The sequence below is a fragment of the Bhargavaea cecembensis genome, assembly GCF_000826125.2.
Classification (GTDB): domain Bacteria; phylum Bacillota; class Bacilli; order Bacillales_A; family Planococcaceae; genus Bhargavaea; species Bhargavaea cecembensis_B.
Genome location: NZ_LN651373.1, coordinates 622549 through 680219 on the forward strand (window position 1 = coordinate 622549; position 57671 = coordinate 680219).

The following is a 57671-nucleotide window of genomic DNA, read 5'->3' on the forward strand; positions in this document are numbered from 1 at the left end:
GTCCGCCTTTGTACAGCTGGTTCAGCTGTCCGATGTAGATGAATGATCGGGCCTCGCCGGCGTGCTGCTCGAGGGCGTCGGCGATTTCGTCCCTTGATTTTCCTTGCTCCCCGAGTTTCATCCCGAGAAGGACGAGTCCCGTGATGCCGTGGGACACCGACCGGGAATCGATCACCCGGACGTCGAAGCTGCTGAGGGCGACGCCCGTGACGGCGGATGAGTATGTGCCGCTCAACTCGGAGGCGAGCGCCACGGTGATGCCCTGCTCATACTCTTCTGCAAGCCGGTCATACAGGTCTGCGAATTTTCCGGCTGACGGCTGCGACGTTTTCGGGAAATCTTCGGATGTCCGGATCATCTCATACAATTCTCCCGGCTGGAGGTCCACTCCGTCAACGAACGACTTGTCCCCGAAATGGACGTTCAGCGGAACGACGTACAGATCCGGATGCCCGGCAAGCTCCGGTGGGATATGTGCGGTGCTGTCCACAATCCACGCAAGCGGTTTTTTCTTCATCCCCATCCCTCCATTTCTTCCCCTTATTACTATTACTATTATAGCATCCTTCTGCGCTAAAAAGACTGAAAATTAAAAGGATGCCCGTTGCTATACTGAAATAACAACGGGCACCTCGAATAGAAGTTATTCAATTGAAAGCGTCCTTGAAATCGGGCCGGTGCCGGATCAGCACGATCGAGGCTGCCAGGAGCAGCGGCCAACCCGCTTCGAGCCGTCCTGCGAACAGGAGGGCGAGCGTCCATGCAGCGAAGCCGCCGGGCATGGCGAGGACCGCGTTCCGGAGGGGCAGCCAGGCAGCGGCCGCGCCGGCGGCAAATCCGATGAACGCGGCGGGCGAGAAGGCGAGTGCTGCCCCGATGAATGTCGAGACGCCTTTGCCCCCTTTCCGGCCGAACAGCGGAAAGGCATGGCCGGCGACAGCCATCAGCCCCCCGGCTGCGGCGATCACTTCCGGCATGCCGATCAGCCGCCCGGCGAGCACGGCGCCGACGCCTTTCAGCGCATCCAGAATGAACACCGAGGCGAAACCGGCCCGTCCGTACAGCCGGCCCGCATTGCGTGCGCCCGGATTTCCGCTTCCTGACTGCCGCGGGTCCATGTTCTTCATTTTGCCCCAAGCGACAGCGGCAAAGAGCGTACCCGCCACCCAGCAGACCGCCAGATAAGCCGCCGTTTTCATAAACATCGAACCCGCCCCCTCCATTTGCTATAATCGATAGTAGTACAGAGAGAAGGAGAATGCAGATCAATGAACCCAACATCGACATCCATGAGCGTCCGTGAAGCTGTCACGGAGCGCCGTTCCATCAAAAACTTCAACGGGGAAGCCGTCTCCCGTGAAGCCGTCATGGAGATCCTCTCCGATTCCCGTTTTGCGCCGAACCACGGAAAGCGCGAGCCGTGGCGCTTCGTCGTCGGAGCAGGGGAGAATCTGAAGGATATCCAGGCCCTGATCCGCGAATTCGCCGTTCCGACATGGCGTGAGCTCTCGCCGGAAGCGCTCGATCGCCAATCGGTCAAGTTCATGACGCCGGGAGCGATCCTATTCGTCATTGTCCCGGAAGATGCCCGCCAGAAAGAGCGGCTGGAAGATCATATGGCCATTGCGGCATTCATGCAAAACGCCCAGCTGCTCGCGTGGGAGCAGGGCATCGGCACGTGCATCAAGACACCGGCCTACCTGGACAATCCCAAATTCCGCGAAGCGCTGGGCGCAAAAGCAGGGGAGCGGGTCATCGCCATGCTTCAGTTCGGCCATTACGACGCCTTGCCGAAAGCATGGGACCACTCCCCGATTGAAGATAAAGTGACGTTTTATTCGGCGGACGACAGCGCGTCCGACACTTCGAAGTAATAGTCCCCGATCACCCGGAGGCCCTTGTCGAAGTTCTCAAGATGGAAGTGCTCGTTCGGCGCATGGAAGTTCTCGCTCGACAGGCCAAAGCCCATGAGGACGACCGGCAGGCCGAGGATTTCATCGAACGCCGCAACGATCGGGATCGAACCCCCGCCGCGCGTGTAGGCGGTCGGAACCTCGTAAACCGCTTCATACGATTTGCCCGCAGCCTGGATGGCCGGATGGTCGTAAGGAGTGAGGAACGGCTTGCCTTTGTCGAATTCCGTGACGGAAACATCGACTCCGGCCGGCTTGTGCTTTTCGATATGGGCTTTGAGCTTGGTAACGATTTCGTCCGGATCCTGATCCGGGACGAGGCGGCAAGTGATCTTCGCGCCTGCCTCGGCCGGAAGAACGGTCTTGATGCCTTCCCCGGAAAATCCGCCGAAGATCCCGTTGAGTTCCAGAGTCGGGCGGATCCATGTGCGCTCCGTGTACGAATAGCCAGGCTCGCCGAAGAGCTCGCTCACGCCGAGCTCTTTTTTCAATGCCTCTTCGTCAAAGTCGAGCTTGCGGTACGCCTCTCGCTCTTCTTCGGTGGCCGGCCGGACGTTCTCGTAGAAGCCGTCGACCGTGATCGTGCCTTCCTGGTCCTTGAACGTGGCAAGCAGTTCAACGAGCGCATCGATCGAGTTCCGGACGCCGCCGCCGTACAGGCCGGAGTGGAGGTCGCTTTTCGCCCCGCGCACATCGATCTGGATGCCGGCGAGGCCGCGCAGTCCGTAGCAGACCGCCGGCTGCCCCGGCCCCTGCATGCCCGTGTCGGAAATGACGATGACGTCCGCCGCGAGCTTGTCCTTGTGGTCTTCGACGTATTTCGGAAGATGCGGGCTGCCGATCTCTTCTTCGCCCTCGATGCAGAACTTGACGTTCACCGGGAGCGATCCGTTCGTCTTGAACAGTGCCTCGACGGCCTTCACATGCATGAACACCTGGCCCTTGTCATCGCTTGCCCCGCGCGCATACAGCTTGCCGTCGCGCTCTTCCGGCTTGAATGGCTCGCTGTCCCAAAGATTGAGCGGGTCGACCGGCTGCACGTCGTAGTGGCCGTAGATGAGAAGGGTCGGCTGGCCTTCCGCATGAAGCCAGTCCCCGTAGACGACCGGGTGGCCGGGCGTCTCATCGATTGAGATGTTCTCAAGCCCCGCCGCTTTCAGTGCGCCGGCGAGCCAGTCGGCCGCATGCTTCATGTCTTCCTTGTGTTCCGAAAGCGAGCTGATGCTCGGAATGCTGAGAAAATCCTTCAGCTCCGCCAGATGTTCGTCCCGATGCTCGCTGAAATACCCGTCCAGTTCTTTCAGATGATCCATGTGAACACTCCTTTTCCTTCCGGTATTCTCCTGACCAGTATAACAGAAACACCGAAAGCCGATTCAATTCCCTCTTAAGAGGGAAGGAATATGATATGATGAAACGAAGTAATTTGAATACACCGTAAACTTGGCTCTTCAGCCACAGGAGGAATGGCTTTTGTTTATCGTCTTGGGTATCCTGCTTTTCCTGTCCTTCTTCTTCTCGGGCAGTGAGACCGCACTGACGGCCACCAATAAGATGAAAGTGCAGCTTCGCGCCGACCAGGGAGACCGGAAAGCGGAGAAGCTCATGAAGCTGATCAGCAAGCCGGACCGCATGATCACGACCATCCTGATCGGGAACAACATCGTCAATATCCTCCTGCCGACGCTCCTCACGGCAATCGCCATCGACAAAGGCTGGCAGGTCGGTGTCGCGACCACGGTCCTGACGATCGCGCTCATCATCTTCGGCGAAGTGCTGCCGAAGACGATTGCCGCCACGTTTTCCGAGCGGGTGGCGTATCTCGTGTTCCCGGTGATCCGGATGCTCGTCGTCGTACTGTCGCCGCTCACTTACCTGCTCTCGCTGTTCACGAATGTCTTCATCCGGGTCATTTCGCGGGGAGCTGTGACAGAAGCGACGCTGACGAAGGAAGATCTCCGCTCGATGGTCGACATTGCGTCGACGGAAGGCACGTTCGAAGAGACCGAATCGATCCGGCTGAAAGGCGTGCTCGACTTCCCGGAAAAGGATGTGTCGGACGTCATGTCGGCACACCGCACAGAAGTGGTCGGCGTTCCGCTTGACGCGACTTATGAGGAAGTCCGCGACACGATTCTCGACCACTGGTACACGCGCTATCCGGTCTTCGTTGACAACATGGACAACATCGTCGGCATGTTTTATTCGAAGGCGCTGATCGAATGGTCGATGAGGCCGGAGATGAAGCTCGAAGACATCATGGACCGGGAACCGCTGTTCGTCGTCGAAACGCTGAGCGTCGAGCGAGTCTTCAAGATGATGCTCGCGAAGAAGAAGCACATCGCTGTCGTGCTCGACGAATACGGCGGCACGCTCGGCATCGTGACCCACGAAGACATCATCGAAGAGATGATTGGCCAGGACATCGAAGACGAGACCGACCAGGAAGACGAAGTGCTCGTCTACGAAATGACCGACTCCAGGCTCGAATGCTCCGGCCGGCTGGAACTCGATGACATCAAGGAATCGTTCAGAAAAGAAATGCCGGGCGACCACGAAACCGTCGGCGGCTTCGTCCTCCAGCAGCTCGGCCACATCCCCGAACCCGGCGAAAAATTCACGGCCGGCAACCTCGACATCATCATCGAAGAAATGAACCGCAACCGCATCACCCGCATGCTCATCACCAAACGCACAAACAGCCAGGAACAAGCTGCGGGAACAGAAGAGTGAAAGAAACCGCCCTTAGAGCAGGTGAAACAGCCTGCACCAAGGGCGTTTTTTTGCGGGAAAGGTGGAGGGGAGAGGGGAATTTATGATGGGTGGATTTGAAATAAGGAGAGGGAGATTACAATATGGCGAGTGGATTTGAAATATGGAGAGGGGGATTACAATATGGCTGGCGGATTTGAAATATAGAGAGGAATTACAACATGGCGTGTGGATTTGAAGTATAGAGAGGAGAATTACAATATGGCGTGCGGATTTGAAATATGGAGAGGGGGATTACAATAAGGCGGATGGATTTGAAATATGGAGAGGAAGATTACAATATGGCGGGTGGATTTGAAATATGGAGAGGAAGATTACAATATGGTAGGTGGATTTGAAATATGGAGAGGAAGATTACAATATGGCGGGTGGATTTGAAATATGGAGAGGAGAATTACAATATGGTGGGTGGATTTGAAATATGGAGAGGAGAATTACAATATGGTGGGTGGATTTGAAATATAGAGTGAGGAATTACAATATGGCTTGTGGATTTGAAATAAGGAGAGGGAGATTACAATATGGCGGTCGGATTTGAAATAAGGAGAGGGGAATTACAATATGGCGGATGGATTTGAAATAAGGAGAGGGGAATTACAATATGACGGGCGGATTTGAAATATAGAGAGGAAGATTACAATATGGCGGGTGGATTTGAAATATGGAGAGGAGAATTACAATATGGTGGGTGGATTTGAAATAGGGGGATAGGGAATTTCGATTAGCCAACTCTATCTGATTCCAAACTTGCAATTAGCGCCCCCGATTTGCAATTAGAATCCGAAATTTGCAATTAGCACCTCCGATTTGCAATTAGAATCTGGGATTTGCAATTAGCGCTCCCGATTTGCGATTAGAATCCGAAATTTGCAATTAGCGTCCCCGATTTGCAATTAGATTCCGGAACTTGCAATTAGCGCTCCTGATTTGCAATTAGAATCCCAAACTTGCAATTAGCGCCCCCAATTTGCAATTAGAATCCCTCATCCACAATCACACCCCCCCAAATCAAACTCCGCCGCCCACGCTGACTACCCGCAACGTTCAATCTTTCGTCAACTCTTACACCTTTGTAATATGACTGAAAGAGAATCCGATGGAGGGTAAGGCCCGGCTATAGGAAAATGAGGTTAATAACGAAACAACGAACGGAGGGATCGGCAATGGCCGGTCAACAAATTGAACTCATTTACGAAGAATATGAACGTTTCATTTATCACCTGTGCCTGAAGCTTACCCGCAACAAGGACGAGGCGGAGGATCTGATGCAGGATGTTTGGCTCAAAGTCGTGCGGAACGAGAAGTCGCTGGAAGGCGTTGACCATGTAAAGGCATGGCTGACGACCATCTGCATGAATACGTTCCGGGACCGCTACCGGAAGTCGGTCCGCCGCAGCCAGCATGTGATGGACCAGCCGGATTCGCTCGATGTGCCGATCCTCGATCTCGTGCCGTGCGCGGATCCGACTGCCGATGACCTGCTGGAGCGGGATGACATGCGGCAGATCGTCCAGTCGAAATTGGCCGAGCTGGACGCGATCTACCAAAAGACAGTGCTTTATTTCTACGTGAACCAGTATTCGCTCATCGAAATTGCCGATTTGATGAAAGTGTCGATCGGAACCGTGAAGTCCCGTCTGTTCCGGGCAAAGCAGCGCCTGAAGGAAATGATGCTCATGGACGAAACCGCGTCCGGATACATCGGCGCCTGATCCATACCGAACCGCAGCCGTCCCCCGGCTGCGGTTTTTCCGTTTTCCGGATACTGACAGGACGCACCACCTGCACCCAGGTTCCCGTCCGCCCTCAATCTGCCGGAAGTCGCCGCAGTCTTCCGGCCCTTGCCGCAGTCCCCGCTTCACCGCACACCCTCTCCCCGGTTTGCGGCACTTGCCCTTTGGGGAATGAATGAGCAAGAGAGACGGGAGGCGTCGCCGATGGGAAAAAAGGAGAAAAAAGAGTGGGGGATGAGGCGGAGGGTCTTCACGATCCTCATTTGCCTGTTCGTACTTCTTTATATCGGAGTGGTGCTCTGGCATACATACAAGCCGATGCCGGCGGGGACGAGCTACGAAGGGGCGATCCACCGGACGGACGACGTGGAGATGCTGACGGACCTGACTTATTCGCAGACCGAGTCCAAAAAGGGCATGCAGCACGAGAATGAAATATTCGATGAAGTGTTCGCCATGATCGACCGGGCCGAAGAGTTCGTTGTGACGGATTTTTTCCTGTACAACCGCTATTATGACGAAAACGAAGACTTCCCTGAGCTCGCCGAAACACTCACGAAAAAGCTCACCAAAAAGAAGGAAGAGAACCCGGACATGCCGGTCATCCTGATCACCGATCCGGTGAACACGGGCTACGGGTCTTATGAGACGGAGGAGATCAAGGCGCTGGAAGCGGCGGGAGTCGATATCATCGTGACGAAACTGGATCCGCTCCGCGATTCGACGCCGATATATTCGGGCGTGTACCGGATCTTCTTCCAGTGGTGGGGACAGAAGGGCGAAGGATGGCTTCCAAACCCGATGGCGAGCGAGGCGCCGAAATTGACGGCGCGCTCTTATCTCAAGCTGCTGAACGTGAAGGCGAATCACCGGAAAGTGATCGCGACGGAGGAAGGGGTGCTCGTCAACTCGGGGAATCCCCACGATGCGAGCGGCTGGCACGGGAACGTGGCGTTCAAGGCGGGCGGCCCGGTCATCAACGATGTGCTGGAGGCGGAAGAGGCGGTATCCCGTTACTCGGGCGGCCCCGATCAGTTCCCGCGCACCGAAGCGGAAGAAGAACCCGGCGGACGATACGGTGTCCAGTACATCACCGAGTCGAAGATCCTCGACCACGTCCTTGAAGACATCAACAAGGCCGGAAAAGGGGATGAAGTGTGGCTTGCCATGTTCTACATCGCCAACCGGGATGTGATCGATGCGCTCTACGATGCGGAAGACCGGGGGGCGGAGGTCCGGCTCATCCTCGACCCGAACGAGAATGCGTTCGGCAACAAGAAAACCGGCCTGCCGAACAAGCCGGTCGTCGACGAGATGCTCGAGGAGTCGGACGGGAAGATCAAAGTGAAGTTCTACAATACCGTGATCGGCCAGTACCATACGAAGCTCGTCTACGTGAAGACCGCGGATGCGGCGGTGATCTCGAGCGGCGCCGCGAACATGACCGACCGGGCGCTTGACGACTACAACCTGGAATCAAACATCCGGATCACCGCACCGCCGGATTCGCCGCTTGCCGGAGAGATGGACGCCTACCTGAAAAGGCTCTGGACGAACGAAGATGCCTTGTTCACGATCGAGGCCGATGAAAAGCTCGACAGTCTGTCCCAGCTCCAGCGGGTCGTCTACGGCCTGCAGGAACTGCTCAAGCTGACGACCTACTAAACAATCAATCAAAAAGAAAACGGCCTGCACGCCGGTCAAGGCGTGCGGGCCGTCGTTCAGTCGCCGAGTTCATCGAGTTGGCGGTTCAGTTCGGCGAGGCGGTCTTCCATGGCGGCCAGCCGCTGTTCGGCGTTGGCCACCTGGTCGCCGTGGCCGGTCGACTCCAGCTTCTCGATATCGCCCTGCAAGCTGATGTAGTCCATCTTGAGCTCGGCAATCTCGTATTCCAGGGAACGCTTATCCATTTGCAACGCCTCCTTGTCGGTTGAATTGTAACACAACCGGACGGAAGGCGTCTCCCGGCGGTCAGCGGTCCGCGGGCCTCCGAGGCGGATATTCCAAGTAATAAAACACCGCCTCGCTCACCGCCCCGATGCCGTCCTCGACGCCGAGCGCGGCCTGGCGGGAGACGGCCCGCCTGCGCCGGGGTTCGTGGAGCAGGTACTCCATCACCGCGTTCAGGAGCATCGACTGCTTCACTTTCCGCCCGAGACCGAGCGGCAGGAAGCCGTTGTCCTCGGTCGGGAATGCGTGCGCAAGCTCTTCCTCGTCCTGGGCAAGGACGATGCACGGGATGCTGAGGAAGGCGACATCATATGGAATATGTCCGGAAGAGCAGATGACGATATCCGCCGCGGCGAGTTCTTCGCCGTAGTCGTACGGCATGCGCTTCACTTTCACGTTCCGCCGGCTGAGCGCCATCATCTGGAGCTGGTCGGCGGGATGCGCGTAGGCCTCTCCGAGGAGAACCGTCACTTTCAGGGGAATCTGAAGCTGCGTCAAATGCCGGAGCGTGCGCCGGGACAGGTCACCGGGATCTTCCGGCCCGTGGGCGACGACGATATGCGGAAGGTTCCCGGGCGCCTCTTTTTTCACGCCGGCCCGCCTGTGACGCAGCAGGCTCGGATCGGCGATGAACCCGGCCGGGCCCGTGACGACGTTCGGAGGCGTCTCTCCGCGCGGTTCCCGGTAAAGGGTCCGGAAGACAAGGTCCGCCTCCGAGCTGCCTTCTCCGTCGTCGTCGAAATGGATGATGGCGGGGACGAGCTGCCTGAGCGCGGCCGCTTCCGCCGGATCCGAGCGCCGCTCGTCCCTGAGCAGCACATCCGGCTGCAGTCGTTCCACCGCTGTCAGCAGGGCGTTCCTGCCGCTGATCTTTTCTGTCCGGAAGCCCGCCTCTTCCGCATTCGGGAGGGGGTGGCCGGAAAGGAAAATGACGTCGATTCCGGCCTCTTTGAGCGATTGTGCAATGCGGACGGCGCGCCTCGCCCGGTAGCCGGAAGGGGCCAGCGGATCCGTACATTGGAGAACGGCGGTCTTCTTTGNCGAGGCGGATATTCCAAGTAATAAAACACCGCCTCGCTCACCGCCCCGATGCCGTCCTCGACGCCGAGCGCGGCCTGGCGGGAGACGGCCCGCCTGCGCCGGGGTTCGTGGAGCAGGTACTCCATCACCGCGTTCAGGAGCATCGACTGCTTCACTTTCCGCCCGAGACCGAGCGGCAGGAAGCCGTTGTCCTCGGTCGGGAATGCGTGCGCAAGCTCTTCCTCGTCCTGGGCAAGGACGATGCACGGGATGCTGAGGAAGGCGACATCATATGGAATATGTCCGGAAGAGCAGATGACGATATCCGCCGCGGCGAGTTCTTCGCCGTAGTCGTACGGCATGCGCTTCACTTTCACGTTCCGCCGGCTGAGCGCCATCATCTGGAGCTGGTCGGCGGGATGCGCGTAGGCCTCTCCGAGGAGAACCGTCACTTTCAGGGGAATCTGAAGCTGCGTCAAATGCCGGAGCGTGCGCCGGGACAGGTCACCGGGATCTTCCGGCCCGTGGGCGACGACGATATGCGGAAGGTTCCCGGGCGCCTCTTTTTTCACGCCGGCCCGCCTGTGACGCAGCAGGCTCGGATCGGCGATGAACCCGGCCGGGCCCGTGACGACGTTCGGAGGCGTCTCTCCGCGCGGTTCCCGGTAAAGGGTCCGGAAGACAAGGTCCGCCTCCGAGCTGCCTTCTCCGTCGTCGTCGAAATGGATGATGGCGGGGACGAGCTGCCTGAGCGCGGCCGCTTCCGCCGGATCCGAGCGCCGCTCGTCCCTGAGCAGCACATCCGGCTGCAGTCGTTCCACCGCTGTCAGCAGGGCGTTCCTGCCGCTGATCTTTTCTGTCCGGAAGCCCGCCTCTTCCGCATTCGGGAGGGGGTGGCCGGAAAGGAAAATGACGTCGATTCCGGCCTCTTTGAGCGATTGTGCAATGCGGACGGCGCGCCTCGCCCGGTAGCCGGAAGGGGCCAGCGGATCCGTACATTGGAGAACGGCGGTCTTCTTTGCTTGTCCGGTCAAGGTCTTCACCCTTTCTGGCTTGCAAACTGTGTTCCTGTCCAACATATGGGACGGGGTGCAAGATTATGAGGCTTCGGGCTGGAAGTCGGGCGGGGATGTGGTAAACTGAGACTTATTTTCCGAGGAACCGGGGAAGGGGGAACCGCAGATGTTCGGTTCATTTCTGTTCGACATGATGATGATCGGCGCGCTCGGAATCGGGTCGCAGTGGGTGGCGTGGAAGCTCCGCCTGCCCGCGATCGTCGTCATGTCCGTCGCCGGTCTGCTCGTCGGACCGGTGTTCGGGCTTATCAATCCCGAACAGGGACTCGGGGATTTCTTCACCCCGATTATTTCGATCGCCGTGGCGATCATCCTGTTTGAGGGCAGCCTCAATCTGGATTTCCGTGAAATCCGCGGATTTTCCAAGCCTGTCGGCCGGATCGTCACGGCCGGGGCATTCCTCGCGTGGATCCTCGGATCGCTCGCGGCGCACTACGTCGCGGGGCTGAGCTGGGAAGTGGCATTCGTCATCGGGGGCCTCTTCATCGTGACGGGGCCGACCGTCATCCTGCCGCTTCTCCGGCAGGCGCGACTGAAGCCGCGCGTCGCGGCCATCCTGAAATGGGAAGGGATCGTCGTCGACCCGTTCGGCGCGCTCGTCGCGCTGTTTGCATTCCAGACGATCCGCTACGTCGGAGGAGATCTGACGGGCGGGGGCATTCTGCTCTTCTTCGCCGCTTCGGCATTCGCCGGCGTCCTCGGATGGTTTTTCGGCTGGGGGCTCGGGCGGTCGTTCGAACGCGACAAGGTGCCGGAGTTCCTGAAGTCGCCCGTGCTGTTTGCGGCCGTCCTGTTCGTCTTCGTCCTGTCCAATGAAGTGATGGATGAGACAGGGCTGCTCGCGGTCACGGTCATGGGGATGACAATGGCGAACATGCACCTGTCCTCGATCGACGATATCCGGCATTTCAAGGAGAATATCTCGGTTCTCCTCGTGTCGTACATTTTCGTTATGCTGACGGCTTCGCTCCATGTCGACACGCTGCTCGGGATCTTCCAGCCGAGGATCATCGCGTTCGTCCTGGCGACCCTGTTCCTCGTCCGCCCGCTGTCGATCTGGCTGTCGACGATCGGCACCGACCTGACGAACCGCGAACGCACGCTCGTCAGCTGGATCGCCCCGCGCGGCATCGTGGCGCTCACGGTGTCCGGGTATTTTGCGTCGATCCTGCTTGAGCACGGATACGAGGATGCCGAAATGCTGACGGCGCTCACATTCGCCCTCGTGTTCGGCACTGTGCTCGTCCACGGATTCACGCTCGGACCGCTTGCGAAGAAGCTCAATCTCGTGGCATCCGATTCCTCCGGCGTGCTCGTCATCGGCGGCGGGCTGTTCAGCGCCCGGTTCGCCAAGTCGCTGAAAGATGACGGCAAGCCGGCCGCGATCATGGATGACACATGGCACGACCTGTCCGAAGCGAGAAAGCTCGGTGTCGATGTGCTCGCGGGGGACGTCCTGTCTGAACAGGTCGACTACCGGTTCGACCTGACGCCGTACCAGTACATGCTGTCCCTGACCCATATGGACCTGTACAACGCCCGCGTCTGCAGCGACTTCGCACATGATCTCGGGAACGATTCGGTCTACCGGGCGGGCCTCCGCGGGGACCCGAAGCGCTACGGCGTGGAAGGCGTCCGGCTCGTCCGCTCTCCGGGCAAATTCCTGTTCGATCCGGCGCTTCCGGTCGCCCGGCTGGATGCCCGCATCCGTTCGGGCCATGTGATCCGCAAGACGCCGATCACGGACCGCTACACGTATACGCAGTACTTGCGCGAGCGGGACGAAAGCCCGGTCCTCCTGTACATCCTGAGGAAAGACGGCCGCATCGACCTGTACTCCCCGGGCAAGGAGATCGGCGCGGAAGCGGGGGACATTGTCGTTTCCCTCTCCCCGCCGGACAAGACGGTCGACAAGGTGAAAGAACGACTTGAAGAAAAGACCGACGGCGCGAAAACCGCCGACCGGTCCGAGATCGAGCGCAAGCTGAGCAGCGGCGTCGGCGGCAACGGCCCCGTCGCCCCGCTTCCCGGCCCCGCACCCGACTCCGCCATGAAATGAATGAACAGACCGGCACGGCCGGGGACAGATCCGATTCTGTCCCCGGCTTTTGCATGTTCAGTAGGAGAAGAAATCCGCGTGACACATGCGGGAATTGCAACCGGCCCCGCTCCGATGACACCCGGCTGTCCTCCGGTTACACTCAAACCCGTTCCGATGACACTCGGCTGTCCTCCGATTACACTCAAACCCGCTCCGATGACACTCGCCTCCTGTGTGTCAACGCCCGCCCGATGAAATCCGTCCTATTGTCTTGTATAATTCAAACTGTATGAGAGGAGTGCAACGTTTTGTCGAAATCATTGGTGCTTGCAGAAAAGCCGTCCGTCGCCCGGGATATCGCCCGCGTGCTCGGATGCAACCAGAAAGGGAACGGCTCGCTCGAAGGGCCGAAATATATCGTCACCTGGGCGCTCGGCCACCTCGTCACACAGGCCGACCCCGAACAGTACAACCCGGGCTACAAGGAATGGAAAATGGAAGACCTGCCGATCCTTCCCGATCCGTTCAAGCTCATGCCGATCCGCCAGACGACGAAGCAGTACAATGCCGTCAAGGCGCTTCTGAACCGCGGAGACGTGAAGGATGTCATCATCGCGACGGACGCCGGTCGCGAAGGGGAGCTCGTCGCCCGCTGGATCCTGGAGAAAGCGAAATCAAAAAAGCCGATCCGGCGGCTGTGGATCTCGTCTGTCACGGACAAGGCGATCCGCGACGGGTTCAATCACCTCAAGGACGGCCGCGAATACGACAATCTGTTCCGGGCGGCGGAAGCCCGGGCGGAGGCCGACTGGGTCGTCGGGATCAACGCGACGCGCGCCCTGACCGTGAAGCACAACGCCCAGCTGTCGACCGGCCGCGTCCAGACGCCGACGCTCGCAATGATCGCGGAGCGGGAGCGCCAGATCAACGGATTCAAGCCGAAGTCGTTCTACGGCGTCCAGGCGCTCACCGACTCCGGACGGTTCACGTGGGCCGGCGGAAAATCCGGCGACGGACGCACGTTCGACCGGAATGAAGCCGAACAGGTCCTCGGGAAGCTCGAACGACTTCATGAAGGCACGATCACGGAAGTGAAGCGCACGCCGAAACAGCAGCCGGCTCCGCCTTTATTCGACTTGACGGAACTGCAGAAGGAGGCGCACAAGCGATGGGGCTGGTCGGCGAAGGAGACGCTCAACACGCTCCAGGGCCTGTATGAGACGCACAAAGCGGTAACGTACCCGCGGACGGACTCCAAGCATCTCACGTCCGACATGGCCGATACGCTGAAGGACCGGCTGGACGCCGTCCGTCTTGCGCCGTACCGGAAAGACGTCGCGGCGATCATGAGGGCCGGCGTGCCGAAGCCGCAGAAAGGCGTCATCGACGACGGGAAAGTGAGCGATCACCACGCCATCATCCCGACCGAGGAGCCGGCGGTGCTCGAGCGGATGTCCGACGCGGAGAAGCGGCTGTTCGACCTCATCGTCAAGCGGTTCCTCGCCGTCTTCTCGGGAGCTTACCGATATGAAGCGGTGACCGCCGTGCTCGAAGCGGGCGGCGAGCGCTTCCATGCGAAGGGACGGACGATCAAGGACGAAGGCTGGCGTGCGGTGTACGGGCTCGACGCGGAAGAAGAGGACGACAAGACGCTGCCTCCGTTTGAAAAAGGCGAGAAGCTCGGCATCCGGGCNCGCGTGACACATGCGGGAATTGCAACCGGCCCCGCTCCGATGACACCCGGCTGTCCTCCGGTTACACTCAAACCCGTTCCGATGACACTCGGCTGTCCTCCGATTACACTCAAACCCGCTCCGATGACACTCGCCTCCTGTGTGTCAACGCCCGCCCGATGAAATCCGTCCTATTGTCTTGTATAATTCAAACTGTATGAGAGGAGTGCAACGTTTTGTCGAAATCATTGGTGCTTGCAGAAAAGCCGTCCGTCGCCCGGGATATCGCCCGCGTGCTCGGATGCAACCAGAAAGGGAACGGCTCGCTCGAAGGGCCGAAATATATCGTCACCTGGGCGCTCGGCCACCTCGTCACACAGGCCGACCCCGAACAGTACAACCCGGGCTACAAGGAATGGAAAATGGAAGACCTGCCGATCCTTCCCGATCCGTTCAAGCTCATGCCGATCCGCCAGACGACGAAGCAGTACAATGCCGTCAAGGCGCTTCTGAACCGCGGAGACGTGAAGGATGTCATCATCGCGACGGACGCCGGTCGCGAAGGGGAGCTCGTCGCCCGCTGGATCCTGGAGAAAGCGAAATCAAAAAAGCCGATCCGGCGGCTGTGGATCTCGTCTGTCACGGACAAGGCGATCCGCGACGGGTTCAATCACCTCAAGGACGGCCGCGAATACGACAATCTGTTCCGGGCGGCGGAAGCCCGGGCGGAGGCCGACTGGGTCGTCGGGATCAACGCGACGCGCGCCCTGACCGTGAAGCACAACGCCCAGCTGTCGACCGGCCGCGTCCAGACGCCGACGCTCGCAATGATCGCGGAGCGGGAGCGCCAGATCAACGGATTCAAGCCGAAGTCGTTCTACGGCGTCCAGGCGCTCACCGACTCCGGACGGTTCACGTGGGCCGGCGGAAAATCCGGCGACGGACGCACGTTCGACCGGAATGAAGCCGAACAGGTCCTCGGGAAGCTCGAACGACTTCATGAAGGCACGATCACGGAAGTGAAGCGCACGCCGAAACAGCAGCCGGCTCCGCCTTTATTCGACTTGACGGAACTGCAGAAGGAGGCGCACAAGCGATGGGGCTGGTCGGCGAAGGAGACGCTCAACACGCTCCAGGGCCTGTATGAGACGCACAAAGCGGTAACGTACCCGCGGACGGACTCCAAGCATCTCACGTCCGACATGGCCGATACGCTGAAGGACCGGCTGGACGCCGTCCGTCTTGCGCCGTACCGGAAAGACGTCGCGGCGATCATGAGGGCCGGCGTGCCGAAGCCGCAGAAAGGCGTCATCGACGACGGGAAAGTGAGCGATCACCACGCCATCATCCCGACCGAGGAGCCGGCGGTGCTCGAGCGGATGTCCGACGCGGAGAAGCGGCTGTTCGACCTCATCGTCAAGCGGTTCCTCGCCGTCTTCTCGGGAGCTTACCGATATGAAGCGGTGACCGCCGTGCTCGAAGCGGGCGGCGAGCGCTTCCATGCGAAGGGACGGACGATCAAGGACGAAGGCTGGCGTGCGGTGTACGGGCTCGACGCGGAAGAAGAGGACGACAAGACGCTGCCTCCGTTTGAAAAAGGCGAGAAGCTCGGCATCCGGGCGTTTTCCATGACGGAAGGGCAGACGAAGCCGCCAGCGCGGTTCAATGAAGGCACGCTCCTCGCGGCGATGGAAAACCCGGCGCAGTTCATGGCCGGCGAGTCGAAGGACCTGATCCGCACGCTCGGGGAAACCGGCGGGCTCGGAACCGTCGCGACCCGTGCCGACATCATCGACAAGCTGTTTAATTCATTCGTCATCGAGAAGAAAGGCAATGACATTTACACGACTTCCAAGGGCCGCCAGCTGCTCGAGCTCGTCCCGGAAGACCTGAAATCGCCCGCGCTCACCGGCGAGTGGGAACAGAAGCTCACGAAGATCGCGAAAGGCGAACTGCCGAAAAAGAAATTCATGGACGAAATGACCGCATTTGCAAAGCAGGCGGTATCGGAAGTGAAAGCGTCCGACAAGAAGTTCAAACACGACAATGTTACCGGCAAAATGTGCCCGGACTGCGGCAAGCCGATGCTGGAAGTGAACGGCAAGCGCGGCAAGATGCTCGTCTGCCAGGACCGCGAATGCGGACACCGCCAGCGCGTGTCCCAGCTCACGAACGCCCGCTGCCCGAACTGCCACAAGAAGCTCGAACTCCGCGGGGAAGNGGATTCAAGCCGAAGTCGTTCTACGGCGTCCAGGCGCTCACCGACTCCGGACGGTTCACGTGGGCCGGCGGAAAATCCGGCGACGGACGCACGTTCGACCGGAATGAAGCCGAACAGGTCCTCGGGAAGCTCGAACGACTTCATGAAGGCACGATCACGGAAGTGAAGCGCACGCCGAAACAGCAGCCGGCTCCGCCTTTATTCGACTTGACGGAACTGCAGAAGGAGGCGCACAAGCGATGGGGCTGGTCGGCGAAGGAGACGCTCAACACGCTCCAGGGCCTGTATGAGACGCACAAAGCGGTAACGTACCCGCGGACGGACTCCAAGCATCTCACGTCCGACATGGCCGATACGCTGAAGGACCGGCTGGACGCCGTCCGTCTTGCGCCGTACCGGAAAGACGTCGCGGCGATCATGAGGGCCGGCGTGCCGAAGCCGCAGAAAGGCGTCATCGACGACGGGAAAGTGAGCGATCACCACGCCATCATCCCGACCGAGGAGCCGGCGGTGCTCGAGCGGATGTCCGACGCGGAGAAGCGGCTGTTCGACCTCATCGTCAAGCGGTTCCTCGCCGTCTTCTCGGGAGCTTACCGATATGAAGCGGTGACCGCCGTGCTCGAAGCGGGCGGCGAGCGCTTCCATGCGAAGGGACGGACGATCAAGGACGAAGGCTGGCGTGCGGTGTACGGGCTCGACGCGGAAGAAGAGGACGACAAGACGCTGCCTCCGTTTGAAAAAGGCGAGAAGCTCGGCATCCGGGCGTTTTCCATGACGGAAGGGCAGACGAAGCCGCCAGCGCGGTTCAATGAAGGCACGCTCCTCGCGGCGATGGAAAACCCGGCGCAGTTCATGGCCGGCGAGTCGAAGGACCTGATCCGCACGCTCGGGGAAACCGGCGGGCTCGGAACCGTCGCGACCCGTGCCGACATCATCGACAAGCTGTTTAATTCATTCGTCATCGAGAAGAAAGGCAATGACATTTACACGACTTCCAAGGGCCGCCAGCTGCTCGAGCTCGTCCCGGAAGACCTGAAATCGCCCGCGCTCACCGGCGAGTGGGAACAGAAGCTCACGAAGATCGCGAAAGGCGAACTGCCGAAAAAGAAATTCATGGACGAAATGACCGCATTTGCAAAGCAGGCGGTATCGGAAGTGAAAGCGTCCGACAAGAAGTTCAAACACGACAATGTTACCGGCAAAATGTGCCCGGACTGCGGCAAGCCGATGCTGGAAGTGAACGGCAAGCGCGGCAAGATGCTCGTCTGCCAGGACCGCGAATGCGGACACCGCCAGCGCGTGTCCCAGCTCACGAACGCCCGCTGCCCGAACTGCCACAAGAAGCTCGAACTCCGCGGGGAAGGGGAGGGCCGGATCTTCACTTGCCGGTGCGGCTACCGCGAAAAGCTGTCCGCCTTCGAAAAGCGGAAAGCGAAGTCGAACACCGGCAAAGCTTCCAGGCGGGACATGCAAAAATACATGAAACAGCAGGAAGAACCGGCCAACACGGCGATGGCCGAGGCCTTGAAGAAACTGCTGGAAAACAAAGACTGACGGAAAGGAGGCCCGCCATGGGCAAAAAAGAGAAAGTCCACAAGACGAATGCGGCACGGCAGCTCGACCGGATGAAGGCGGATTACGAGCTGATTGAATATAATGCCGATGACGGACAAATCGACGGGGTTTCCGTTGCCGAGAAGACCGGGCAGGAAAAGGCGACGGTGTTCAAAACGCTCGTCTCGACTGCCGGAACGGGCAAATACTTCGTCTTCGTCATTCCCGTCGATGATGAACTCGACCTGAAAAAAGCGGCGAAGGCGGCAGGGGAGAAGAAAATCGACATGCTCCATCTGAAAGACCTGACCGATGTCACGGGATATGTCCGGGGAGGCTGCTCCCCGCTCGGCATGAAAAAAGAGTTTCCGACATTCATCGATGAATCGGGCGCGGCGCTGGAGCGGATCGTCGTGAGTGCCGGGAAGCGCGGCCTCCAGATGAAGCTTGACCCGAAGGTGCTGGCAGCGGCGGCTGATGCGGAATTCGCCCCGCTCGTCAAATGACCCGGGTACCGGCCCGCGTCCCGGCTTCGGAAGGAAGGGTCGCCATGCATCGGACCCAGATTTGGCGCTGGGTGTTTTTCTTTGCCGGGCAGCTCATCCTGTCGCTCGGCATCACGATGACGATCAAAGGGGAACGGCTCGGGATCGGGCCGTGGGACGTGCTGCACGTCGGCCTGTTCCGAAACTTCGGCCTCACGATCGGCTCCTGGTCGATCATCACCGGACTCCTCATCGTTTCCGGAACGGCGGTCGTCCTCAGGAAATGGCCGCAGATCGGGACGTGGCTCAATATGCTGCTCATCGGCCTGTTCATCGACTTCTTCTACTGGCTGCTGCCGGACATCGGCTCGCTCGCGGGGCAGACCGGAATATTCATCGCGGGGACGGCGATCATGGCCGTCGGCATCGGCATGTACGTATCGCCGAACATCGGTGCCGGCCCCCGGGATACCCTGATGCTCATCATCACGGACCGGACGGGCTGGAGCGTGAAGAGGGTCCGGACCGGGCTCGAAGTGACGGTCGCCATCGCCGGCTGGGCGCTCGGCGGCCCCGTCGGCGTCGGAACGGTCGTGATCGCGCTCTTCCTCGGACAGCTCGTCCACCATTCGATCCCGTGGTTCCGCACGCTTCTCCTGAGAGTATGCCGGGGAGATGAAACGGCGCTCGGAGGCACGCCGGCAAAATGAACGAAGCACGGACCCTTTGAACCGGGTGCCGTGCTTTTTTGCCTTTCCGCTGCATATATTATCCCGTCAAGAAAGAAAGGATGATCCGCTTGAACGGGAAGGTCACTTCATTCATGGGAACCGCCTACACAGGCGATGGCATCGTCCACAAATACGGGGAGCTGCTCGGCAAGGCATCGAAGGCGGTCCTCCTGAAAGCCCCGCCGACCGGTGCGCTGTCCAACCTCCTGCGGGAAATCGGGGCCCACTATACGAAGCGCGGCCGGGACATCGAGCTGTTCCATGATCCGCTCACGGCGGACGGGGTAGACGCGGTCTACATCCCGAAACCGGGGTTCCTGTTCGCCCAGGCCTCGCACCCGGTGCCGCTCGAGCCGGCCCACATCGGCGGACCGCACCGGGTCGTGACATTTTATGACGCCTACGACGAAGACCGGCTCCGGCTCCAGAACGGCTTCATCCGGGAGACCGCCGAAAAGGGCGACCGGGCGCTCGGCAAGACGCTCGCAGCGATGAAAGAGGCGAAGGAACTCCACGACAAATGGGAAAAAGCGAACCAGAGCCGGATGTCCTGGGAACTCGCCGATGCACTCGCGGACAGCCTAAAGAAAACGCTTTTCGGCGACATGACGCTGAACAAACCGGCGGCGGTCTCGAACCGGTTCATCGGCACGCTCACGCTGGACGGAGCACGCGACTTTTTCCCGGACGTGACGAAAGACCTCCGGCGACGGCTGCTCATCAAAGCCCACCCGGGGACCGGAAAGTCGACGCTCATGCGGGCGATCGGAAAGGAAGCGGAGCGACGCGGCTTTGACATCATGTACGGCTGGTGTGCGCTCGATCCCGGCAGCATCGACCTTGTCATTATTCCGGAGCTGTCCGTCTGCCTGTTCGACGCGACGAACCCGCACGAATACAACCCCGAGCGCGAAGGCGATGAAATCATCGACATGGCCGGAATGTGCCGGGAGGATCCGGAGGCCGAAAAGAAGGCCGGTGTGATCGCGGACGCCTACCGATCCCGCATCCTGGACGGCCGGGCATGGATGAACAGCTACGCCGAAACCGTCCACGCCGTCCGCGCCAGAATGGACAGCGCCATCGACCCGGAAAAATGGGCGGCAAATGTCGCAAGGGTAAAAGAACAACTGTAGAAAATTAAGGCCGCTGCACTGGGGAGCATCCAGTGCAGCGGCTGTTTTTTGTGCAGGCGGGATGGAGGCGGGGCGGATTTGCAATATGGACGGCAGATTTGCAATATGGAAAGTAGATTTACAATATGGAGAGCGGATTTGAAATATGGAAAGTAGATTTACAATATGGAGCGTGAATTTAAAATATGGACGGCGGATTTACAATATGGCGGGCGAATTTGAAATATGGGAGGCAGATTTACAACATGGAGAGCGGATTTGAAATATGGAGAGTAGATTTACAACATGGAGAGCGGATTTGAAATATGGGCGATAGATTTACAATATGGAGAGCGGAATTGAAATATGGAGAGTAGATTTACAATATGGAGAGCGGATTTGAAATATGGAAAGTAGATTTACAATATGGAGAGCAGATTTGAAATATGGACGACAGATTTACAATATGGAGCGTGAAATTAAAATATGGACGGCGGATTTACTATATGGCGTGCGGATTTGAAATATGGAGAGCAGATTTACAATCTGGAGCGTGAATTTAAAATATGGACGGCGGATTTACAATATGGAAACTGAATTTACAACATGGAGATTGAATTTGAAATCGAGCCTCATCCTTTCATTCCCCCCGAAGTTTGATAAAGTGGAAGGACAGGCATCAATTAAAGGGGGACAGGCCATGGCGTGGCTGTATGTACTGTTTGCGGCAATTATTGAAGTGTTCTGGGTGGTCGGACTCACCCACTCGGAGACGTTCCTCGAATGGGCGGGTACCGTGGTGGCCATCGTTTTCAGCTTTTATTTCATCATCAAGGCATGCGAAAAGCTGCCGTCCGGGACGGTGTACGCCGTGTTTACCGGTTCCGGGGCGGCGGCGATCGTGCTCGTCGACATCATCATTTTCGGGGAGCCGTTTGCGCCGGTCAAACTCATCTTCATTGCACTCATCCTGATCGGGGTCGCCGGCATCAAGCTGACGGATGACGCCGGCGGGGAAGGGGGCGAAGGCTGATGGCGTGGTTCTATCTGTTCCTGGCGAGCTTCGGGGAGATCTTCGGGATGATGACGATCAACCTGTATCTGAGAGACAAAAAGTGGTGGCGGCTCATCCCGGTCGTCCTCACGTTCGGCTTCGGCTTTTTGTTCCTGTCGCTCGCGATGCGTGATTTGCCGATGGGAACCGCGTATGCGATCTGGACGGGATTCGGGGCGGCGGGGGCCGTGCTCATCGGAATTTTGTTTTTCCATGAGCCCGCGGGCTGGAAACGGCTGCTGTTCATCGCGCTCATCATTGCAGGGGCGGCCGGTCTGAAGCTGTTCGGCTGACCGTTCCGGCAAGTGCGGACGGCGGCTCTGTGTTAAAATGGGGATATCATGTTGGCTGAAAGGAAGATCTTCTTTGTCAAAGATTCTAAATCAATTTCTCGAAGAAAACCTGCAGGAACTGAAGGGCGCAGGCCTGTATAACGAAATCGATCCGGTGGAAGGCCCGAACGGTCCGAAAATCAAGGTCGGCGGCAAAGAGCTCATCAACCTGAGCTCGAACAACTACCTCGGCCTCGCGACAGATGCAGACCTGAAAAAGCTCGCGAAGGATGCCGTCGACAAATACGGCGTCGGGGCAGGCGCCGTCCGGACGATCAACGGCACGCTCGACATTCATCTGAAGCTCGAGGAGAAACTCGCCGAGTTCAAAGGGACCGAGGCGGCGATCGCCTACCAGTCCGGCTTCAACTGCAACATGGCGGCGATTTCCGCGGTCATGGACAAAAACGACGCCATCCTGTCCGATGAGCTGAACCACGCCTCGATCATCGACGGCTGCCGGCTGTCGCGCGCGAAAATCATCCGCATCAACCACCAGGACATGGACGACCTGCGCAAGAAAGCGAAAGAAGCGACCGAGTCCGGCCAGTACAATAAAGTCATGTACATCACGGACGGCGTGTTCTCGATGGACGGCGATATTGCGAATCTGCCGGGGGCAGTGGAGATCGCCAAGGAATTCGATCTCATCACGTACGTCGACGACGCCCACGGCTCCGGCGTGACCGGCAACGGCAAGGGGACCGTGAAGCAGTTCGGCCTTGAGAAGGAAATCGACTTCCAGATCGGCACGCTCTCGAAGGCGATCGGCGTGGTCGGCGGCTACGTTGCAGGGAAGCAGCAGCTGATCGACTGGCTGAAAGTCCGCTCCCGCCCGTTCCTCTTCTCGACGGCGATGACACCGGGCGACGTGGCCGCGGTCATCGGGGCCGTCGACAAACTGCTCGCCTCGAGTGAACTCGTCGACAAGCTGTGGGAGAACGGCAACTACTTGAAAGACGGGCTGAAGAAGCTCGGCTTTGACATCGGCCATTCCGAAACGCCGATCACACCGTGCATCATCGGCGAAGAAAAGCTCACCCAGCAGTTCTCGAAGCGCCTCATGGAAGAAGGCGTCTATGCAAAATCGATCGTCTTCCCGACAGTCCCTCAAGGCACCGGCCGCGTCCGCAACATGCCGACCGCCGCCCACACGAAAGAAATGCTCGATGACGCGCTCGCCGTCTACGAGAAAGTCGGCAAGGAACTCGGCGTCATCAGCTGAGGAGGAATCCTGTGAAAAAGCGTGACGAGGAACAGATCCAGCTTCAACACCCGGAGGGAAAGAATGCTGCGAAGATCCTAAAACGAAGGTACGACGCGATCCGGTTGGCGATCCTCGAAGAAGTGGACGCTGCCGGAGAGATCTCCTTCATGGACCTCATCGAACGCGCCCCGAAACGGCTTTCCCACTTTGACGGCAAGACGGAGTGGTACATCACCGCCGTGAAGCTCGACATGGAAGCCCGGGGAGAACTCGAGCGATTTGAGCAACAAGGCCGGCAGTACATCAAAAAACCATGAAAAAAAGAGGCATCCGGAAATCCGGTGCCTCTTTTTTATTGGAATCTAATCCGGCGGGCCGCCGATGACACTCGAAGCCATTGCGATGACACTCGGACCCTCTGCGATGACACTCGGAGCCTTTGCGATAACACTCAGGCCACCTCCGATGACACTCGAAGCCTTTGCGATCACACTCGAAGCCTTTGCGATGACACTCGGAGCTTATGCGATGACACTCAGGCCACTCCGATGACACTCGAGCCCTCTGCGATCACACTCGCGGGCCACCTCCGATGACACTCGAAGCCATTGCGATGACACTCGGACCCTCTGAGATGACACCCGAGCCCTCTGAGATGACACTCGAGCCCTCTCCGATGACACTCGGACCCTCTGCGATCACACTCGCTCCACCTATACCCAACCTCTCCGGGCACGCCGGCTCACACCGGCCGGCGCACTTCTTCCGCGAAGACGGTGACGATCTCACCGTCGCCGAGCTCCACGTCATATTGGACGATGCCTTCCATGTCCCGGATGTCTATGATCAGTCCGCGGCGTCCATCCTTCAGTTCGACAGCAGTGTTCTCGACAAATTGAATCATCGATCATCCCTCCTGTGCGTTTTTGGATTGGCCCACTTGATCCTCCATCTTTTGAAAGTTGTGATGCAGCAGATAGTGCTGGATGCCGGTCGACGTTTCTTTCGCGAGCCCGGCTTCTCTCCGGAACTCCTCCGTGTTGCCTTGTTGTTTCGCGAGGACTGCATAAATCGTGTGTTTCATCCATTCGTCGGAGATCCCGTCGGCGATGGACCGCGCTTTGTCGAGATTCCCGTTCAGCGCGTTGCCGTACGCGTAGTAGTACGACCGGAGCGGTCCGGGGTTGATCTTCGCGGCGGCGGACAGGACTTCTTCCCCGTCTCCGCGGGTCACGCCGAGCAGCGCGCCGTACACGTGCCGGGTATCGCCACGGGTGCTCTTTTCCATGATGGTGCGCAGCGATTTCTGGATGTCTTCGTCCGATCCGTGTCCGACATTGTAGGCGTAGTAGAAGATCGGCTTGCGGTAATTCCGCAGCAGGAAGCGGTCGATCGCGCGCACGTTCTGCGACTTGTAGACGGTGTAGAAGGTCGGGAGGGTCGTCACGGCCATGTATACCGCAACAATGACAAGCAAGATCAGCCAGAAAGGCGCCCGTGCCAACAGGAGGAGGAACGCGGCGGCCGACAGTACGACAAGCAGGATCAAAAATTGAACGACAGCATTCAAAGCGGCACCTCGGTCTTTTTCTTTATTATACCAACGCCCCGCCGACAGTGAAAGGATTCCGTTGTTGTGCTTTTGGCAGCTACATTTTATAATAGGGAACATAAAAGGATAGCCCCATCAAGGCTTTATCTAAATATAATGTACACCACAGAAATACAAATGAATGTCTGAGGAGTGAATCGGATGAAGAAGATCATGGTGACCGGCGCGCTTGGCCAAATCGGATCGGAACTGACCGGAAAGCTGAGAGGGCTTTACGGCGCTGAAAATGTGCTTGCGACCGATCTGCGCAAGCCTGCGGAAGGCTCTTCTGCGGAAAATGGCCCGTTCATGCAGCTGGACGTGACGGACGGGGAGCGCATGCACGAGCTGGCCAAGTCGTTCGGCGCGGACACGCTCATCCACATGGCAGCACTCCTGTCGGCGACTGCGGAACAAAAGCCGCTTCTCGCCTGGAACCTGAACATGGGCGGGCTCGTCAACGCGCTTGAAACGTCGCGGGAACTCGGGCTCCAGTTTTTCACGCCGAGCTCGATCGGGGCGTTCGGTCCGTCGACGCCGAAGCACAACACGCCGCAGGACACGCTCCAGCGTCCGACAACGATGTACGGGGTCAATAAAGTCGCCGGCGAGCTGCTCTGCGATTATTACTTCTCGAAGTTCGGCGTCGACACGCGCGGCGTCCGGTTCCCGGGGCTGATTTCCTACGTGGCGCTTCCGGGGGGAGGCACGACCGATTACGCGGTTGATATTTACTACAAGGCGCTTGAAGAAGGAACGTACACGTCGTTCATCGCGGAAGGCACTTACATGGACATGATGTACATGCCGGACGCCCTGCAGGCGATCGTCGACCTGATGGAAGCAGACCCGTCGAAACTCACCCACCGGAATGCATTCAACGTGACGGCGATGAGCTTCGAACCGTCCGAGATCGGTGCCGCCATCCAAAAGCACATTCCTGAATTCCGGCTTGAGTACGATGTCGATCCGGAGCGGCAGGCGATCGCGGAAAGCTGGCCGGATTCGATCGACGCCACCGCCGCAAAAGAGGAGTGGGGCTTCAAGGCCCGGTATGACCTCGACTCGATGACCGCGGACATGCTGGAGAAACTGAAAGCGAAACTTGGAAAATAAATGAAAGGAGGCACTGCCGGGGGAATCCGGGCGGTGTCTTTTTTTTGTACCGGTGACCGGGCCGGACGGATCCGGTAGCTGAATGAGAAGGGGATGATACAAAATGAAAGAGATAACAATCCGGCCAGTCGGGGAGGCTGCTCCGCTTGCCGTTTTCCTGGCCGCCATCAACCGGGATCACGGACGGCATATCGGTTATTGCGGAGCGGAGCCGGAGGAAATCCGGCATACGCTCGAAGGGGATTTCTCGGATTTCGGCCTGGCCCGGTCCTTCTGGGTCGCTGAAAGAGAAGGCCGGATCATCGGGGCGCTTGGCCTGGATGCGGATTCCGAAGAAGGAAGCGCGGAAGTGTGGGGTCCGTTCGTCGCGTCCGGGCAACCGTTCCGGGAAGTTGCAGCAGCGCTCTGGCATACGGCGATGGATCCGGCCGGCGAGACGATCAGTCGTTTTGATTTCTTTGTGAATGAAGAAAACACGGACGCAGCGATCTTCATCGACAGGCTGGGCGCTGAAAAGACCGGACATCATCTCATCCTCGGCGCGGACGGCGCAGCGCAGCTGCCCGCAGAACATCCGGCCGTCCCGTTCAGCCCGGCTTATGAAGAGGCATTTATCCGACTGCATGATGAAACGTTTCCGGGAACGTATTATTCGGGTGCAGACATTCTGTCCAGGCTGGACGGCCGAAATGGGCTGTTGGTCATCCCTGACGGAGAAGACCGGATACGCGGCTATGTGTATGTGGAGGCCGACCCGATCCACGGCGACGGAAGCATCGAATTTCTCGCCGTCTCCCCGGACCATCGCCGCCAAGGTCTCGCCACCCGGCTGCTTGAAGCGGGGCTTGCCGAGCTGCTGAACCACGACCAGATCGACGAAATCCGACTTACGGTCGAGGCTGAGAATGAAGCCGCGCTCGGGCTCTACGAAGCGGCGGGCTTCCGGACGATTCACCGCATGACCGCCTGGAGGCTGGAGGAAGCGGGGAAGTGAGAGTCCGGCCTTGAAACAGGACGGCCAGTTCTGATTCCCCCCAGCCGCTCATCCCACCAAAAAACCGGCCCCCCATGAGAGAGAGCCGGCTTTGCTTTTTGATTTTCCTCAGAACAGCAGGTGGGCGATCACGGAGATGATCGGCAGCGCAATGATGGTCCGGAGGATGAAGATGATGAACAGTTCAAAGAAGTTCACCGGGATTTTCGAGCCGAGGATCAGGCCGCCGACTTCCGACATGTAGATGAGCTGCACGACGGAGATGGCGGCAACGGTGAAGAGCGTCACGTCGGAAGTGATCGTGCCGGCCGCGAGGATCGACGGCAGGAACATGTCCGCAAATCCGACAATCATGAGCGGGGCCGCCGCGGCGGCTTCCGGGATCTGCAGGAGTGCCAGATACGGTTCGAACGGCTTCCCGATGATCTGGAAGAAGCTTGTGTACTCAGCGAGGATCAGTGCGATCGTCCCGAATGCCATGACGACCGGGATGACGCCGAACCACATGTCAAAGACGTTTTTCATGCCGTCCGAGATCGTCTTGCCGATGTTCCGGTTGGCGTGCGCTTTCGTCAGGGCGTTTTCCACGCCGTGCGTGAATGAGTTATACCCTTCAGGCACTTGCTCTCCCTTGCCCGTGAATGGGCGGCCGTCGATGTATTCCTCTTTCTTTCTCGAAAGGGGATAGATCCGCGGCATGATGAGCGCCAGGATGAGCCCGGTGATGACGACCGTCCCGTAGAACGGAAGGAAATACTTTTCCATGTTGACCGTTCCGATGATGACGATCGAGAAGGTGATCGAGACGACGGAGAACGTCGTGGCGATGATGGCAGCTTCTTTTTTCGTGTAGTGGCCTTCCTGGTACTGCTTGTCGGTCAGGAGGACGCCGATCGTGCCGTCTCCGACCCAGGAAGCGAGCGCGTCAATCGACGAGCGGCCCGGCAGCTTGAACAGCGGGCGCATGATCTTCACCATCATCGTGCCGAAGAATTCAAGCAGGCCGAAATTCATGAGAAGCGGCAGCAGCAGTCCGGCAAAGATGAAAATCGTGAACAGGAAGGTGACGAGCCCATCGGCCGGATCCAAGAGGAGGCCGCCTGTGCCGCCGCTCCAGATCGCTTCCGGCCCGAGTTGGAAGGCGGTCATGACTGCAAATATGGCCCCGATCACACGGGTGATCGTCCAGAACAGCGAAACACCGAACAGATTTGACCAGAAACCCCGTTCTTCCGGTGTTTTCTTCGGGGCGAACAGCATGATGACCGATCCGAGCGCTGCGACGACGAGCACGGCGACCGCCACCCATGTGATGATCGGCACGATGATGCCGGCGAGCCAGTTGGCGAGGATGGCGATCGGCACGATCCAGTCGCCTTCATATTTGATCGGCACCATGAACAGGAAGACGCCGATGATCGACGGGATGAGGAACCACAGCCACGTCGACGAACCAAATTTCTTCATTTCTCTTTTCCCCCATCATTTATTTTGCCCGGATGGCCTGTATGTATTGCTTTACATATTAATTCACTTAAATGAATAAGTAAATGCTCCATTTAAAGTGAGTGAATTCAGACAGCTCCGGGCAGGAAAAACCCCCTCTCCACAATAGCCGAGGAGAGGGGGCTTCGTCAAAATGATTTTTCAAAATCGTTGTGCCAAGGGTACTGATAAAACTTCTCTTTCGTGAAGCGCTCGACCGCTTCGGGATTGCCTTCGGCGAGTTGCTTTTCCATTTCCTTCATCATCCAGACGGTCTGGGATGCGTGGGCGTTCAGCGTATTGATCTTCCGCGGCAGCATGTCCTCCACGTCATGGACGATATCCGGTTCGCCGAGATCGGCGGCCGTTTCGTTCGCGAAGGCGACCGCATACAGCTTCGGCCGGTCCGCTTCCGGAATCCGCCGGACCGCACGGACGACCGCGCGTGCCGTCGCTTCATGGTCCGGATGGACGGAATATCCGGGATAGAATGTAATGATGAGCGACGGGTCCGTCTCCTCGATGAGGTCCGTGACGAGCTTCACCATCTTCTCGTCGTCTTCGAATTCAACCGTTTTGTCGCGGAGTCCCATCATGCGAAGGTCCTCCAGGCCCATTGCCTCGCAGGCGGCCTTCAATTCATTCTTCCGGATATCCGGAAGTGTCTCGCGCGTGGCGAACGGCGGCATGCCGAGGTTCCGGCCCATCTCGCCGAGCGTCAGGCAGGCGTACGTCACCGGCACGCCCATCTGGATGTACGTTGAAATCGTCCCCGATACGCCGAACGCTTCGTCATCCGGATGGGGGAAGACGACGAGCACATGGCGTTCTTTTTCGATTGGCATTTCGGTCATCTCCTTAATAGGCAAATGGCGTTTCGCTCAGCTCAAGGGCGACGGCGAGCTTTCCGGTCCCGTCAAACCCGGCCATGAGCAGGCGGCCATATTCGTCGATTTCATAATGAGTGATGCCCTGTGCATAAACCCAGCCGTACGGCAGCTTCAGTCCGACGCGGTGCGGCGAATCCCCGACGACCTTGCCGAGTTCATAACGCACCTGCACGTTCCGGATGAATGCACCCGCATTGAAGAATCCTTCATTGAAGTGGGCCGCATACGAGCCATTCGTCGTCTCGAGGTGGACATACACCTCTTTGCCGGCAAACGCGTCGATGTGGCGCTGCAGATCCTCCCGATTCACTTTTTCCATCAGCCATTCAGCCCTCCTCGGAAAACTTCTCACGTGATTAAGTATAGAGAACATCCGCACCGAATGCGATTTGCGCGCTCAAAGGAGCCGGCGGGCGGGAAGACCTCAGCCCTCGAATCAAAAAAAGACGGCCGGGGAGCTTGTCCCGGCCGTCTCTCCATGAGTTCATTCAGATCTCTTTTACAGTCACGTCCGGGACGCCGAATTCATTTTTCGCGCCGTGGAGGACGGGGCCGACGAATTCGTTCAGCTGCCAGCCGTGCACGATGGCGGCGGCGACGAATTTCTTCGCTTCAAGGACGGCTTCTTCCACGCCGAGTCCGTTCGCGAGGTTCGCCGTAATGGCGGCCGCGAACGTGCAGCCGGCGCCGTGGTTGTAGGTCGTGTCGACTTTTTCTGTTTCCAGAAGGAGGAATTTGTCGCCGTCAAAGTACAGGTCGGCCGCTTTTTCGTGCTGCAGGCGCTTGCCGCCTTTGATGACAACATATTTTGCGCCGAGTTCATGGAGCTTCTCGGCCGATTTTTTCATGTCATCGATCGTTTTGACCGGACCGAGGCCCGAGAGGAATCCGGCTTCGAGCAGGTTCGGGGTGATCACTTCCGCAACCGGAAGGAGATGTTCGATCATCGCGTCGACCACGCCCGGGTTGAGGACTTCGTCTTCGCCCTTGCACACCATGACCGGGTCGATCACGACATGGGACGTGCCGGATTCGCGGATGCCTTCGCCGGCTGTCCGGATAACGTCTTCCGTGCTCAGCATGCCGGTCTTGAGGGCATCGACGCCGACCGAAAGCGCGGTCTTCAGCTGTTCTTTCAGGACATCGATCGGAAGTGTATAGACGCCGTGGTTCCAGTTGTTGTCCGGGTCCATTGTGGCAATGACGGTGATGGCGGTCATGCCGTACGTGCCGTGTTCCTGGAATGTTTTCAGGTCGGCCTGGATGCCGGCGCCGCCCGATGTATCAGATCCTGCGATTGTGAGTGTCTTTTTCAGTGCCATCTTCAGGACTCCTTTTCTCGTGGTTTCACTCCTTTATTGTAACAGGAAACAGCCGGATAATCGAAATTTCTGCAAAGGGGACAGGCGGTGTCGACAGCGCCATACGCGTTTTTTCGGGCGGAATCGGGTAGAATTAAAAGAATCAGATAGAATCAGAGCAACGACCGCCCGTTCGGCGGGAAAGGAGGCACACCATGGCAGACCGGGACGGAAAAGAGACCGGCCGCAAACGGGATGAGGAAGAGGCGGCGGTGACGGTCGACGAAACATGGGAGGCGCCCGCTCCGGCGTCCGGCAGAAGGTCGGAAAGCAGGAAAGGACGGCGCGCGCTCAAAATATTCCTCTGGGCGGCCATTCCACTTCTCCTCCTGCTGATCCTCGTGCCGTTCATCGCCATCCGGATGCTCGTCGGCGGCAGCACATTCGTGGAAGACAAGGGCGCGGTCGTCCAGCGGGTGCAGGAGCTGAACGAGCTTGCGACTGCGGAGGCGTACACGAAGGTGATCATCGAACGCACCGACAACGAACTGTTCGGCCAGAGCATCGGCCTCGATATCCCGGGGACGAAGCGCCATCTGCTCGTCGTCATCCCGGGCTCGGTGAAGGCGGGGATCGATTTCAGCCAGGTCGGTGAAGGAGACATCAAGCTGGACAAGGACGCCGGGACCGTCCAGATCACCGTTCCGGAACCGGAATTCCTCGGCGAGCCGGACATCCGGTTCGATGACGTCGAGATTTATTCCCAGGAAGGGCTGTTCCGGGACAAGGCCGATATCAAGGAAGGCTATGAACTCGCCCGGGAGGCCCAGTCGATGATCATCGATGAGGCGACCGAGCAGGGCGTGCTGGAGACGGCCCGCCGGAATGCGGAAACCGCGGTGAAGGAGATGTTCTCGTTCGCAGGGTATGAAGTCGAAGTCGGATTCAAGGAGTGATCGGATTGGTGAAGGATATTCTGAACAACGACTGGCAAGATGAGCTGGAAGAGGAATTCCGCAAGCCGTACTACGCAAAGCTCCGCGATTTCCTGAAGGAGGAATACGGCAGCCGGGAGATCTATCCGCCGATGCATGACATCTGGACGGCGTTCGAACTCACGCCGTATGAACAGGTGAAAGTCGTCATCCTCGGCCAGGATCCGTACCATGGGCCGGGACAGGCGCACGGGCTGAGCTTTTCGGTGAAGACCGGCGTCCGGAAGCCGCCGAGCCTGCGCAATGTGTTCAAGGAGCTGCAGTCGGACATCGGCTGCGGGGAACCGGAGGACGGGATGCTGACGGGCTGGGCGCAGCAGGGCGTCATGATGCTGAACACCGTGCTCACCGTGCGGGCGGGAGAGGCGAACTCGCACCGCGGGCACGGCTGGGAAACGTTGACCGACGAAGTGATCAAGAAACTGTCGGAGCGGGAAAAGCCCGTCGTGTTCGTCCTCTGGGGCAAGCCCGCCCAGCAGAAGAAAAAGCTGATCGACTTGTCGCGCCACGCCGTCATCGAATCGCCGCACCCGAGTCCGCTCAGCGCGAAGCGCGGGTTCTTCGGCAGCCGTCCGTTCTCGAAAGTGAATGAGCAGCTGCGGGAGTGGGGCGAAGAGGAGATTGACTGGTGCCGGACGAAGGCCTGACCGGCGTGCCTCGTCCGGAGCGCATGGTAAAATGGTCGGGTGAATGGATTGGAGGAGGATCGAATGGTGCCGATTGAACGGATCACCGAAGAGATGGAGCGTCGTCTGCACGAGGCGAAAACCGCGCGGGATGAAGGGCAGCGGCGCGAGGCGTTCGCCGCCATCCGCTCCCTGGCCGAAGTCGCGCTCGGCGGCAGGCCGCAAAGCCGGATACCCGAAGTGAAGCCAATGCCGCTGTCCGGGCCTCAGCCGCTTCCCGGCGTGCAGCCGGTCCCGCAGGCAGCGCCGAAGCGGGAGGAAGACGGAGCGAACGGCGACTCCATCTTCGATTTTTGACAGATCAAACGAGATTGACCGAAAGAAGGGGAAAATGAGTGAAATTCTTTTTGATGGCCGGCGCAATCAACGCATTGATTTCCGTAGCGGCCGGCGCATTCGGCGCCCATGGGCTGGAAGGCAAGCTGAACGACCATTACATGAGCGTCTGGGAAAAGGCCGCACAGTATCAGATGTACCACGCGATCGGCCTCATCATCATCGGCGTGCTCCAGCATCCGTCGCTGCTCGGCAGCCTGACGTCGCTGAACTGGGCGGGCTGGATGCTGTTCGCGGGGATCATCCTGTTCTCCGGCAGCCTGTACGTGCTCGCGCTCACGCAGATCGGCGTGCTCGGCGCGATCACGCCTTTCGGGGGCGTTGCGTTCATCGTCGGCTGGCTCATGCTCGCGATCGCCGCGGCCAAGCATCTGGGCTGACCAGGTTGAAAAAGGGACATCCAGATCGGCCGCGGCCGTCCGGATGCCCCTTTTTTCATCTCGGCGTCTGTTCAANTGAAGACCGGCGTCCGGAAGCCGCCGAGCCTGCGCAATGTGTTCAAGGAGCTGCAGTCGGACATCGGCTGCGGGGAACCGGAGGACGGGATGCTGACGGGCTGGGCGCAGCAGGGCGTCATGATGCTGAACACCGTGCTCACCGTGCGGGCGGGAGAGGCGAACTCGCACCGCGGGCACGGCTGGGAAACGTTGACCGACGAAGTGATCAAGAAACTGTCGGAGCGGGAAAAGCCCGTCGTGTTCGTCCTCTGGGGCAAGCCCGCCCAGCAGAAGAAAAAGCTGATCGACTTGTCGCGCCACGCCGTCATCGAATCGCCGCACCCGAGTCCGCTCAGCGCGAAGCGCGGGTTCTTCGGCAGCCGTCCGTTCTCGAAAGTGAATGAGCAGCTGCGGGAGTGGGGCGAAGAGGAGATTGACTGGTGCCGGACGAAGGCCTGACCGGCGTGCCTCGTCCGGAGCGCATGGTAAAATGGTCGGGTGAATGGATTGGAGGAGGATCGAATGGTGCCGATTGAACGGATCACCGAAGAGATGGAGCGTCGTCTGCACGAGGCGAAAACCGCGCGGGATGAAGGGCAGCGGCGCGAGGCGTTCGCCGCCATCCGCTCCCTGGCCGAAGTCGCGCTCGGCGGCAGGCCGCAAAGCCGGATACCCGAAGTGAAGCCAATGCCGCTGTCCGGGCCTCAGCCGCTTCCCGGCGTGCAGCCGGTCCCGCAGGCAGCGCCGAAGCGGGAGGAAGACGGAGCGAACGGCGACTCCATCTTCGATTTTTGACAGATCAAACGAGATTGACCGAAAGAAGGGGAAAATGAGTGAAATTCTTTTTGATGGCCGGCGCAATCAACGCATTGATTTCCGTAGCGGCCGGCGCATTCGGCGCCCATGGGCTGGAAGGCAAGCTGAACGACCATTACATGAGCGTCTGGGAAAAGGCCGCACAGTATCAGATGTACCACGCGATCGGCCTCATCATCATCGGCGTGCTCCAGCATCCGTCGCTGCTCGGCAGCCTGACGTCGCTGAACTGGGCGGGCTGGATGCTGTTCGCGGGGATCATCCTGTTCTCCGGCAGCCTGTACGTGCTCGCGCTCACGCAGATCGGCGTGCTCGGCGCGATCACGCCTTTCGGGGGCGTTGCGTTCATCGTCGGCTGGCTCATGCTCGCGATCGCCGCGGCCAAGCATCTGGGCTGACCAGGTTGAAAAAGGGACATCCAGATCGGCCGCGGCCGTCCGGATGCCCCTTTTTTCATCTCGGCGTCTGTTCAAAGTAGTTGAGTTCCTCGTCGAACTCCGCATAGTCGAAGTAGATCATCGGGAACAGGAACCGGTGGTCGGTCCGCGCCTCGCGCAGGATCACGTGGTCACGGCCGGCCGCCTCGACGAATCCGCGCACCGTCTTCGTCGTCGTGCCCCGCTCGCCGTGCTCGAACGAGAAATGGAACGTCCCCGGCTGCCCCCGGTTCAGCCGGAAGATGTTTTCGATATAGGACTGTTCCCCCTGGGGCTGCGGCCGGCCGCCTGCCGGGAGCGTCACCTGCGGGGGCATCGTCTGCTGGGGGACGGCCGGCTGCATCGGGACCGGCCGGATGTTCGGATTCCAATAATACTGGACCATCTGGATCCACCTTTCATTTTCGGATTAGAGTTGCGGACAGTCGGCTGCGGACGGGGAATAAAAACAGTGCGCCTTGTAGCGGCCGGTGTTCCACTGGTTGTACCACTGGGCGGGGCACGTCCCGGAAGGCTCGAAAAACCAGAGCGACCGGGTCGCCGGATGGAACCGCTCCCCGGCGATCACGCGCCGCGCCAGCCGGATGTCCTGGTCCCGCGCCCGCTGATAGAAGTAGCTTTGCGTCGTCGCCTCGAAACCGCCGGGTGACTGGAACACCATCTCCTGGATCGACCGGATCTTCCGGAAATCCAGACAATCGCCGCGCACGCGGTTGACCCCGACGTTCCCGACCATCAGCATGCCGAGCTCGCCTTCGCCTTCCGCCTCCGCCCGTATCAGCCGTGCGAGCAGCTGGACTTCCTTTTCATTCGCTGCGACTACCGGCATCGCCTGACCTCCTCGGAATGACTATATGAGCGGAAGCGGGGGTACATTCCTGTATAGCGGATCAAACAGGACAGGAGAGTGGAAGAATTGGCAATGGACAACACAGTCTATGAATTCATGCAGCGGTATGATGACGGGGCATTAAAGACGAAAGACGGCCTTGAAGCCTACTTCGGTGAATACCCGGAGATCTTCGGCGAGTACTTCCCGAAGCACTGCCCGAAAACGGATGAGCGCCTCATCCGGGCGATCGAGGGGTACCCGGGGAAGATCAAGGACATCGAGTCGGCGGGCCAGCGCCTTCCGGAAGAGATCGAACGGATCGAAGCCGCATACAGGGAACTGACGGGAATCGATCCGGACATGGACCATCATCTGTTCGTCGGCACGTTCGGCTCGAATGCCTTCATCGGAGGGGAAAATAAAACCGACGCCTTCTATGCGCTCGAAATGCTGTCGCCGGACCCGCATGACCTGCGGACCGTCGCAGCCCATGAAACCGGGCACGTCGTCCAGTACCGCATGTCGACCGCAGCCGGAGGGGACACATGGTGGCGGCACGTCGAATGGGACCATCCCGCGGTGACGCTGCTGTCGGAAGGCGGAGCGGTCCACCTGTCGAAACTCGCCGTCCCCGGCCTCGACGAGCCCTCCTACACGTCGTTCGGAACCCTGCCGGAAGAAGGATACGGCTTTTTCATGGGGAATAAACGGATGCTCAAAGAAGAATTCAGCCGGGATATGGAAAGCGGATGGAACGAGGAAAAGAACAAAGAATGGTTCCGGCTGTCCGGCGGCAAGCGCCACGGCTACGCCCGGCTCGGCTATTACCTCGCTGCCGAATTCATCGAACGCCGCGCAGAACTCCGCGGCATGGAACCGGCCCTCACCGACTGGGACCGCCTGACCCTGGAGGAAGAAGTACGGGATNGATCCACCTTTCATTTTCGGATTAGAGTTGCGGACAGTCGGCTGCGGACGGGGAATAAAAACAGTGCGCCTTGTAGCGGCCGGTGTTCCACTGGTTGTACCACTGGGCGGGGCACGTCCCGGAAGGCTCGAAAAACCAGAGCGACCGGGTCGCCGGATGGAACCGCTCCCCGGCGATCACGCGCCGCGCCAGCCGGATGTCCTGGTCCCGCGCCCGCTGATAGAAGTAGCTTTGCGTCGTCGCCTCGAAACCGCCGGGTGACTGGAACACCATCTCCTGGATCGACCGGATCTTCCGGAAATCCAGACAATCGCCGCGCACGCGGTTGACCCCGACGTTCCCGACCATCAGCATGCCGAGCTCGCCTTCGCCTTCCGCCTCCGCCCGTATCAGCCGTGCGAGCAGCTGGACTTCCTTTTCATTCGCTGCGACTACCGGCATCGCCTGACCTCCTCGGAATGACTATATGAGCGGAAGCGGGGGTACATTCCTGTATAGCGGATCAAACAGGACAGGAGAGTGGAAGAATTGGCAATGGACAACACAGTCTATGAATTCATGCAGCGGTATGATGACGGGGCATTAAAGACGAAAGACGGCCTTGAAGCCTACTTCGGTGAATACCCGGAGATCTTCGGCGAGTACTTCCCGAAGCACTGCCCGAAAACGGATGAGCGCCTCATCCGGGCGATCGAGGGGTACCCGGGGAAGATCAAGGACATCGAGTCGGCGGGCCAGCGCCTTCCGGAAGAGATCGAACGGATCGAAGCCGCATACAGGGAACTGACGGGAATCGATCCGGACATGGACCATCATCTGTTCGTCGGCACGTTCGGCTCGAATGCCTTCATCGGAGGGGAAAATAAAACCGACGCCTTCTATGCGCTCGAAATGCTGTCGCCGGACCCGCATGACCTGCGGACCGTCGCAGCCCATGAAACCGGGCACGTCGTCCAGTACCGCATGTCGACCGCAGCCGGAGGGGACACATGGTGGCGGCACGTCGAATGGGACCATCCCGCGGTGACGCTGCTGTCGGAAGGCGGAGCGGTCCACCTGTCGAAACTCGCCGTCCCCGGCCTCGACGAGCCCTCCTACACGTCGTTCGGAACCCTGCCGGAAGAAGGATACGGCTTTTTCATGGGGAATAAACGGATGCTCAAAGAAGAATTCAGCCGGGATATGGAAAGCGGATGGAACGAGGAAAAGAACAAAGAATGGTTCCGGCTGTCCGGCGGCAAGCGCCACGGCTACGCCCGGCTCGGCTATTACCTCGCTGCCGAATTCATCGAACGCCGCGCAGAACTCCGCGGCATGGAACCGGCCCTCACCGACTGGGACCGCCTGACCCTGGAGGAAGAAGTACGGGATTATCTGAAGGAATAATCGGGGACGGCCGTCGGGGCGAGTGTCGACTTCAGGGCGGCGAGTGTCAACTTCGGCGGGTTGGGTGGCAACTTTCGGAGAGCGGGTGTGAACTTTCAGCGATCGAGTGTCAACTTGCGGAAACGGCTGAGAGTTTACCTCCGGACTCCCTGCGATAACACTCGCAGCCTCTCCGATGACACTCACGTCCCCTGCGATGACACTCGGGAGCACTCCGTTGACACTCACGCCCTCCGGACGCGTTCCACCTGCGGACCGGGCACAAAAAAACGGGAAGCCGCATCGGGCTTCCCGTTTTTCTTGTTTGATTAAATGGCAAAGAATTTTTCGCGGTCTTCGTTCTGGAGGATGGTGCCGACGAAGAACGAGCCGAAGACGCCGTAGCGGGCGCTCACTTCGTCGAAGCGCATTTCGTAGACGAGTTTTTTGAACTGGAGGACGTCTTCGGCGAAGAGCGTGACGCCCCATTCATAGTCGTCGAAGCCGACGGAGCCGGAGATGATCTGTTTCACTTTGCCGGCGTATTCGCGGCCGATCATGCCGTGGCTGCGCATGAGTTCGCGGCGGCGGTCCATGTCGAGCATGTACCAGTTGTCTTCGCCTTCGCGTTTTTTGTCCATCGGGTAGAAGCAGACGTACTGCCAGCGCGGGAGTTCCGGATAAAGGCGGCCGCGGACGTACGGGTTCTGGTACGGGTCTTCGTTGGATTCTTTCGCCAGGTAGTTGGAGAGTTCAACGACCGAGACGTACGAGTACGAAGGGAGCGTGTAGTCGGCGATCGCGAGCTTGTTGAACTCGGCTTCAAGCTGCTGGAGTTCGTCCATCGTCGGACGCATCGTCATGAGCATGAAGTCGGCTTTCTGGCCGACGATTGTATAGAAGGCGTGGCTTCCGGTCTTTTCGTCATCGGCTTTCTGGAGCTTATCAAGAAAAGCGATGAATTCGTCCGTTGCGGCTTTGCGTTCTTCCGCCGGGAGCGCTTTCCATGTGGCCCAGTCGACCGTGCGGAAATCGTGGAGCACGTACCAGCCGTCGAGAGTGATTGCAGCTTCGTTCATTGATCGAACACTCCTTTGAGATCAGATAGCCCAAGTGTAGCATAAATATTGCGGAAAACCGGAGGCGCAAACCCCGGTGTCACATCATTGTTGAAAAGGCCGTTACTTTTATCGGGCGTCCGGTTTGTGTATGCTTAGCTGAGGAAAATGTGTTCCCGGCGAGCCGGGAATGGAAGGTCAGGAGAATGAACGATGGATTTGACGACCGAACTTCTGCAGCCGCCGTCGTGGCGTTTCATCGATCAGTCGGTGAGCGGCCTCGGCCGGTCTGCGCTTGAATCATTTGCAATGGACGATACGCTCTGCCATCTTGTCGGGCAGGGGATGAGCGCGCCCGCCGTCCGGACGTGGGTGCATGACCGGACCGTCGTGCTCGGCATCCAGGATCACCGGCTGCCGTTCATCGGCGACGCCGTCTCGCTTCTCGAGACGAACGGGTGGCGGCCGATCGTGCGGAATTCCGGCGGCCTGGCGGTCGTGCTGGATCCGGGCGTGCTCAATATAACGATCGCGCTGACGGAGAGGGGACGGCCGATCGACATTCCGGCCGGCTATGAAGTGATGCTGGAGTTCGTCCGGCTCCTTCTCCCGGAAGCGGCGGACCGGATCGAAGCCTATGAAATTGTCGGCTCATACTGTCCGGGTTCGTATGACCTCAGCATCGGCGGGCGGAAATTCGCCGGCATTTCCCAGCGGCGGCTGCGCGGCGGCATCGCCGTCCAGGTGTATTTGTGTGCCGGAGGGAGCGGTGCGGAACGTGCGGAGCTCATCCGGGATGTGTATGAGACGGGGCTCAACGGCGAAAAGACGAAATTCCAGTACCCGTCCATCCGTCCGGAAGTGATGGCATCCCTCACCGAGCTGCTCGGCAAGCCTGTCACCGTCTTTGAGCTCAACACCCGTGTCCAACAGCTGCTCCATGCGCTGTCCGGCGGCGTGGACCGGACCTTGCTGGAAGGCGAAGAAGTCGAACTGTATGCGAAGTACCTGAAGCGCGTCGTCGAGCGGAACGCGAAGCTGCTGGAAGGGATCTGAGCCAACAGGCCGATCTGCTCCCCGGACAGGCAAGTCCGGCAAAACGAGTCGCTCACACGTCGCACCCAGATGCGCACTCACAGGAAAAGCTGCCGGGTCCCCGGCAGCTTTTTTCTCATTCGCCCTGATTCGGCGGGTGGTCTTCTTCGGTCACGAGGTTGCCGTTCTGCTCCATCCGGAAGACGGCGGGCGTGCCGTCGTCTCCGTCGAGCGTGGCGAGTTTCCGTGCGCGATTCATGATGCGGACGAACTGGTCGTAGTCTTCGCGGATCGATTTGTTTTCATTTTCCAGGCGGCCGATTTCCTGCTCAAGTTCGCCGATCCGGCGCTCGGCGGCAGTGGCGGACCGCTTCCATTTCATCGTTTCATGGCCTGCCGGGTTGGAGTGCTGGAGTCGCATCAGGTAGGCGATCACGACATCGAGCGACAGATTCGACAGCCGGATCTGGGCGCCTCCCTGACTTTCCGGATCGTTCCCGACCACGTACAGGCCGGCGTTGTTGCGGCGGAAGTCTTTGCCGAGTGCGCGCATCGTTTCCTTTCGTTCCTTCTTCGCTTCGGCAAGCTCTTTTTCGTATTCTTTGCGGACGACGGCATTCCAGCGGAACCCGCAGGCCGCCGCGGTCCGGTTCATCGCATCGCCGGCTTCTTCAAATGCATTCAACTGTGTGCTTCCTTCGCGGACGTGCCGCAGCACCGTCTCCGCGAGCAACCGGTCGTTCTCTTCGAGCCAAGCATCCTGTCTGACTTTCACCATGTGTAATCCTCCTGCCATCTTAATAGTCTGCTTCCTTGCCGACAGTCTGTACGGCCGCCCGCCCTTTTATACGGTGTCTTTCAAAATTTCCAAAGACTTCAATGAACGGCCTCCCGCGGCGCGCGACCGGAAAGGTTCCGAGAATGGGCGCGGCGCCGGATTTCAGCCGGGCGGTTCTCCGAAAATTGAAAGTCCGTCCGACTCATTCCAAAGCGGGGGCGGACGCGGTATACTGGAAGGACCGATTCGTTTTCCGGGGGTGCACTATGCAGTATGCCGATGAGAAACTGAAAGAAGAAAAAGTGTTCAAGGATCCGGTGCACCGCTACATCCACGTGCGCGACCGGGTCATCTGGGACCTGATCGCGACAAAGGAATTCCAGCGTCTGCGCCGGATCCATCAGCTCGGCACGACCTACCTCGTCTTCCACGGGGCGGAGCACAGCCGGTTCAATCATTCGCTCGGCGTCTATGAAATCGTCCGGCGGATCATCGACGACAGCTTCAGCGGCCGTCCCCAGTGGAACGATTCGGAACGGCTCGTGACGCTTTGCGCCGCGCTGCTCCATGACCTCGGACACGGGCCGTTTTCGCATGCCTTCGAGAAGGTGTTCGACCTGGACCATGAGTATTACACCCAGCAGATCCTCCTCGGGGACACCGAAGTGAACGAGGTGCTCCGGAGAGTCGGGGAGGAGTTTCCGAGGAAAGTCGCCGATGTGATCGGGAAGACGTACCCGGACAAGCTCGTCGTGAGCCTTATTTCGAGCCAGATCGACGCCGACCGGATGGACTATCTCCAGCGGGACGCGTATTTCACCGGAGTGAGCTACGGCCATTTCGACATGGAGCGGATCCTGCGCGTCATGCGGCCGGCCGAGGATCAGGCGGTCATCAAGATGAGCGGGATGCACGCGGTCGAGGACTATATCATGAGCCGCTACCAGATGTACTGGCAGGTTTATTTCCATCCGGTTTCCCGGTCCGCCGAAGTGATTCTCGTGAAAATTTTGCAAAGGGCGAAATTCCTGAGCAAAGAAGGGTATACGTTCAAACAAGACCCGGTCCACTTCAGGTCGTTTTTCGGCAAGTCGATCGATCTGGCGGATTACATCGCGCTGGACGAGTATGTGCTCATGACGTATTTCCAGCTCTGGATGGGTGAGGACGACGAAATCCTCGCCGATCTGTGCGACCGGTTCATCAACCGCCGCCTGTTCCAGTACATCGATTTTAATCCGGCGAAGGAATACCGGAAGCTCGGGGAACTCGAGACGCTGTTCCGGAAGGCCGGGATCGACCCGGACTATTATCTCGTCGTCGATTCCTCGTCCGACCTGCCGTACGATTTTTACCGGCCGGGCGAGGAAGAGGAGCGGCTGCCGATCCACCTGCTCATGCCGGACGGCGAATTTCGCGAGCTCTCGCGGGAATCCGACGTTGTCGACGCGATCAGCGGCAAGCGGCGGACCGACCATAAACTGTACTTCCCGGAGGACCTGCTCCGGGAGGGGAGAAAGAAAAAAGTGCTCAGACAGCAGATCCTGGACATTCTGAAGAGGTAGAGGGAGGATTTGAAATGCTTCGGGAACATGAAAAGATCGTCCAGTTCGTGTCGCTTGCGGACGGCGTCACGGGACGGAAGAAACTCCAGAAGATGATTTACATCGCCAAGAAAATGGACTTCCCCTTCCAGGAGAAGTATGAACTGCATATATACGGCCCTTATTCGGAGGAACTGACGCTCCGCGTCGAAGAGCTGTGCGAGATGGGATTCCTGTCCGAAACATGCGAGGACAAGGGCTCCTACGTCCAGTACAGCTACGGGGTGACGGAAGAAGGGAACGGCTTCATCCGGGAGGCCGAGGAACCCGCCGCATTGCTCGGCGACTGCATCGCCAAGATGAAGGCGAAGAGCTCCCGCTTCCTGGAGCTCGTCTCGACGCTGCTCTATTTCGATCACCTGCCGAGGGAAGAACAGATCGCCAATCTACATATCGTCAAGAACAAGCTCAACTTTTCCGATGCCGAAATCGAGGACGCATTCGGATTCATCGAAGAACTCGGCAGCTGCGCCCGCCAATGAGCCGCACGCCTTTCAGCCGGCCGCCCGAATGGGTATAATACGGATTGAGGGGGTGCATGCACATGGCGAGCGAAGAAAAACCGAAGCAGAAGATGGGCTTTACAATCATCCGGGATGATCCGATCGACGGGCACAAAGGGTTCGGGAGAAGCTCCTTGTCCCTTGAGAACGTCTCGCCCGTCATCCTCGATGTCGAGGAAGGGACGGCGCAAGTTGAGATCGGCGCCATGCACGCGCGGAGCCTGACCGAGCGGGGCATCAAGTTCACGGTGAACCGCGAAGACTCCGAGGGCGGCAAGCCGTACTGGCTTATCTGGGTGACGATCGACTACAAGGAAGACGGTCCATATTATGCGGGCGTGACCGCGGCCGAAATGGTCATCAACCGCGAAAAGCGGCGCGGATATAAAGTCCTGGCGGATCACGTCAACCTGCTCGACAAGTCGCTGAAGCGGAAAATCATCGTGGACAAGATGGACGACAGGTCGAAGAAGGTCCTGGCCGATTTCCTGAAAGGCCACAACGAAGAGTTGTGGAACAACAGCGACCCGGAACTCCGGAAAGGCCTGGCCGTCGAAGAATAAAAGCGTTTCTATGAAATTATGAACGATCTTTGACAGTTTCTCCGCAGATGCCATCGACAGTTGAACCGCATCGCAAAACGGAGTAAACTTGTAATAAAGCTTGCTGAATACAAGCTAGGACAGCCGTTCGCGCGTAGCGGCGCAAACGGCAGACCCCGTCCCGCCCCGGATTGATTCCGGTGGCGGGACGGGGTTTTTTGGTGTGGTTCCGGTCGGGTTCATTCAAAGAACGAGAAGGGGAAGAGGCGCACCGGGCCGCCTTCTTTCGTATCGGACGAGCGGTCCATGCGAAGCGACGGGTCGGTGCACAGCTTTTTCGGCACGTCCCGCTCTTTCATGTAGATGAGCCGCTGCTTGCCGCAGCCGTCGACGGCGAGGCCGCCCGTTTCGACGTCGACGATCACGCCCGTCACGCCGTCAGGCTTCTTGAAAGCCTCCGGCGGCGTGCCGGAATGGACGTCCTCCATGAATTCGATCCACATTTTCTTCGCGGCCATCTTGTCGCTGTTCTCGGTAAGCTGGCGGCCTTCGTCGAATCCGGCCCAGATGCCCGAGGTGAGCGTCGGGGAATAGCCGATCAAGTACTGGTCGGACAAAGTCGTTCCGGACTTGGCCGCATACGGCCGGGTCTGCCGGGGGCGCATCGACAGTCCGGTCGCCGGCGTGTAGTCGCTGAACACGGGATCGAACATGCCGGTCATCATTTCCGTCAGGACGTAGGCATCCGCCGGGTCGAGCGCCTGGCGGGTTTCCCCGTCCGGGCGGCGGTAGACGGTCTTGCCGGCGGCATCCGTGATCGACTGGATCGTCGTCGGCTTGATCCGCTGTCCGCCGGCGGCAATCCGGTTGTAGGCGCCCGTCATTTCATAGAGCGTCACTTCGGCCGTGCCGAGCGCGGTCGCGGGGGTGTCCGTGAAGTTGCCGGTGATCCCGAGGCGCTCGGCCATGTCTTTGAAGGGCTTGTAGCCGATTTCCTCGATCGTCTTCACCGCGTAGATGTTGTCGGAGATCGCGAGCGCCTGGGCGAGGGAGATCGGGCGCTCCGCAAACTTTCCGTTGACGTTCTGCGGCTCATACGACTGGCGGCCGTCGTCGTAGGTGAACACGGTCGGCTCGCTTTTCAGGAACGTGAGCGGATTGAATCCTTCCTCGAGTGCCGCCGCGTACAAAACGGGCTTCATCGCGGAACCGGACTGGCGCTCCGCCTGAGTCACGCGGTTGAACGGACTCTCCGCGTAGTCATGCCCGCCGATCATGGACGTGATCTCGCCTGTTTCCGGCTCCATGGAGATGAACCCGACCTGCAGTCCGTTGTCCGGCAGCCAGCGCTCCGCAGCCGCCTCCGCCGTTTGCTGATGGTGCGGATCGAGCGTCGTGCGGATCGTCCAGCCGCCTTCCGCAATGGCGCGGCCCTCTTTTTTCAGGATTCGCTCGGCCTCCCGCCATACTTCGTCAAGGAAATACGGCGCGGACTTTTCCGCCCCGTCCCACTCGCCGTGCTTCAGCGCGACCCGCCCGGCCAGCGCATGGTCGGCCTGTTCGCGCGTGACGAATCCCTGATTCACCATTGCATCCAGGATGATCTTCTGCCTCCCGCGGGCCGCCTCCGGATGGTCGATCGGCGAATACACCGAAGGCCCTTTCGGCACTGCCGCGAGGAGCGAAGCCTCGGCCAGCGTCAGCTCGTCTGCCTCCTTGCCGAAATAAAACCGGCTCGCCGCCTCGGCTCCGTACATCCCGTGCCCGAAATAAACCGTGTTGAGGTACCCCTCGAGGATCGTGTCCTTGTCATAGAACGTCTCGATCCGGCGCGCATAGATCGCTTCGTTTATCTTCCGGGTCCATGTCTTATGGTGGGACAGATACAGATTCCGGGCGAACTGCTGGGTGATCGTGCTCGCCCCCTCGACTTTCCGGAACGCCTTCGCATCTTTCAGGACAGCGGCGGCAATCCGGGAATAATCGAAGCCTTTGTGCTTCCGGAAATCCTTGTCCTCGACCGCCACGAACGCATCCTGCAGGAACGGGGAGATGTCCCCGAGCGAAGCGGGATAACGCCGCTCGCCCGAATGCCGGTCGCCGATCGGATGCCCGTTCCGGTCGAGAAACACCGTCGCAGTCGGCACATCGAGCTCCGGAGGACCCGCCGCCCGGATATAAAGAAGAAGCGCCCCGTACATGATGAGCCCCGCGACCGTCAGGCTGACCGAAAAGAGAAGCAGCCGCCTCGCCAGCCTTTTCCGCTTGCGCCTTCGCTTCACCTGCGCCCGTTTCATTGCCCCGCCGCCTTTCACCCGATTTTCCCGAGTATGTGCAGTCCGGCGGCATTTCAACCGTTCGGATCGGGTGGAGGCGGTAGCGGGGAGGCGCAGCACAACGTTTTGGCGTAGATCCACAACGTTTTGGAGAAGATAAGCAACGTTTCGGCAAAGATACACAACGCTTCGGCGAAGATACACAACGTTTCAGCGAAGATCCACAACGTTTCGGTCGGGGACCGTGTCCTTTCAATAAAGGAGAAGAAAATACGCAAGACATCTGCGGGAATAGTTAATGTGATTGCCCCCGGGCTCGCTCCGATCACACTCGGATGTCCTCCGTTGACACTCGGGCCCGCTCCGATCACACTCGGCTTGGCTCCGATGACACTCGAGCCCGCTCCGATTACACTCGTCTCCTCCTCATCCTCCACCCATGCAAAAAATGGTTGCAACCTCCACGTGAGGCCTTATAATGAAGCTTAGTTTCTCGGGGTGCGCTGAGGAGGCGGGCGGCCGGGACATCGAAGCAAGGGGAGGGTTCATTCAAAATGGCAGGACTTTGGTATACGGAAAAGCAGACCGAGAATTTCGGGATCACAATGAAGATCAAGAAGACCCATCATGTGGAGCAGACGGATTTCCAACTGCTGGAGATTGTCGAGACGGAAGAGTGGGGGAACATGCTGTTCCTCGACGGGATGGTCATGACGTCGGAGCGCGATGAATTTGTTTACCATGAAATGGTGGCGCATGTGCCGCTGTTCACGCATCCGGATCCAAAGAAAGTGCTCGTCGTCGGAGGCGGGGACGGCGGCGTCATCCGGGAAGTGCTTAAGCATCCGGGCGTCGAGCAGGCGGTCCTCGTCGACATCGACGGGAAGGTCATTGAGTATTCGAAGGAGTACTTGCCGTCGATTGCAGGCGGCCTTGATGATCCGCGCGTCGATGTCCAGGTCGGCGACGGCTTCATGCATATCGCGGAATCGGAAAATGAGTATGACGTCATCCTGGTCGACTCGACGGAACCGGTCGGCCCGGCGGTCAACCTGTTTACGAAAGGCTTCTATGCAGGCATTTCGAAGGCGCTGAAAGAAGACGGCCTGTTCGTTGCACAGTCGGATAACCCGTGGTTCAAGGCGGACCTCATCCGTCAGGTTCAAAAAGACGTCCGCGAAATTTTCCCGGTCACGCGCCTGTATACAGCGAACATCCCAACATACCCGAGCGGCCTCTGGTGCTTTACGCTCGGCTCGAAAAAGTATGATCCGCTTGAAGTGGAGGCGGACCGCTTCCACGAGATCGACACGAAGTATTACACGGATGAACTGCACAAGGCGGCGTTCGTCCTGCCGAAATTCGTCAAGGACCTGGCGGAAGGGGAAGGCGAATGAGATTCGAGGAAGCCTACTCCGGCAATGTGTTCATCAAAAGCGGCACAGAGTATGAAAAAGCTGATGCAGTCATCTACGGCATGCCGATGGATTGGACGGTGAGCTGGCGGCCGGGGTCCCGGTTCGGGCCGGCCCGCATCCGCGAAGCGTCGATCGGGCTGGAAGAGTACAGCCCGTACCTCGACCGGGAACTGGACGACATCCGGTTCTTCGATGCGGGCGACATCCCGCTTCCGTTCGGCAATGCGCAGCGGTCGCTCGACCTGATCGGCGGATTCGTCCGGCAACTCGTATCGGACGGCAAGATTCCGGCCGGCATGGGAGGAGAGCATCTCGTCTCGCTTCCGGCGATGCAGGAAGTCGCGAAGGCGAATCCAGATCTCGCCGTCATCCACTTCGACGCGCACACGGATCTCCGGACGGAATATGAAGGCGAACCGCTTTCCCACTCGACGCCGATCCGCAAGATCGCCGAAGAGATCGGGCCGCACAACGTCTACTCGTTCGGCATCCGGTCCGGCATGAAGGAAGAGTTCGAGTGGGCCCGGGAACAAGGCATGCACATTTCCAAATTCGATGTGCTCGAGCCGCTCAAGGAAATCCTCCCGACGCTCGCCGGACGCCCGGTGTACGTGACGATCGACATCGATGTCCTCGACCCGGCGCACGCACCCGGCACGGGGACCGTCGACTGCGGCGGCATCACTTCCCGGGAGCTGCTCGCCTCGATCCATGAGATCTCCCGGTCGGACGTCCGCGTCGCCGGATTCGACCTCGTCGAAGTCGCGCCCGCCTATGATCCGTCCGAACAAACCGTGAACACCGCAAGCAAGCTGTTCCGCGAAATGCTGCTCGGCTTTGTGAAATAAAACAGGTGTAATCTCCCGTCCAGGTTTTATTTTCCGGCGGCCGGTTCAATCCAATAAAAAACGTGATGCCCCCGGATAAAAAGGGGCATCACGTTTTTATTTCGGACACGGGCCGGGGTGTCCACATGACAGTCCGGTTCCGTCCGCCCTCCTTCGCGGCGTAGAGCGCCTCGTCCGCACGGCGGTAAAGCGCCTCCGGACCGGACGCGTCATCCGGGAAGACGGCTGTGCCGAGGGAGACCGTGACCGGGAGCGGCATCCCGGGGCCTGCAGCGAACGGCGCCCCGGCGACTTCGGCGCGGATTTTCTCTGCGAGGATGGCGGCTTCCTGTTTGCCCGCGCGCGGCAGGAGGACCGGGAACTCCTCTCCGCCGTTCCGGAAGACGATGCCGCCGAACGGACGGGCCGCATCGTTCAGCCGGATGGCGAGCTGTTGGAGCACCCGGTCTCCCGCCTGGTGGCCGTACAGATCGTTCACCTGCTTGAACCGGTCGATGTCGGCCAGGAGGAGGGCGACGGGACCGTCCGATTCCTGAAGAATATCTCCGGAGAGTTCGCGGTAGGTCCGCAGGTTGTTCAGTCCGGTCAGGTCGTCGGTTTTCGACTTCCTCTCATAATCGGCCAGCTTCAAAAAATGCAGGCTCAGTTCCTGAAGCGTGAACGACACGACGAGGAAGCAGACAGCCGAGTATGCGGCAAACAGCAACACCGTCCCGGCGAACGGTGCGCCGTCCGGCAGGAGAAGCGCAATCACGAGGACTTGTTCGACGACGGCCAGGGAGTAAATGGCGGCCGCGCTGCGGAATGTGCTCCCGAACCGGAGGAACAGGATGGCAGCCGCGGTCCCGATCAGCATGACATTCATCCCGGAAATGACCGATACGACCGACAGCCCGGTCGAGGCCAGCCGGTATAGCCCGGTCATGAGGCCGGAGATGAGCGGGGCGGCGGGTCCTCCGAAGACGCCGGAAATGACGACGACGGCGAGCCGTGCATCCAGCACGAGGTCCGGTGTGACGGAAATCGACATCTCTACGAGGAAGATGCCCACCGCGCCGGCCAGCCCGCCGATCATGAGCGGATGCAGCCGCGGAAACGGGATGCTGAACCGGCTTCTGTCCTGGAACGGCCAGTAGCTGAGCACGGAAAACGTGAACAGGATGCAGAAATTGACGGCCAGTTCGGCGAACACGGGAACCCCCTCTATTTTCTTGATTATACCATCTTTTCATAATGAAATGAGACCCGTCCCGGCATCCGTTGAAAACAGGAGGCCGGACGGGCTATAATAAGGGAATGATTTTTATGAACGGAGGCAGGACGATGACCAATCCGGCGGAAGGAAAGGCTGTGGCCATCCGGCTCATCTCGACGATCACGCAGCCGGGCGAGCATCCGGCCCGCCATATCGTGAAAGCGGACGGCCGGCTGACCGAGAAAGGCGGACGGCTCTGGCTCCGGTTCGAAGAGCGGGAGGAAGGACGGGAAGTCCGCACGACCGTCCGGATGGGCCATGATGAAGCGCTCATCCTGCGGAACGGCGATGTGACGATGCGGCTGCCGCTCGTCCCCGGCGAAGAACGGGAAGGTACATACGGCTTCGGCAACATGGGGCTGCCGCTCATCGTCCGGACGGAATTGATGGATTTCAGGCCGGGAGAAGAAGGCCGGTTCACGGCGGTCTATCATCTGATCGCCGGAGAAGAAAAGATCGGGACATACAAAGTGGAATTCACTTATTCGGAGGGAAAATCATGAACAATGTGGAACAGGTCCAGCAGCAGCTGAAAGATGCACTTGCAACAGCGGTCAAAAAATCCGCGTTCGCGGAAGGCGCCGAACTTCCTGAAGTGATGATCGAGACGCCGAAGAACAAGGAGAACGGCGACTATGCGACGAATATCGCGATGCAGCTGACGAAAATCGCGAAAAAGCCGCCGCGTGCAATTGCAGAGGAAATTGTCGGCAATCTGGAGCTCGACGGCACGCCGATCCGCTCGGTCGACATTGCGGGTCCGGGATTCATCAACATTGCGCTGAAGCCGGACTACCTCGGGGAAGTCGTGAAGGACATCCTCGAAAAAGCCGCTGACTACGGCCGGAGCGAAGCGGGCGGCGGCGAAAAGGTCCAGGTGGAGTTCGTCTCGGCGAACCCGACCGGCGACCTGCACCTCGGCCATGCGCGCGGCGCCTCGCTCGGCGATTCGCTTTGCAACGTCATGGACTTTGCGGGCTACGACGTGTCCCGCGAATACTACATCAACGACGCCGGCAACCAGATCAACAACCTCGCCAAGTCGATCGAGGCCCGCTATTTCCAGGCGCTCGGCAAGGAATGCGAAATGCCGGAGGACGGCTACCACGGCCAGGATGTGATCGACATCGCGGAGGCGCTCGCGAAAGAGCACGGCGACAAATTCGCGCAGATGTCGGAAGAGGAGCGGTTCAACTGGTTCCGCCGGCACGGCCTCGGCGTCGAGCTCGACAAGCTGAAGCAGGACCTCGCCGCGTTCCGCGTGCACTTTGATGTCTGGTTCTCCGAAACGTCCCTGTATGAGGACGGCAAAATCGGCAAAGCGCTCGACAAGCTCCGGGAGAACGGCCATGTGTTCGAGGAAGACGGGGCAACCTGGTTCCGCTCGACGGAATTCGGCGACGACAAGGACCGCGTCCTCATCAAGAAGGACGGCTCCTACACTTATCTGCTCCCGGACATCGCGTACCACGAAGACAAACTGCAGCGCGGATTCGATAAGCTCATCAACATCTGGGGCGCCGACCACCACGGGTATATTCCGCGGATGAAAGCGGCGATCGAGGCGCTCGGCTACGACAAGGACACGCTTGAGGTGCTCGTCGCACAGATGGTCCAGCTGTACAAAGACGGCGAGAAGTTCAAGATGAGCAAACGCACCGGCAAGGCCGTCACGCTCCGCGAGCTCGTCGACATGGTCGGCCTCGACGCCGTCCGTTACTTCTTCGTCATGCGTTCCGGCGACTCCCAGATGGACTTCGACCTCGACCTCGCCGTCTCGCAGTCAAATGAAAACCCGGTCTACTACGCCCAGTACGCCCACGCCCGGATCTGCTCGATCCTGCGCCAGGCGGACGACGCCGGCCTGTTCGCCTCGGATGCGCGCGTGGATCTGCTGCTCGATTCGGAGAAGGCGCTCGACCTCATGCGCAAGCTCGGCGACTTCCCGCAGGTCGTCGCGGACGCCGCGAAGCTCCGCGCGCCGCACCGCGTCGNTCAACGACGCCGGCAACCAGATCAACAACCTCGCCAAGTCGATCGAGGCCCGCTATTTCCAGGCGCTCGGCAAGGAATGCGAAATGCCGGAGGACGGCTACCACGGCCAGGATGTGATCGACATCGCGGAGGCGCTCGCGAAAGAGCACGGCGACAAATTCGCGCAGATGTCGGAAGAGGAGCGGTTCAACTGGTTCCGCCGGCACGGCCTCGGCGTCGAGCTCGACAAGCTGAAGCAGGACCTCGCCGCGTTCCGCGTGCACTTTGATGTCTGGTTCTCCGAAACGTCCCTGTATGAGGACGGCAAAATCGGCAAAGCGCTCGACAAGCTCCGGGAGAACGGCCATGTGTTCGAGGAAGACGGGGCAACCTGGTTCCGCTCGACGGAATTCGGCGACGACAAGGACCGCGTCCTCATCAAGAAGGACGGCTCCTACACTTATCTGCTCCCGGACATCGCGTACCACGAAGACAAACTGCAGCGCGGATTCGATAAGCTCATCAACATCTGGGGCGCCGACCACCACGGGTATATTCCGCGGATGAAAGCGGCGATCGAGGCGCTCGGCTACGACAAGGACACGCTTGAGGTGCTCGTCGCACAGATGGTCCAGCTGTACAAAGACGGCGAGAAGTTCAAGATGAGCAAACGCACCGGCAAGGCCGTCACGCTCCGCGAGCTCGTCGACATGGTCGGCCTCGACGCCGTCCGTTACTTCTTCGTCATGCGTTCCGGCGACTCCCAGATGGACTTCGACCTCGACCTCGCCGTCTCGCAGTCAAATGAAAACCCGGTCTACTACGCCCAGTACGCCCACGCCCGGATCTGCTCGATCCTGCGCCAGGCGGACGACGCCGGCCTGTTCGCCTCGGATGCGCGCGTGGATCTGCTGCTCGATTCGGAGAAGGCGCTCGACCTCATGCGCAAGCTCGGCGACTTCCCGCAGGTCGTCGCGGACGCCGCGAAGCTCCGCGCGCCGCACCGCGTCGCGACGTACATCCATGAACTCGCAGCTGCTTTCCACACGTTCTACAGCACGGACAAAGTCGTCGATCCGGACAACCGCGAACTGTCGGAAGCCCGCCTCGCCCTCGTCACCGCCACCCGGACGACGATCGCAAACGCCCTCCGCCTCATCGGCGTGGACGCCCCGGTCCGGATGTAAAACAATTAGATCAGCGAAAAACCGGCCCGCCGCGGCCGGTTTTTTGCTAGTCCGGGCGAAGCGTTGTCTTTATCCGGCGAAGCGTTATCTTTATTCGACCGAACGTTATCTTTATCAGAGGAAGCGTTATCTTTATCCCCCGCACCCCTCGACAAAAACCGCGCGTTCTGATTAAATTGAAGAGGAATTGAATATCTGTCCGCCGGGATGCAAGTTGCAGACCGCCGGACGGATGACGCGAAGGTGCCCCGCTCCAGGGGATAATAGGGAAGCCGGTGAAAGTCCGGCACGGTCCCGCCACTGTAAGCGGCGCTGCACGGGCAGCCGCCGCAAGTCAGGAAACCTGCCTCCGCGGAAACACCCGAAAACGCCTGCGCGGACAGGCCGGTGTGGTACGGCGCCTGCTTCCTGCAGGCTGCGGGGATTTTTCCGCATGCATGCCGTCCTGCCGGTTTTTGACGACCTCCGCCGAGCGCGGGGGTTTTTCATTTCCCGGACAACAAAATGACAGGGGGACAAACAGCAATGAACAACAGATGGGCCAAATGGCTGATCGCGCTCGTCGCGGCGCTGGTGCTGACGGCATGCGGATCGTCGGACGACAAAGCGGACGAGCCTCAGATGAAGCAGGAAGAAGACGCGTCAAGCGGACAGCAGGACGGCAAGACGGACGAGCAGGCCGCCTTCCCGGTGACCGAGACCGACGCGGTCGGCAATGAAATCACGATCGAAGAAGAGCCGAAGAAAGTCGTCTCGATGATCCCGAGCAACACGGAGATCCTGTTTGCCGTCGGCGCAGGGGACACGGTCGTCGGCGTCAATGACTTCGATGACTACCCGGAGGAAGTCCAGGACATCGAGAAGATCGGCGGACAGGAATTCAACGTCGAGAAGATCATCGGGCTGGATCCGGATATCGTATTCGCCCATGAATCGGGCCTCGCCATGGGTGAAGAAGGGCTCCAGCAGCTCCGCGACGCGGGACTCACCGTGTTCGTCGTAAAAAATGCCGTGGACTTCGATGAAACGTACGCCACGATCGAACAGATCGGCAAACTGACGGGCCATGCCGACAAGTCGGAAGAGATCATCGGCGACATGAAGGCGAAAGTCGATGAGATCAAAGACAAGGCCGCAGAAGTGAAGGACGAGAAGAAAGTGTTCGTCGAAACATCGCCGGCGCCGGATATCTACACGCCGGGCAGCGGCACGTTCATGCAGCAGTTCCTGGACATGATCCATGCGGAAAACGTCTCCGCCGACCAGGAAGGCTGGGTCAAGATGGATCCGGAAGAAATCGTCAACCGCAATCCGGACGTCATCCTCGTCATGTATGATTATGTCGAGACCGCGGTCGAGGATGTGTATGCGCGCGACGGATTCGACGCCGTCACGGCCATCAAGGACAAGGCGGTCATCCAGGTCGATGAAAACATCACGAGCCGCACGGGTCCTCGTCTTGCCGAAGGACTGGAAGCCGTAGCGAAAGCCGTCTATCCGGAAATCTTCGGCGGCGAACAGGAGCAGGATCAGGAACAGGATGAAGAAGATCAGGCGGCCTGAGATGAATAAGCGGCTCATCGCCTACATCGTGTCGACGGCGGTGCTCCTGGCGGCCATTTGGCTCGGTGTGTCGATCGGAACGGTGAAAGTGCCGCTCCGGGTGCTGTGGGATCCGGAAGCGGACGGGACGGCCTCGAACATCCTCTGGAAAATCCGCATGCCGCGGGTGGTGCTTGCCGGCCTCGTCGGCGGGTCGCTCGCCATGGCGGGCGCGGCTTTCCAGGGCCTGCTGAAAAATCCGCTGGCCGATCCATACACCCTCGGAGTGTCGTCCGGTGCCTCGGTGGGCGCCGTGGCGACACTCTTTTTCGGACTCGGGGTGTTCGGATCATACACGCTTCCGGTCTTCAGCATGGCCGGCGCGATGGCGGTGCTGCTGCTCGTCATCGGCTTCGCGCGGGCGGTCGACCGGTCGCTCAAGATGGAGACGATCATCCTGACGGGGGTCATTTTCGGCTCGTTCCTCGGCTCGGTGCTGTCGCTCATGATCGCGCTCACCGGCGAGGAGCTGCGCCAGATCATCGGCTGGCTGCTCGGGAGCGTGTCGATGAGGGGCTGGAAGTACATCTGGATGGTGCTCCCGTTCATGGCGATCGGCGGCCTGCTGCTCTGGCTCTGCCGCCGGGAGCTCAACGCGATGCTGTTCGGCGAGGAGCGGGCCTATCACCTCGGGGTTGATGTGCAAAAACGGAAATGGATGATCCTCGGGGGCGGCTCGATTCTGACGGGCTCCGCGGTCGCGGTGTCCGGGACGATCGGATTCGTCGGCCTCGTCGTCCCGCATATGACCCGGATTCTCTGGGGGACCGACCACCGGCACCTGCTCCCGCTTTCATTCATGAACGGGGCGTCGCTGCTCATCCTCTGCGATTTGGTCGCCCGGACGATCATCTCCCCGACCGAGCTTCCGGTCGGGGTCATCACATCATTCATCGGCGCGCCGGTGTTTGCATTCATTTTCTACAGACAGCGGAGAAAAGGGGCGATGCGCCATGCTTGAAGTGAAACAACTGACCGGAGGGTATGACGGCAGGCCGGTCGTCCGCTCGGTTTCATTCGAAGTGGAGGCCGGCACGATGCTCGGCATCCTCGGCCCGAACGGAAGCGGGAAGTCGACGCTCCTGAAAATGCTGAGCGGGCTTCTGCCGGCGGATTCGGGCTCGGTGTCGATCGGGGGACGGTCCATTTCGGACTATTCCCGGAAAGCGTTTGCCCGGCAAGTCGCCGTGCTGCCGCAGCTCCAGGCGGACACGTTTTCCCACACCGCCTATGAAACGGTGTCGCTCGGCCGCTATCCCCATCAGTCCGGCCTGTTTTCGACCTGGTCCGAGGCGGATGAACGGGCGGTGGCGGACGCGATGGACAAGATGGGCGTGACCAAATACCGCGACACGCAGATCGAGTTCATCTCCGGCGGGGAGCGCCAGCGGGTGTTTGTCGCCCAGGCGCTCGCCCAGGAGGCGCCGGTCCTGCTGCTGGATGAGCCGACGAACCACCTCGACATCGCCCACCAGCAACAGCTGCTCGACACCGTCCGCCACCAGGCGACCGCAAGCGGGCTCACGGTCGTGTCGGTGTTCCACGACATCAACCTGGCGTCGCTTTACTGCGACCGGCTGCTCCTGCTCGACCGGGGGGAGATCGCCGCAATCGGGACGCCGGGCGAAGTGGTCGAAGAACATGAAATCGAATCGGTCTATGCCGCGAGGGTGCGCACGGGCATGCACCCGGAAATCCCGAAGCCGCAGATCACCCTGCTGCCGGGCGAGGAACCGTCGCGCGACGGGGCCAAGCCGATCCGGAAAGACGATTTCCGGGTGTCCGGCAGCTTCGTCCACCTCGACAGCAACATCCCGCTGAAGACGGTCTCATCCGCCGTGTTCCAGGCGGGTTCCGGCTGGTTCCGGCATTTCGTCAACCGCCACGTCGACGCCGCCTACCGGTCGGATGACGCCGGGGCGGAGATGCGGGACTGGCTCACCGGCCGGGGGTTCCCGCTTTCGCAGACGGTGGCGATGATGACCGCAGCCATGACCGAAGACGCCGTCATCGGGGAATACGGGCCGGAAGACGCACCCGTCGTCGTCTGCGTGACCGCCGGGGTCGGCAACGCCGTCGATGCGTCGGCCGGCTCGGCACGGGAAGCGCATGCCGGCACANTCGGATCATACACGCTTCCGGTCTTCAGCATGGCCGGCGCGATGGCGGTGCTGCTGCTCGTCATCGGCTTCGCGCGGGCGGTCGACCGGTCGCTCAAGATGGAGACGATCATCCTGACGGGGGTCATTTTCGGCTCGTTCCTCGGCTCGGTGCTGTCGCTCATGATCGCGCTCACCGGCGAGGAGCTGCGCCAGATCATCGGCTGGCTGCTCGGGAGCGTGTCGATGAGGGGCTGGAAGTACATCTGGATGGTGCTCCCGTTCATGGCGATCGGCGGCCTGCTGCTCTGGCTCTGCCGCCGGGAGCTCAACGCGATGCTGTTCGGCGAGGAGCGGGCCTATCACCTCGGGGTTGATGTGCAAAAACGGAAATGGATGATCCTCGGGGGCGGCTCGATTCTGACGGGCTCCGCGGTCGCGGTGTCCGGGACGATCGGATTCGTCGGCCTCGTCGTCCCGCATATGACCCGGATTCTCTGGGGGACCGACCACCGGCACCTGCTCCCGCTTTCATTCATGAACGGGGCGTCGCTGCTCATCCTCTGCGATTTGGTCGCCCGGACGATCATCTCCCCGACCGAGCTTCCGGTCGGGGTCATCACATCATTCATCGGCGCGCCGGTGTTTGCATTCATTTTCTACAGACAGCGGAGAAAAGGGGCGATGCGCCATGCTTGAAGTGAAACAACTGACCGGAGGGTATGACGGCAGGCCGGTCGTCCGCTCGGTTTCATTCGAAGTGGAGGCCGGCACGATGCTCGGCATCCTCGGCCCGAACGGAAGCGGGAAGTCGACGCTCCTGAAAATGCTGAGCGGGCTTCTGCCGGCGGATTCGGGCTCGGTGTCGATCGGGGGACGGTCCATTTCGGACTATTCCCGGAAAGCGTTTGCCCGGCAAGTCGCCGTGCTGCCGCAGCTCCAGGCGGACACGTTTTCCCACACCGCCTATGAAACGGTGTCGCTCGGCCGCTATCCCCATCAGTCCGGCCTGTTTTCGACCTGGTCCGAGGCGGATGAACGGGCGGTGGCGGACGCGATGGACAAGATGGGCGTGACCAAATACCGCGACACGCAGATCGAGTTCATCTCCGGCGGGGAGCGCCAGCGGGTGTTTGTCGCCCAGGCGCTCGCCCAGGAGGCGCCGGTCCTGCTGCTGGATGAGCCGACGAACCACCTCGACATCGCCCACCAGCAACAGCTGCTCGACACCGTCCGCCACCAGGCGACCGCAAGCGGGCTCACGGTCGTGTCGGTGTTCCACGACATCAACCTGGCGTCGCTTTACTGCGACCGGCTGCTCCTGCTCGACCGGGGGGAGATCGCCGCAATCGGGACGCCGGGCGAAGTGGTCGAAGAACATGAAATCGAATCGGTCTATGCCGCGAGGGTGCGCACGGGCATGCACCCGGAAATCCCGAAGCCGCAGATCACCCTGCTGCCGGGCGAGGAACCGTCGCGCGACGGGGCCAAGCCGATCCGGAAAGACGATTTCCGGGTGTCCGGCAGCTTCGTCCACCTCGACAGCAACATCCCGCTGAAGACGGTCTCATCCGCCGTGTTCCAGGCGGGTTCCGGCTGGTTCCGGCATTTCGTCAACCGCCACGTCGACGCCGCCTACCGGTCGGATGACGCCGGGGCGGAGATGCGGGACTGGCTCACCGGCCGGGGGTTCCCGCTTTCGCAGACGGTGGCGATGATGACCGCAGCCATGACCGAAGACGCCGTCATCGGGGAATACGGGCCGGAAGACGCACCCGTCGTCGTCTGCGTGACCGCCGGGGTCGGCAACGCCGTCGATGCGTCGGCCGGCTCGGCACGGGAAGCGCATGCCGGCACAATCAACACATGGATCATCGTCAACGGCCATCTGACCGAAGAGGCGCTCATCCAGGGCATGATCACCGCCACCGAGGCGAAGGCGAAAGCGATGCAGACCGAACACGTCCTCGATCCGCTCACCGGCACGATCGCGACCGGGACGTCGACGGACAGCGTGCTCGTCGCGGCGACCCAGACGGGCACGCGGCATCCGTACGCGGGAACCGTGACCGCGCTCGGCCAGGCGATCGGGCGGGGCGTGTTCGAATGCACGGTCGAAGCCGTCCGGAAATACCGGAAGCGGAAAGCCGATGCGGAGAGGGAAGGCCGATGATCCTCAATCACCTCATCGCCTGCGCCGCCGGATTCCTGATCGACCGCCTAATCGGAGATCCGCCGGGCTGGCCGCATCCGGTGCGCTGGATCGGCCGGATGATCGGCTTTCTGGATTCCCGGCTGAACCAAGGAGGCCGGCGCCGGGCGAAGGGGCTGCTGCTTCTCTTCCTCGTCGCCGGCATGTCCGTGCTTGCCGCGCTCGCCGTCTCGTCCGCTTTTTACCAGGTCCAC

General features: G+C 59.8%; 54 protein-coding genes, 5 pseudogenes and 1 riboswitch (1 of these 60 running past the window's edge). Of the genes and pseudogenes, 40 read left to right on the forward strand and 19 right to left on the reverse strand.

Features of this window, described 5'->3' with window-relative positions:
• Both BN1189_RS08685 and BN1189_RS08690 read right to left on the reverse strand, forming a co-directional pair.
• Positions 1 to 517, reverse strand: a 517-nt coding sequence (locus tag BN1189_RS08685; protein ID WP_040227453.1) for a DegV family protein, incomplete at its 3' end; no start/stop codon positions are given.
• Between the two features lie 130 nt (positions 518 to 647).
• Entirely contained in the window at positions 648 to 1205 is a 558-nt protein-coding gene (locus BN1189_RS08690) for a glycerol-3-phosphate acyltransferase (protein WP_052455771.1), read from the reverse strand.
• Positions 1206 to 1268: 63 nt separating this feature from the next.
• Here BN1189_RS08690 and BN1189_RS08695 point away from each other — a divergent pair, with 63 nt between their 5' ends.
• The gene (locus BN1189_RS08695; protein ID WP_040227455.1) at positions 1269 to 1874 is read left to right on the forward strand and encodes a nitroreductase family protein; all 606 of its coding nucleotides are present in this window, start codon (positions 1269 to 1271) and stop codon (positions 1872 to 1874) included.
• Here BN1189_RS08695 and BN1189_RS08700 read toward each other — a convergent pair.
• A complete protein-coding gene (locus tag BN1189_RS08700; protein ID WP_040227457.1) occupies positions 1835 to 3226 on the reverse strand; it encodes a dipeptidase in 1392 nt (463 codons plus the stop codon). The genes BN1189_RS08695 and BN1189_RS08700 overlap by 40 nt on opposite strands.
• Before the next feature lie 160 nt (positions 3227 to 3386).
• Between BN1189_RS08700 and BN1189_RS08705 the strand changes: the two genes are divergently transcribed.
• The 3 genes from BN1189_RS08705 (at position 3387) to BN1189_RS08715 (ending at position 8083) form a co-directional block, all read left to right on the forward strand.
• The gene (locus tag BN1189_RS08705) at positions 3387 to 4646 is read left to right on the forward strand and encodes a hemolysin family protein (protein ID WP_040227459.1); all 1260 of its coding nucleotides are present in this window, start codon (positions 3387 to 3389) and stop codon (positions 4644 to 4646) included.
• Positions 4647 to 5848: 1202 nt separating this feature from the next.
• On the forward strand, positions 5849 to 6397 hold the full coding sequence (locus tag BN1189_RS08710) for an RNA polymerase sigma factor (protein WP_040227460.1): 549 nt from the start codon (positions 5849 to 5851) through the stop codon (positions 6395 to 6397).
• A gap of 225 nt (positions 6398 to 6622) precedes the next feature.
• Entirely contained in the window at positions 6623 to 8083 is a 1461-nt protein-coding gene (locus BN1189_RS08715; protein ID WP_040227462.1) for a phospholipase D family protein, read from the forward strand.
• Between the two features lie 56 nt (positions 8084 to 8139).
• Here the strand turns inward: BN1189_RS08715 and BN1189_RS08720 are convergent, their stop codons facing one another.
• Positions 8140 to 8328: an SE1832 family protein gene (locus tag BN1189_RS08720; RefSeq protein WP_040227463.1), complete on the reverse strand. Its 189-nt coding sequence runs from the start codon at positions 8326 to 8328 to the stop codon at positions 8140 to 8142.
• Positions 8329 to 8389: 61 nt separating this feature from the next.
• On the reverse strand, positions 8390 to 9208 hold the full coding sequence (locus tag BN1189_RS08725) for a hypothetical protein (protein ID WP_052455772.1): 819 nt from the start codon (positions 9206 to 9208) through the stop codon (positions 8390 to 8392).
• Positions 9209 to 10570: 1362 nt separating this feature from the next.
• Here BN1189_RS08725 and BN1189_RS08735 point away from each other — a divergent pair.
• The 11 genes and pseudogenes from BN1189_RS08735 to BN1189_RS08785 all read left to right on the forward strand — a co-directional run bounded on the left by BN1189_RS08735 (position 10571) and on the right by BN1189_RS08785 (position 23194).
• The gene (locus BN1189_RS08735) at positions 10571 to 12523 is read left to right on the forward strand and encodes a cation:proton antiporter (RefSeq protein ID WP_040227466.1); all 1953 of its coding nucleotides are present in this window, start codon (positions 10571 to 10573) and stop codon (positions 12521 to 12523) included.
• Positions 12524 to 12828: 305 nt separating this feature from the next.
• Positions 12829 to 14361: a DNA topoisomerase III gene (topB, locus tag BN1189_RS08740; protein WP_441296268.1), complete on the forward strand. Its 1533-nt coding sequence runs from the start codon at positions 12829 to 12831 to the stop codon at positions 14359 to 14361.
• Between the two features lie 53 nt (positions 14362 to 14414).
• Positions 14415 to 16565: a DNA topoisomerase III gene (locus BN1189_RS08745; protein WP_082194206.1), complete on the forward strand. Its 2151-nt coding sequence runs from the start codon at positions 14415 to 14417 to the stop codon at positions 16563 to 16565.
• Positions 16460 to 17953: pseudogene (locus BN1189_RS08750) on the forward strand (DNA topoisomerase); the annotation flags it as partial. The gene BN1189_RS08745 and the pseudogene BN1189_RS08750, both read left to right, overlap by 106 nt.
• A 17-nt stretch (positions 17954 to 17970) precedes the next feature.
• Positions 17971 to 18459 (forward strand): Cys-tRNA(Pro) deacylase, encoded by a 489-nt coding sequence (ybaK, locus tag BN1189_RS08755; RefSeq protein WP_040227470.1) that lies wholly within the window; start codon positions 17971 to 17973, stop codon positions 18457 to 18459.
• A 44-nt stretch (positions 18460 to 18503) separates the two neighbouring features.
• Positions 18504 to 19148: a YczE/YyaS/YitT family protein gene (locus BN1189_RS08760; protein WP_040227472.1), complete on the forward strand. Its 645-nt coding sequence runs from the start codon at positions 18504 to 18506 to the stop codon at positions 19146 to 19148.
• A gap of 89 nt (positions 19149 to 19237) precedes the next feature.
• Positions 19238 to 20305, forward strand: coding sequence for a hypothetical protein (locus BN1189_RS08765; RefSeq protein ID WP_040227553.1), 1068 nt, complete (start codon positions 19238 to 19240; stop codon positions 20303 to 20305).
• 679 nt (positions 20306 to 20984) lie between these two features.
• Complete coding sequence (locus BN1189_RS08770; RefSeq protein ID WP_040227474.1) at positions 20985 to 21317, forward strand: DMT family transporter; 333 nt, start codon at positions 20985 to 20987, stop codon at positions 21315 to 21317.
• Entirely contained in the window at positions 21317 to 21631 is a 315-nt protein-coding gene (locus BN1189_RS08775) for a DMT family transporter (protein ID WP_040227476.1), read from the forward strand. Before BN1189_RS08770 ends, BN1189_RS08775 begins: the two co-directional genes overlap by 1 nt.
• Positions 21632 to 21704: 73 nt before the next feature.
• Positions 21705 to 22895, forward strand: coding sequence for a glycine C-acetyltransferase (locus BN1189_RS08780; RefSeq protein ID WP_040227478.1), 1191 nt, complete (start codon positions 21705 to 21707; stop codon positions 22893 to 22895).
• Positions 22896 to 22906: 11 nt separating this feature from the next.
• On the forward strand, positions 22907 to 23194 hold the full coding sequence (locus BN1189_RS08785; RefSeq protein ID WP_052455774.1) for a DUF6958 family protein: 288 nt from the start codon (positions 22907 to 22909) through the stop codon (positions 23192 to 23194).
• A 425-nt stretch (positions 23195 to 23619) separates the two neighbouring features.
• Here the strand turns inward: BN1189_RS08785 and BN1189_RS16100 are convergent, their stop codons facing one another.
• Together BN1189_RS16100 and BN1189_RS08790 are read right to left on the reverse strand one after the other, a co-directional pair.
• Entirely contained in the window at positions 23620 to 23781 is a 162-nt protein-coding gene (locus BN1189_RS16100; protein ID WP_179860936.1) for a hypothetical protein, read from the reverse strand.
• A gap of 3 nt (positions 23782 to 23784) precedes the next feature.
• Positions 23785 to 24447 (reverse strand): hypothetical protein, encoded by a 663-nt coding sequence (locus BN1189_RS08790; RefSeq protein WP_143242283.1) that lies wholly within the window; start codon positions 24445 to 24447, stop codon positions 23785 to 23787.
• Between the two features lie 183 nt (positions 24448 to 24630).
• Between BN1189_RS08790 and BN1189_RS08795 the strand changes: the two genes are divergently transcribed.
• Positions 24631 to 25584: an L-threonine 3-dehydrogenase gene (locus tag BN1189_RS08795; RefSeq protein ID WP_040227482.1), complete on the forward strand. Its 954-nt coding sequence runs from the start codon at positions 24631 to 24633 to the stop codon at positions 25582 to 25584.
• Positions 25585 to 25687: 103 nt separating this feature from the next.
• On the forward strand, positions 25688 to 26578 hold the full coding sequence (locus tag BN1189_RS08800; protein ID WP_052455775.1) for a GNAT family N-acetyltransferase: 891 nt from the start codon (positions 25688 to 25690) through the stop codon (positions 26576 to 26578).
• A gap of 108 nt (positions 26579 to 26686) precedes the next feature.
• On the opposite strand, the gene BN1189_RS08805 is transcribed toward BN1189_RS08800, so the two are convergent.
• From BN1189_RS08805 to thiD, 4 genes are all read right to left on the reverse strand, one after another.
• Positions 26687 to 28045 carry a YjiH family protein gene (locus tag BN1189_RS08805; protein ID WP_040227484.1) on the reverse strand — a complete coding sequence of 453 codons (1359 nt, stop codon included), beginning with the start codon at positions 28043 to 28045 and terminating at the stop codon, positions 26687 to 26689.
• A 167-nt stretch (positions 28046 to 28212) separates the two neighbouring features.
• Positions 28213 to 28908 (reverse strand): bacillithiol biosynthesis deacetylase BshB2, encoded by a 696-nt coding sequence (bshB2, locus tag BN1189_RS08810; protein ID WP_040227486.1) that lies wholly within the window; start codon positions 28906 to 28908, stop codon positions 28213 to 28215.
• Positions 28909 to 28921: 13 nt separating this feature from the next.
• Positions 28922 to 29272: a YojF family protein gene (locus BN1189_RS08815; protein ID WP_040227488.1), complete on the reverse strand. Its 351-nt coding sequence runs from the start codon at positions 29270 to 29272 to the stop codon at positions 28922 to 28924.
• A gap of 169 nt (positions 29273 to 29441) precedes the next feature.
• On the reverse strand, positions 29442 to 30275 hold the full coding sequence (thiD, locus tag BN1189_RS08820; RefSeq protein WP_040227490.1) for a bifunctional hydroxymethylpyrimidine kinase/phosphomethylpyrimidine kinase: 834 nt from the start codon (positions 30273 to 30275) through the stop codon (positions 29442 to 29444).
• Between the two features lie 194 nt (positions 30276 to 30469).
• Here thiD and BN1189_RS08825 point away from each other — a divergent pair, with 194 nt between their 5' ends.
• The 7 genes and pseudogenes from BN1189_RS08825 (at position 30470) to BN1189_RS08855 (ending at position 33922) form a co-directional block, all read left to right on the forward strand.
• Entirely contained in the window at positions 30470 to 31210 is a 741-nt protein-coding gene (locus BN1189_RS08825) for a DUF4230 domain-containing protein (protein ID WP_040227491.1), read from the forward strand.
• A gap of 8 nt (positions 31211 to 31218) precedes the next feature.
• Positions 31219 to 31896 carry a uracil-DNA glycosylase gene (locus tag BN1189_RS08830; RefSeq protein ID WP_373604623.1) on the forward strand — a complete coding sequence of 226 codons (678 nt, stop codon included), beginning with the start codon at positions 31219 to 31221 and terminating at the stop codon, positions 31894 to 31896.
• Positions 31897 to 31959: 63 nt separating this feature from the next.
• A complete protein-coding gene (locus BN1189_RS08835) occupies positions 31960 to 32232 on the forward strand; it encodes a YwdI family protein (protein WP_040227494.1) in 273 nt (90 codons plus the stop codon).
• A gap of 38 nt (positions 32233 to 32270) precedes the next feature.
• Positions 32271 to 32651: a DUF423 domain-containing protein gene (locus BN1189_RS08840; protein WP_040227496.1), complete on the forward strand. Its 381-nt coding sequence runs from the start codon at positions 32271 to 32273 to the stop codon at positions 32649 to 32651.
• Positions 32652 to 32717: 66 nt separating this feature from the next.
• Positions 32718 to 33167 (forward strand): annotated as a pseudogene (locus BN1189_RS08845) (uracil-DNA glycosylase); the annotation flags it as partial.
• A gap of 63 nt (positions 33168 to 33230) precedes the next feature.
• Positions 33231 to 33503 (forward strand): YwdI family protein, encoded by a 273-nt coding sequence (locus BN1189_RS08850; protein WP_040227494.1) that lies wholly within the window; start codon positions 33231 to 33233, stop codon positions 33501 to 33503.
• Between the two features lie 38 nt (positions 33504 to 33541).
• A complete protein-coding gene (locus tag BN1189_RS08855; protein ID WP_040227496.1) occupies positions 33542 to 33922 on the forward strand; it encodes a DUF423 domain-containing protein in 381 nt (126 codons plus the stop codon).
• A gap of 55 nt (positions 33923 to 33977) precedes the next feature.
• On the opposite strand, the gene gerQ is transcribed toward BN1189_RS08855, so the two are convergent.
• From gerQ to BN1189_RS08875, 4 genes are all read right to left on the reverse strand, one after another.
• Positions 33978 to 34346 carry a spore coat protein GerQ gene (gerQ, locus tag BN1189_RS08860; RefSeq protein WP_040227499.1) on the reverse strand — a complete coding sequence of 123 codons (369 nt, stop codon included), beginning with the start codon at positions 34344 to 34346 and terminating at the stop codon, positions 33978 to 33980.
• Between the two features lie 24 nt (positions 34347 to 34370).
• Entirely contained in the window at positions 34371 to 34790 is a 420-nt protein-coding gene (locus BN1189_RS08865) for a cell wall hydrolase (RefSeq protein WP_040227502.1), read from the reverse strand.
• 141 nt (positions 34791 to 34931) lie between these two features.
• Positions 34932 to 35597, reverse strand: a complete 666-nt coding sequence (locus BN1189_RS08870) for a hypothetical protein (protein WP_143242285.1) — start codon at positions 35595 to 35597, stop codon at positions 34932 to 34934.
• A 145-nt stretch (positions 35598 to 35742) separates the two neighbouring features.
• Positions 35743 to 36162, reverse strand: a complete 420-nt coding sequence (locus BN1189_RS08875; RefSeq protein ID WP_040227502.1) for a cell wall hydrolase — start codon at positions 36160 to 36162, stop codon at positions 35743 to 35745.
• Between the two features lie 78 nt (positions 36163 to 36240).
• Between BN1189_RS08875 and BN1189_RS08880 the strand changes: the two genes are divergently transcribed.
• On the forward strand, positions 36241 to 37107 hold the full coding sequence (locus tag BN1189_RS08880; protein WP_143242286.1) for an aminopeptidase: 867 nt from the start codon (positions 36241 to 36243) through the stop codon (positions 37105 to 37107).
• A 308-nt stretch (positions 37108 to 37415) separates the two neighbouring features.
• On the opposite strand, the gene hemQ is transcribed toward BN1189_RS08880, so the two are convergent.
• Positions 37416 to 38165 (reverse strand): hydrogen peroxide-dependent heme synthase, encoded by a 750-nt coding sequence (gene hemQ / locus BN1189_RS08885; RefSeq protein WP_040227508.1) that lies wholly within the window; start codon positions 38163 to 38165, stop codon positions 37416 to 37418.
• 192 nt (positions 38166 to 38357) lie between these two features.
• On the opposite strand from hemQ, the gene BN1189_RS08890 reads away from it, so the two are divergent.
• The gene (locus tag BN1189_RS08890) at positions 38358 to 39200 is read left to right on the forward strand and encodes a lipoate--protein ligase family protein (RefSeq protein WP_040227511.1); all 843 of its coding nucleotides are present in this window, start codon (positions 38358 to 38360) and stop codon (positions 39198 to 39200) included.
• Between the two features lie 115 nt (positions 39201 to 39315).
• Here BN1189_RS08890 and BN1189_RS08895 read toward each other — a convergent pair whose 3' ends face one another.
• The gene (locus BN1189_RS08895; protein ID WP_040227514.1) at positions 39316 to 39957 is read right to left on the reverse strand and encodes an RsfA family transcriptional regulator; all 642 of its coding nucleotides are present in this window, start codon (positions 39955 to 39957) and stop codon (positions 39316 to 39318) included.
• A gap of 266 nt (positions 39958 to 40223) precedes the next feature.
• On the opposite strand from BN1189_RS08895, the gene BN1189_RS08900 reads away from it, so the two are divergent.
• From BN1189_RS08900 to BN1189_RS08910, 3 genes are all read left to right on the forward strand, one after another.
• On the forward strand, positions 40224 to 41522 hold the full coding sequence (locus BN1189_RS08900; protein WP_040227560.1) for an HD domain-containing protein: 1299 nt from the start codon (positions 40224 to 40226) through the stop codon (positions 41520 to 41522).
• Between the two features lie 14 nt (positions 41523 to 41536).
• On the forward strand, positions 41537 to 42043 hold the full coding sequence (locus BN1189_RS08905; protein WP_040227517.1) for a YwgA family protein: 507 nt from the start codon (positions 41537 to 41539) through the stop codon (positions 42041 to 42043).
• 62 nt (positions 42044 to 42105) lie between these two features.
• Positions 42106 to 42627, forward strand: coding sequence for a YwhD family protein (locus BN1189_RS08910; protein ID WP_040227519.1), 522 nt, complete (start codon positions 42106 to 42108; stop codon positions 42625 to 42627).
• Positions 42628 to 42845: 218 nt separating this feature from the next.
• On the opposite strand, the gene BN1189_RS08915 is transcribed toward BN1189_RS08910, so the two are convergent.
• Positions 42846 to 44903, reverse strand: a complete 2058-nt coding sequence (locus BN1189_RS08915) for a transglycosylase domain-containing protein (protein ID WP_040227522.1) — start codon at positions 44901 to 44903, stop codon at positions 42846 to 42848.
• A gap of 533 nt (positions 44904 to 45436) precedes the next feature.
• On the opposite strand from BN1189_RS08915, the gene speE reads away from it, so the two are divergent.
• Both speE and speB read left to right on the forward strand, forming a co-directional pair.
• Positions 45437 to 46279 carry a spermidine synthase gene (gene speE / locus BN1189_RS08925; protein WP_040227527.1) on the forward strand — a complete coding sequence of 281 codons (843 nt, stop codon included), beginning with the start codon at positions 45437 to 45439 and terminating at the stop codon, positions 46277 to 46279.
• Positions 46276 to 47148: an agmatinase gene (gene speB, locus BN1189_RS08930; protein ID WP_040227528.1), complete on the forward strand. Its 873-nt coding sequence runs from the start codon at positions 46276 to 46278 to the stop codon at positions 47146 to 47148. Before speE ends, speB begins: the two co-directional genes overlap by 4 nt.
• Before the next feature lie 88 nt (positions 47149 to 47236).
• Here speB and BN1189_RS08935 read toward each other — a convergent pair whose 3' ends face one another.
• Entirely contained in the window at positions 47237 to 48340 is a 1104-nt protein-coding gene (locus BN1189_RS08935) for a GGDEF domain-containing protein (protein ID WP_040227529.1), read from the reverse strand.
• A gap of 131 nt (positions 48341 to 48471) precedes the next feature.
• Between BN1189_RS08935 and BN1189_RS08940 the strand changes: the two genes are divergently transcribed.
• From BN1189_RS08940 to cbiB, 9 genes and pseudogenes are all read left to right on the forward strand, one after another.
• Positions 48472 to 48906 carry a DUF1934 domain-containing protein gene (locus BN1189_RS08940; protein WP_179860937.1) on the forward strand — a complete coding sequence of 145 codons (435 nt, stop codon included), beginning with the start codon at positions 48472 to 48474 and terminating at the stop codon, positions 48904 to 48906.
• Positions 48903 to 50396, forward strand: a pseudogene (gene argS / locus BN1189_RS08945) (arginine--tRNA ligase); the annotation flags it as partial. The gene BN1189_RS08940 and the pseudogene argS (BN1189_RS08945), both read left to right, overlap by 4 nt.
• Positions 50397 to 50400: 4 nt before the next feature.
• Positions 50401 to 51564: pseudogene (gene argS / locus BN1189_RS08950) on the forward strand (arginine--tRNA ligase); the annotation flags it as partial.
• A 224-nt stretch (positions 51565 to 51788) separates the two neighbouring features.
• A riboswitch (cobalamin riboswitch) is annotated at positions 51789 to 51929 on the forward strand.
• Positions 51930 to 52089: 160 nt separating this feature from the next.
• Positions 52090 to 53127, forward strand: a complete 1038-nt coding sequence (locus tag BN1189_RS08955) for an ABC transporter substrate-binding protein (RefSeq protein WP_052455776.1) — start codon at positions 52090 to 52092, stop codon at positions 53125 to 53127.
• A 1-nt stretch (position 53128) separates the two neighbouring features.
• Positions 53129 to 54127, forward strand: a complete 999-nt coding sequence (locus tag BN1189_RS08960; protein WP_040227536.1) for a FecCD family ABC transporter permease — start codon at positions 53129 to 53131, stop codon at positions 54125 to 54127.
• Positions 54120 to 54608, forward strand: a pseudogene (locus BN1189_RS16500) (ABC transporter ATP-binding protein); the annotation flags it as partial. The gene BN1189_RS08960 and the pseudogene BN1189_RS16500, both read left to right, overlap by 8 nt.
• A gap of 240 nt (positions 54609 to 54848) precedes the next feature.
• Positions 54849 to 55964 (forward strand): iron chelate uptake ABC transporter family permease subunit, encoded by a 1116-nt coding sequence (locus BN1189_RS16505; protein ID WP_257125445.1) that lies wholly within the window; start codon positions 54849 to 54851, stop codon positions 55962 to 55964.
• Positions 55957 to 57438, forward strand: coding sequence for an adenosylcobinamide amidohydrolase (locus tag BN1189_RS08970; RefSeq protein ID WP_040227538.1), 1482 nt, complete (start codon positions 55957 to 55959; stop codon positions 57436 to 57438). Before BN1189_RS16505 ends, BN1189_RS08970 begins: the two co-directional genes overlap by 8 nt.
• Positions 57435 to 57671, forward strand: partial view of an adenosylcobinamide-phosphate synthase CbiB gene (gene cbiB, locus BN1189_RS08975; RefSeq protein WP_306610706.1) — the beginning only. The gene runs 723 nt beyond the window's last position; the window shows 237 of its 960 coding nt (coding positions 1-237); the start codon lies at positions 57435 to 57437; its stop codon lies beyond the right edge, outside the window. Before BN1189_RS08970 ends, cbiB begins: the two co-directional genes overlap by 4 nt.

Excerpts from the sequence above, each read along its gene's own strand:
- BN1189_RS08690 (WP_052455771.1), bottom strand. The coding sequence starts at position 1,205 with ATGTTTATGAAAACGGCGGCTTATCTGGCGGTCTGCTGGGTGGCGGGT.
- BN1189_RS08695 (WP_040227455.1), top strand. The coding sequence starts at position 1,269 with ATGAACCCAACATCGACATCCATGAGCGTCCGTGAAGCTGTCACGGAG.
- BN1189_RS08700 (WP_040227457.1), bottom strand. The coding sequence starts at position 3,226 with ATGGATCATCTGAAAGAACTGGACGGGTATTTCAGCGAGCATCGGGAC.
- BN1189_RS08710 (WP_040227460.1), top strand. The coding sequence starts at position 5,849 with ATGGCCGGTCAACAAATTGAACTCATTTACGAAGAATATGAACGTTTC.
- BN1189_RS08715 (WP_040227462.1), top strand. The coding sequence starts at position 6,623 with ATGGGAAAAAAGGAGAAAAAAGAGTGGGGGATGAGGCGGAGGGTCTTC.
- BN1189_RS08720 (WP_040227463.1), bottom strand. The coding sequence starts at position 8,328 with ATGGATAAGCGTTCCCTGGAATACGAGATTGCCGAGCTCAAGATGGAC.
- BN1189_RS08735 (WP_040227466.1), top strand. The coding sequence starts at position 10,571 with ATGTTCGGTTCATTTCTGTTCGACATGATGATGATCGGCGCGCTCGGA.
- ybaK (WP_040227470.1), top strand. The coding sequence starts at position 17,971 with ATGGGCAAAAAAGAGAAAGTCCACAAGACGAATGCGGCACGGCAGCTC.
- BN1189_RS08760 (WP_040227472.1), top strand. The coding sequence starts at position 18,504 with ATGCATCGGACCCAGATTTGGCGCTGGGTGTTTTTCTTTGCCGGGCAG.
- BN1189_RS08770 (WP_040227474.1), top strand. The coding sequence starts at position 20,985 with ATGGCGTGGCTGTATGTACTGTTTGCGGCAATTATTGAAGTGTTCTGG.
- BN1189_RS08775 (WP_040227476.1), top strand. The coding sequence starts at position 21,317 with ATGGCGTGGTTCTATCTGTTCCTGGCGAGCTTCGGGGAGATCTTCGGG.
- BN1189_RS16100 (WP_179860936.1), bottom strand. The coding sequence starts at position 23,781 with ATGATTCAATTTGTCGAGAACACTGCTGTCGAACTGAAGGATGGACGC.
- BN1189_RS08795 (WP_040227482.1), top strand. The coding sequence starts at position 24,631 with ATGAAGAAGATCATGGTGACCGGCGCGCTTGGCCAAATCGGATCGGAA.
- BN1189_RS08800 (WP_052455775.1), top strand. The coding sequence starts at position 25,688 with ATGAAAGAGATAACAATCCGGCCAGTCGGGGAGGCTGCTCCGCTTGCC.
- BN1189_RS08805 (WP_040227484.1), bottom strand. The coding sequence starts at position 28,045 with ATGAAGAAATTTGGTTCGTCGACGTGGCTGTGGTTCCTCATCCCGTCG.
- bshB2 (WP_040227486.1), bottom strand. The coding sequence starts at position 28,908 with ATGCCAATCGAAAAAGAACGCCATGTGCTCGTCGTCTTCCCCCATCCG.
- BN1189_RS08815 (WP_040227488.1), bottom strand. The coding sequence starts at position 29,272 with ATGGAAAAAGTGAATCGGGAGGATCTGCAGCGCCACATCGACGCGTTT.
- thiD (WP_040227490.1), bottom strand. The coding sequence starts at position 30,275 with ATGGCACTGAAAAAGACACTCACAATCGCAGGATCTGATACATCGGGC.
- BN1189_RS08825 (WP_040227491.1), top strand. The coding sequence starts at position 30,470 with ATGGCAGACCGGGACGGAAAAGAGACCGGCCGCAAACGGGATGAGGAA.
- BN1189_RS08835 (WP_040227494.1), top strand. The coding sequence starts at position 31,960 with ATGGTGCCGATTGAACGGATCACCGAAGAGATGGAGCGTCGTCTGCAC.
- BN1189_RS08850 (WP_040227494.1), top strand. The coding sequence starts at position 33,231 with ATGGTGCCGATTGAACGGATCACCGAAGAGATGGAGCGTCGTCTGCAC.
- gerQ (WP_040227499.1), bottom strand. The coding sequence starts at position 34,346 with ATGGTCCAGTATTATTGGAATCCGAACATCCGGCCGGTCCCGATGCAG.
- BN1189_RS08865 (WP_040227502.1), bottom strand. The coding sequence starts at position 34,790 with ATGCCGGTAGTCGCAGCGAATGAAAAGGAAGTCCAGCTGCTCGCACGG.
- BN1189_RS08875 (WP_040227502.1), bottom strand. The coding sequence starts at position 36,162 with ATGCCGGTAGTCGCAGCGAATGAAAAGGAAGTCCAGCTGCTCGCACGG.
- hemQ (WP_040227508.1), bottom strand. The coding sequence starts at position 38,165 with ATGAACGAAGCTGCAATCACTCTCGACGGCTGGTACGTGCTCCACGAT.
- BN1189_RS08890 (WP_040227511.1), top strand. The coding sequence starts at position 38,358 with ATGGATTTGACGACCGAACTTCTGCAGCCGCCGTCGTGGCGTTTCATC.
- BN1189_RS08895 (WP_040227514.1), bottom strand. The coding sequence starts at position 39,957 with ATGGTGAAAGTCAGACAGGATGCTTGGCTCGAAGAGAACGACCGGTTG.
- BN1189_RS08900 (WP_040227560.1), top strand. The coding sequence starts at position 40,224 with ATGCAGTATGCCGATGAGAAACTGAAAGAAGAAAAAGTGTTCAAGGAT.
- BN1189_RS08905 (WP_040227517.1), top strand. The coding sequence starts at position 41,537 with ATGCTTCGGGAACATGAAAAGATCGTCCAGTTCGTGTCGCTTGCGGAC.
- BN1189_RS08910 (WP_040227519.1), top strand. The coding sequence starts at position 42,106 with ATGGCGAGCGAAGAAAAACCGAAGCAGAAGATGGGCTTTACAATCATC.
- BN1189_RS08915 (WP_040227522.1), bottom strand. The coding sequence starts at position 44,903 with ATGAAACGGGCGCAGGTGAAGCGAAGGCGCAAGCGGAAAAGGCTGGCG.
- speE (WP_040227527.1), top strand. The coding sequence starts at position 45,437 with ATGGCAGGACTTTGGTATACGGAAAAGCAGACCGAGAATTTCGGGATC.
- speB (WP_040227528.1), top strand. The coding sequence starts at position 46,276 with ATGAGATTCGAGGAAGCCTACTCCGGCAATGTGTTCATCAAAAGCGGC.
- BN1189_RS08940 (WP_179860937.1), top strand. The coding sequence starts at position 48,472 with ATGACCAATCCGGCGGAAGGAAAGGCTGTGGCCATCCGGCTCATCTCG.
- BN1189_RS08955 (WP_052455776.1), top strand. The coding sequence starts at position 52,090 with ATGAACAACAGATGGGCCAAATGGCTGATCGCGCTCGTCGCGGCGCTG.
- BN1189_RS08960 (WP_040227536.1), top strand. The coding sequence starts at position 53,129 with ATGAATAAGCGGCTCATCGCCTACATCGTGTCGACGGCGGTGCTCCTG.
- BN1189_RS08970 (WP_040227538.1), top strand. The coding sequence starts at position 55,957 with ATGCTTGAAGTGAAACAACTGACCGGAGGGTATGACGGCAGGCCGGTC.